Consider the following 46,069-nt stretch of genomic DNA (forward strand, 5'->3'; position numbering starts at 1 on the left):
TGTTCTCGAATGCCAGCGACACCTCGTAGTCCATCTCGAAGCCGCGCTGGGACTGACGGATGAGGCCCAGGTAGGAGTTGTTGACGACGATGTGGACATAGGGGATCCGGTGCTGCGCGCCGACAGCGAGCTCTTCGAGCATGAATCGCCCGTGGAGTTCCCGTCAAGACCTTCCCCTCAGAACTACCTGACGGCGGCCCAGCAACCTCGCGAGGTTGCTGGGCCGCCGTCAGGTAGTAATTGGGGTCAGAGAGGGGTGCCGTCGACCCAGACGCCGGCGATGTCGGCCGGGGTGCCCATGGCGAAGATCGTCGCCAAAGCGTCCTCGTCATCGGCGGCGTGGCGGATGCCGACGTCCAAGGGCTGGCCCTCTGCCGGGCGGATGAGCACGGCGTCGAAGCGCTTGCCCGGACTCAGCACGCCGACATCGTCGAGTTCGAGCGCCTCGGCCCCGGCCGCAGTCGCCAGGTGCAGCAGATGCGCGGAGTTCAGGGCCACTCCCCCGGACGGATCGAGCTGCTGCATGAAGTACGACTGCACCCCTTCCTTGAGCAGGCTGAACCCGGTCCCCGCCCCGACGTCGGAGCCCAGAGCCACTCGGACGCCTGACTCGATATGCCGGCGCAGCGGGAAGAAGCCGCTGGCCAGAGCCGAGTTCGAGGTCGGGCAGTGCGCGGCCACGGATCCGGCCTCGGCCATGCGTGCCAGTTCCCGATCCTGCGGATGGACGTTGTGCGCAAGCACGGTCCGCCGCCCCACGAGTCCCGCCCGGTCGTAGGTGTCGAGATAGTCACGAGCCTCCGGGTGGATCTGCGCGACTCCGGAGATCTCGTCGACGTTCTCGTTCAGGTGCGAGGTCACCCAGATGCCCGGATTCTCCTCCACGAGGCGGCCGCCGGCGGCCAGCAGCTGCGGACCTGCGGAGAACGAGAAGCGCGGCGTCACCGCGTAGCGCAGTCGTCCGTTCCCGTGCCACCGGTCGATGAGCGCCTGGCTCTCCTCCGTCGAGCGCTCCACGTCGGTGAGCAGCGCCTCGGGCAGGTTCCGGTCGCTCGTCACCAGCCCGGAGGTGATCCGCAGCCCCGATTCTGAAGCGGCGGAGAAGAAGATGTCCATGGCGCTCGCGAAGTGCGAACCGAAGACCATCGCCGAGGTGGTCCCCGCCGAGATCAGCCCCGTGAGGAACTCGCCGGCCACCGCCTTCGCGTAGGCCGGGTCGGCGAGTTTCGCCTCTTCGGGCAGGGCGCACTGGTCGAGCCAGTCGAGCAGAGGCCGCCCGAGGTGGCCGATGGCACGGACCTGGGGCAGATGGACGTGGGTGTCGATGAGTCCGGGGATGAGCACACCGTCGCGGAGGTCGATGACCTCGGCGTCCGGATGCGCTGCTCGGGCGGCGTCGACATCGGTGCGGGAGGTGATGAGCCCGTCGTCGACGACGAGGGCGGTATCGGAAGCCGAACGCAGCCGGCCTCCGGTGAACGGGTTGTCCGGCGTATCGAAGACGCGGACACGGTAGATGACCACAGTGGTTCTCCTTGAGTCAGTGGTGAAAGTCAGTGATGAAAGTCAGCGTGAAGCTCAGCCGATGCGGCCGAGCAGGTCCGCGGCGACGCTCACGGCGATCGTCGCGGGGCCTTTGCCCGGCAGCTCGGGCAGTCCGATGGGGCACCGGATCGTGTCGACGGCCTCGAGGTCGAAGCCTTCGGAGGCGAGGTTCGTGCGGAAGCGCTGCCATTTCGCATTCGAGCCGATGAGCCCGACCGAGCCGAAGTCGCCGCGGGTCAGTGCCGCGGAGCACAGGTGCAGATCTTCGGCATGGTCGTGGGTCATGATGACCACGTGTGCGCCGGCCGGCAGCTCCGTGATCACCTCTTCGCCGACGACGGCGAATTCGCGGCGGATCCGCGCCACCGGCTCTTCCAACCCATTGAGAGCCTCGAGCTGTTCGGGACGCGAATCGGACAGGGTGAGGTCGAGATCGTGGCGGGCGAGGATCCGAGTGAGCTCGAGTCCGATGTTGCCGATGCCGAAGATCGCCACCGAGGCGGGCACGGGCAGGGGTTCGAAGAGCATCGTGACCTCTCCGCCGCAGCATTGGCGACCGTATTTGGCCGGAGCCTTGTCGTTGAGCCGCAGGGTGAGCATCTCCGGGGCCGTCTGCCCATCGGAGAGCAGTTCCCGGGCACGGGTGAGGGCCGTCATCTCGAGATTGCCCCCGCCGATGGTCCCGAAAAGGTCATCGGCGGTGGCGATCATCTTCGCTCCCGCCTCACGCGGGGCATGCCCACGCACCGCGGCGAGAGTGACGAGGACAGCCGGCACCCGAGCTGCGCGAAGCTCGGCTGCGGTGTCCATCCAGGTCATGACGGGACTCGTTGCCCTTCCCTCGCCGAGGCGGCCGCCCCCGAGCCCAGACCGCGGGCTTCCTCGATCGCCCAGAACACCGCTTCGGGTATGGCCGGGGACGCGAGGTCGATGCTGTGGCCGGGGCGTGCGAAGGCCCCGACGGCCTCGCGCAGGGCTTCGCGGACGGAGAAGGCGAGCATGAGCGGAGGTTCGCCCACGGCCTTCGACCCGTACACGGCTCCCTCTTCGTGTGCCTTGTCGAGGAAGGCGACGTTGAAGACCTCGGGGACTTCGGAGAAGCTCGGGATCTTGTACGTGCTCGCCGCTTGAGTGGCCAGACGTCCCCGGCTCGGCTTGTCCGATTCGTCCCAGCGCAGATCTTCCAGCGTCAGCCAGCCGGCACCCTGGATGAAGCCGCCCTCGATCTGTCCGAGATCGAGCAGCGGGGACAGGGAGTCTCCCACGTCGTGGACGATGTCGACGCGACGCAGGGTGTAGGAGCCGTCAAAGCGGTTGACTTCGACCTCGGACACCGCCGCTCCGTAGGCGAAGTACTTGAACGGCTCCCCGCGCATCTGCGAGAGGTTCCAGTGCAGTCCCTCGGTGCGGTAGAAGCCGGAGGCCGAGAGTTGGATGCGCTGGAAGTACGCGGTGTTGATCAGCTCTTCCCAGGTCACCGTCTTCGCAGACGACAGCGCGGAGACGATTCCCCGTGAGATCTCGACTTCATGCGCAGGAGCACCGAGGATGCTCGCGGCGACCTGTCGCAGCCGGTCGAGGATCTGGTCGCAGGCGTTCTTCACCGCTCCGCCGTTGAGGTCGGACCCGGAGCTCGCCGCCGTCGCCGAGGTGTTGGGCACCTTGTCCGTGCGGGTCGGGGCCAAGCGCACCGTCGACAGGGGCACGCCGAGGGTGGTGGCCGCGACCTGCAGCATCTTCTGGTGCAGGCCTTGCCCCATTTCGGTGCCGCCGTGGGTGACGAGGACGGAGCCGTCCTTGTACACGAGCACGAGCGCTCCGCCCTGGTTGAAGGCGGTGAGGTTGAACGAGATCCCGAACTTCACCGGAGTGATCGCCAGCCCCCGCTTGATGTGATCGTGGCTCGAGTTGAACGCCTCGATCTCAGCTTCGCGGGCGTCCAGATCGGATTGGGAGATGAGCTGATCCCAGCATGCTTCGATCCGCTCTGGATGACGCACCGGCTGATAGTAGGGAGTGTCCTGGCCGTCGGCATAGAAGTTCCGGCGCCGCAGCTCCCGGGCGGACAGCCCCAGCTGCGGGGCGACACGTCCGATGATGTCCTCCATGACGAGCATGCCCTGCGGGCCGCCGAAACCGCGGAAGGCCGTCTGCGAGGTCTTGTTGCATTTGGCGATGCGGCCGGTGACCCGGATGTTGGGCACCCAGTAGGCGTTGTCGATATGGCACATGGCGCGGGTGAGCACGGGTTCGGAGAGGTCGAGGCTCCACCCGCCGTCGGCGGTCAGCGTCGCATCGAGGGCGAGGATCTTCCCCTCCTCGGTGAATCCGATCTTCCAGGACGAGTGGAAACCATGCCGCTTTCCGGTCATGGTGATATCTCGGGTGCGGTCGAGACGCAGCCGCACCGGCCTGCCCGTGAGCTTCGCGCCGAGCGCGGCCAGGGCCGCGTAGCCGTGGGGCTGCATCTCCTTGCCGCCGAAGCCGCCGCCCATGCGCAGGCACTGCACGGTCACCTCGTGGGCGGGAACCCCGAGGACGTGGGAGACGATGTCCTGAGTCTCGGTGGGATGCTGGGTCGAGGACTGGATGAAGACCTGTTCGTTCTCGTCCATGTGGGCCAGGCAGGCCTGCGTCTCGAGGTAGAAGTGCTCCTGGCCGGCGAACTCGAATTCGCCTTCGAAGACATGAGCGGCATCAGCGAACGCGGAGTCGACCTCGCCCTTGTCGATCGACAGGGGTGTGCCGTGGTAGCTGTCGGCGGCGATCGCCTCAGCCACGGTCACCAGCGACGGCAGCTCCTCGACCTCGGCGGTGACGGCCGCCGCGCCTTCCTTCGCGGCCTCGAGGTCCTCGGCGAGGACCCAGGCCAGGGGCTGGCCGAAGAACATGATCTCGTCGACCGGCAGCATCGGCTCATCGTGTTTGACGCCCTGATCGTTGACGCCGGGAATATCGGCGGCGGTGATGACCTTGACAACTCCGGGCACCGCATAGGCGGGTGCCGTGTCGATCTCGCCGAGGCGGCCGTGCGCGGTCGTCGACTGCACGGGGAAGGCGTGGAGGACCCCGGTGAGACGGCCGACGAGGTCATCGGTGTAGAGCGCGGTACCGGTGACATGACCGAATGCGCTTTCGTGGTGGTGTCGTTCGCCGACGACCGGGTCGGCGGGGCGCTGGGAGAGCTGGCTCATCACTGGACCTCCTTGCTGGTCACGGCCGGGTGGCCGAGCTGCTCGGCGTAGAAGCGTTCGAGTGAGGACCGCAGCATCGCGGTCCGGTATTTCGCACTCGCCCGGTGGTCGTCCATCGGGGTGCCTTCGGCGGCGAGGGTCTCGGCCGCCGCGTGCACGGTCTCCAATGTCCATGGCCGGCCTTCGAGGAGGGCTTCGGTGGCGGTGGCGCGCAGCGGGGTGGCCGCGACTCCGCCGAGTCCGATCCGGGCCTTCGCGATCAATCCGTCCTGGATGTCGACGGCGTAGCCGATCGCCACCGAGGAGATGTCGTCGAAGCGGCGTTTGGCGATCTTCTGGAACGACGTCAGCGGGGACAGCGGCCGCGGGATGCGGATGGCAGTGATGAGTTCATCGGCTTCCCGCACAGTCTGCCGGTATCCGGTGAAGAAGTCGGCCAGTGCCACGGTTCGGGATCCGCGCACCGAGGTGAGCACGAGTTCGGCTTCGAGGGCCAGCAGCGCCGGTGGGGTGTCGCCGATGGGCGAACCGGTGCCGAGGTTGCCGCCGATGGTCGCCCCGTTGCGGATGAGGCGGGAGGCGAACTGTGGGAACAGCTTGCCCAGCAGCGGAATGTCTCCGGCGAGCTCACGTTCGAGTTCGGACAGGGTGCGGGAGGCGCCGAGTTCGACGAACGATTCGGTCCGGCGGATTCCGCGCATCTCCTCGAGCCGGTCGACGGCGAGGATGTTCTTACCGCGTGCTCCCTTGATGTTGACCTCGATGCCCCAGTCGGTGGCCCCGGCCACGACGGTCGCCTCGGGATCCTGGCTGAGGATGGAGGTCGCCTCGGCGAGGGTGGCGGGACGACGGTAGCGTCCGATCCGGCCCGTGGCGGTGTCGGCTCGCTGATAATCCGTGGCCACGGGGGCCGGTGCCGGGCGGTCACGGCGGGCGGCCAGCGCATCGTCGGCGGCAGGCTGCCCCAGCGCATTCGCGGCGTCGCGGATGGGGCGGTAGCCGGTGCAACGGCACAGGTTGCCCGACAGGGCGTGGAGGTCGAAGCCGTCCACGCAGCGATCGGGGCGGTAGTATTCGGCGGCCATCGAGGAGATGAAGCCGGGGGTGCAGTATCCGCACTGGGATCCGCCGCGCACGGCCATCTCTTCCTGGACGGGGTGGACGGAGTCTCCGTCGGCCAGACCTTCGGAGGTCACGACCTCTCCCCCGTCGAGGGCAGCTGCCGGCAGCAGGCAGGAGTTCACTGAGGTCCAGCGGGTTCCGCCGGATTCGTCGGGGCGGGCGACCATGATCGCGCAGGCCCCGCATTCGCCTTCGGCGCAGCCTTCCTTCGCTCCGGTCAGCCCCTGGCTGCGCAGGAAGTCCAGCGCATTCGTATGGGGTGGGCCGTCGAACTCGCGGACGGTCCCGTTGATTGTCACTTCGGCAGTTGACTGGTCAGTTGTCGCTGCGGACATCGCACTTCACACCTCCCGCGCCTCTCCACTGAGGCGCACAGTGCATGGTTGGAACAATGTGCTTCGTTCTTCGAGCTTCTGGTTATCCATGCGAACAGCGCAGAAGAACGCGGATGAGGGGACTGGTCGTCCCCGCAGGTCAAGCCCCGTGGGCGATCTGGCCCTTTCCCCAAGCTGAGTATCCGATCATTGTTCTCATGCCCCCAAGATAGCCGAAATCGGACCGCGAACGAAGTACAGGACGAATCCGGCCGAGACGACCCACAGCAGCCAGTGGACCTGGCGGGCACGGTTGCTCATGGCGTGGATGAGCGCCCAGGAGATGAATCCGACGCCGATTCCGTTGGCGATCGAATAGGTCAGCGGCATCGTCACCATGGTGAGGAAGACCGGCAGCGAGGTGCGGAAGTCGGTCATGTCGATCTCACGGATCTGCGTGACCATCATGGCGCCGACGACGACGAGCGCCGCAGCTCCGGCTTCCATCGGGATGACGGCGATGAGCGGTGAGAAGAACATCGACAGCAGGAACAGCACACCGGTGATGCAGGCGGCCAGACCCGTGCGTGCGCCTTCGGCGATTCCGGCTGCGGAGTCGACGAAGACCGTGTTCGACGATGCGGAGGCACCGCCGCCGAAGACCGCGCCGAGACCTTCGACGATGAAGGCTTCGCGGATGCGCGGGAACATTCCGTCCTCGGTCTGCAGCCCGGCGCTGCGGGCCAGTCCGGTCATCGAACCCATGGCGTCGAAGAAGTTCGTGAACACGAGGGTGAACACGAGCATCGTGGCCGCGAGGACTCCGATGTGCTGGAAGCCGCCGACGAGGTCGAAGGCGCCGATGAGACCGAAGTCGGGAAGGGCGATGACCTGTTTCGGGAATTCCGGCGCGGAGAGGTTCCAGCCCAGCGGGTCCGGATCGACCGGGTCGCCGACGGTTCCGAGCTTCGCGAACGCCTGGATGATGATCGCGGCGATCGTGGCCACGATGATGCCGATGAGGATGCCGCCGGGAATCCTCCGCGCCACGAGGATGCCGATGAGGACGAGCGCGAAGACGAAGACCAGCGTCGGCAGGGAGCCGATCGATCCGTCCTGACCCAGCTGGACGGGTGGGCCCGCCGGGGTGCGGGTGACGAACCCTGCGTTGACGAAGCCGATGAAGGCGATGAAGAGTCCGATGCCCACAGTGATCGCGATCTTCAGCGCATGTGGGACGGCATTGAAGATCGCGGTGCGGATGCCCGTGGCACCGAGGACGACGATGATGACGCCGTTGATGACCACCAGCCCCATCGCATCGGCCCAGGTGACCTCCTGGACGACGGAGACGGCGAGGAAGCTGTTCATGCCCAGGCCTGCGGCCAGGCCGAAGGGCAGTCGGGCGACGACGCCGAAGAGAATCGTGATGACGCCGGCGACGAGCCCGGTGACAGCGGTCAGCTGGGCGAAGTCGAGGCTGTCTCCGGCGACGTCCTGGGAACCGCCGAGGATGAGCGGATTGAGGACGACGATATAGGCCATCGCGACGAAGGCGACGATGCCGCCGCGGATCTCCTGCTTGATCGTCGAGCCTCGATGGGTGATTTCGAAGAATCTGTCGAGAAGCCCCGGTCTCGAAGATGCGGACTGCACCGCTTGGTCGTTGTCAGCCATTTCCATGGACCACCTCAGGTTGTTCGATTTGGTCAGCCGGCGACCTCATCGTCGTCGGCCCTGCGCCTTGAACGTGCGCAATGAAACAGTCGAGTATTCAGCCCCGGATACCGGACCGGGATACCGAAAAGTAATTCCATATCCCGGAAAGCTCTTTCTGTTTCACCGAGCAAGTCTCGCCGCTCGACCCTGGTGCGTCAATCATCACACCTCTGCCCGCGCCGATGCCATCCTTCGACGAGACAGACGAAACCCCTGACCAGAAACGTCTGATCAGGGGCTTCCCTTGGCGGTGGCGGTGGGATTTGAACCCACGGTAGGGGGTTGCCCTACACAACATTTCGAGTGTTGCACCTTCGGCCGCTCGGACACGCCACCGCCGACAACTGTACAGCGGTGGACTTTGTGCGTCCAAATCGGTTCGCCGTGAGCTGGGACACGTCAGCGTTTGGCCGCGAAGAACTCCCTCAGCAGGGCCCGACTCTCCTCCGCCCGGACGCCCGAGGTGACCTCCGGATGGTGGAGTGCGGCGCGGTCGCGCAGCAGATCCCAGACCGAGCCGACCGCCCCGGCCTTGTCGTCGAAGGCGCCGAAGACGACCCTGTCGATGCGGGAGCCGACAAGGGCCCCGGCGCACATCGCGCATGGTTCCAGGGTGACGACGAGCGTGCAGCCATCCAAGCGCCACTTCCCCCTCGCCGAGGCGGCAGCGGAGATCGCCATGAGCTCGGCGTGGCCGAGCGGATCGGTATCGACCTCCCGCCGATTGTGACCGCGCCCGATGATCTCACCGTCCCCGTCGACGACGACGGCACCGACGGGAACGTCGTCATGAGACGGGGCGAAGACCGCCTCGGCGAGGGCATGCCCCATCCATTCGCCGAACCGGGCCGTGGTCGCAGCGGTCAGCGTGCGGCCTCGAGCTGATCGGCGAAGCCGACGGTCTCGCCGACGTGGGCGACGACCCGGGCGGGATCGGATCGATAGCTCTCGACCTGGTCGATGAGCGTAGCGGCGGGGACTCCGCGGTCGGAGTAGATATCGGCGTCTCCGCCCCATTCGGAGTCAGCGTCGAATTCGAGCATCTCGACCTCGTCTTCGTCGTCGTCCCCGTCGGCGGCAGCCTCATCCTCCTCGGCGCCGAAGTCGTCTTCGGGTTCGGCATCGTAGGCGTCGGGGCGGGAGTCGAGGAAGTCGGCGAAGATCTCCGCGAACGGGCTCGCCTCGACGGCGGCGAGATCGGAGAGGAAGACCTTGACCTCGTTGTTCCGGCACAGGCGCACGAGCCCGAACCATTCGTCTTCGTGTTCGATGACGGCCACAGCCTCTCCGTCATCGCCGGCTGCCGAACGCATCATATCGACGAGGTCGTCGAGGTCGTTCGCGTCACGGACGTCGACATCGAGGGCGCGGAAGCCATCGCCGGAATCGGCCAGGATCTCAGTGAAGTACGACATGCCTCCATTGTGAACGCTTCGTCCCGCGTTGACCACTGCCGAAGCGGCGAAGTTCTCCCGTACCATATGGGGTATGCATCTTCACGTGGCCGATCACCCGCTCATCGCACACAAGCTCACCGCTCTGCGCGATGCGAACACGGATTCCGCTCGCTTCCGCCAGCTCACCGAAGAGCTCGTCATGCTGCTGGCCTACGAGGCGACCCGATCGGTAGCGGTCGAGGACAAGGAGATCTCGACCCCGGTGACGACGACCACCGGCACCCGCATCGCTGAACCCCGCCCCGTCGTGGTCCCGATCCTGCGCGCCGGCCTCGGCATGCTCGACGGAATGCTGCGCATTCTGCCCACCGCCGAGGTGGGCTTCCTCGGAATGGTCCGCGACGAGACGACCTTCGAACCCAGCGCCTATGCCGACCGTCTGCCCGATGACCTCACAGGTCGGCAGATCTTCGTCGTCGATCCGATGCTCGCCACCGGCGGCACCCTGGCCATGGCCATCGACTTCCTGCTCGCTCGCGGGGCTCGCGACGTCACTGCGGTGTGCCTCGTCTCCGCCCCCGAGGGTGTGGCACGCATCGAGCGCGACTACAGCGATTCTGCCGAAGTCAAGGTGTACACGGCGGCTCTCGATGAGAAGCTCAACGAGAAGGGCTACATCGTGCCCGGACTCGGCGACGCCGGGGACCGGATGTACGGAGTCGTCGACTGACGGCATGCGCGGATGACGTTTTCGGTCGTCAGCCTCGGCGACTGTGTCGTCATATTTCGTCACAGTCGTCTCATTTTCGAACTTTCCTTTGCACGGCCGAACTTTTGTGACAAATAATGAAGCCATGACTTCGACGATTCATCAGATGCGAATGCCGGGCGCACATATGTGTATGCCCTGCGTTCGTGGTCGGTGATCCCACTCCCGCTGTCCGGCCTCGAACGAGTTCACTCAAGCAGCGGACTCTTCCAGTCATATCGACCGCATGGTCGAAAGCGAAGGACAGCTATGCCGAACCCAGAACCCGCCTACATCCATCCCCGCAGTGCAGTGGCCACTCGACGTGCAGGAGCCAGGTTGAGCGCAGTCGACCCGCAGAACCCACCGCACACCTACGGGCCCGCCGGAGTCGTCCCCTCGCCGAAGGCCGCCCGCGGAATCATCGTCTACATCGGACTCGATGAGACCAAGGCCGCCGCCGACGGCACAAACCTCTCCGCGATCGCCGCTGAGCTGCAAGCCTACGCCAAGGAACTCGCCAGCCAGGCCGAGACCCAGGCTGTCATCGCCTTGGCCCCGGAGGGCCGCGGCAGCGATATCGACGCTGTCCGGGCCGTGGCCACCGGCTCCCCGGCCGCGACCGGTGCGCCGGCGGCGACACACGGGCCCGTGCGTTCGCGCATTCCCAACCGCATCCACCCGCCGGCTCTGCGCGAGGAGACCGCTCCGGCGGCTCCCGCGCCCCGCGGTTTCGGCGGTCGCGCCGGCGATGCCTACACCCAGGCGACCGGGGAACGTCTGCGCATCGACATTCCACGCCGCGAGGTCCGCATCGACGGTGACCTCGTCGATGTCACGACGAAGGAATTCGACCTGCTCGCCACCCTCGTCTCCCACGCCGATGAGACCCTGCCCCGGGAGGACCTCATCACCGCGGTGTGGTCCGGCGGTGAGGTTCCCGACGAACGCACCGTGGATGTCCATATCCGCCGACTGCGGCGCCGCCTCGGCGAATATGCCTCCGTGGTGCGCACGATGAGGGGTTCGGGGTATCGCTACGACACTCACCCCGATGTGACGGTGTGGAGCGCGACGGCGCGTCGCTGATCTCGTGCGGCTGTGAGCCGCGCCGCAAGTCGCTTCCAGCGTGGGGCCAGACTTCCCGGTTAAGATCGTTGATCGATGAACCAGGCATACTCCGCACCGCGCAGAAGACACAGCCCCGCGAAGGGCATCACCGCATTGATCCTCGGGATCCTCTATGCGGCATTCCTGCTTTTCCACAATCTGCTGCCGACGCGGATGGGCGTCGCGCTCATCCTCGAATCCGTGCTGCCGTGGACGGGGATCGTCCTCGCGCTCGTGCTGCTCATGTTCCTCATCCGCTTCTCGTGGCTCTCGGCCATCGGATTCCTCGTGCCCGCTCTGGTGTGGACGGGGATGTTCGGTCCGGCCCTGCTGCCGAACGATGATTCCGGTGATCCGGACCTGACGGTGGCCACCCACAACGTGGGGGCGAGGATGCCGCAGCCCACCGCTGCCGCGCAGAACATCGTCGACCGTGATCCGGACATCGTCACGATCCAGGAGCTCGAGTCGCTGTCGGGCAAGATCATCCACAAAGAGCTCGACTCCTCGTTCGAGCATTCTCAGGTCGTCGACACCATCGGAGTCTGGTCGAAATGGCCGATGTCGGAGCCCGAGGAGGTCGACCTCGGCCTGCAGTGGCCGCGCGCGTTCGCGACCACGATCTCGACCGATCACGGTGACATCCGCTTCTATGCCGTGCATATGCCATCGGTGCGCCCCGGTCACGAATCGATGCGCAATGCCGCTCTGCGCCGGTTGGCCACGACCGTGGAGACCGACAGCGCCGAGCATGTCGTCATCGCCGGCGATTTCAACACGGCGACGACCGACAACAATATGGAGACCCTGGTGCCGCCGCTGCAGGATACCCGGGAAGAGGCCCGAGGCGGCTTCGGCTTCACCTGGCCCGCCCGGTTCCCCGTGACCCGACTCGACCATGTCCTCTACCGCGGTTTCGACGCCACCTCCGACGAGGTGCTCGAACGCGGATCGAGTGACCATCGCGCCGTCCTCGCCGGGCTCGACCTCAAGTAGTCCGGGTCGGTTCATGCACGCGTCTCAATTCGTGCACGCGTCTCAGTTCGTACACTGCCCTGTCGGCTGCGGTGTGCGCTCGGCGGCACCGGCGTTGAGTTCGTCGGCGATCTCGGCTCGGGTAAGGGCGTAGCCGGTTTCGTCATCGGTGGCCGAACGGGCGAAGACCATGCCGACGACATTTCCGTCGGCATCGATGAGCGGGCCTCCCGAGTTGCCTTCCCTCACGATTCCGCGCAGGGCATAGACTTCCCGGACGACCGACTGCGAGTCGTAGATGTCGAGTCCGCGGGCGTTGATCTTCTCCCGCACGCGGGCCGGTGAGATCGTATAGGGACCGTTGGCGGGGAATCCCACGACGACGGAGTCGTCGCCGGGTCCGAGCCCGTTTCCGAAGTCGAGGGCGGGGGCCTCGAGCCCAGCGACTCGGAGCACGGCCACATCGGCTTCGGCATCGAATTCGACGACCTCGGCCCGGTACGGCCTGCCCTTGCCCCCGACCTGTACGGCCAGTTCCGTGGACCCGGCCACGACGTGGGCGTTGGTGGCGACGAGTCCATCCTCATAGACGAAGCCGGAGCCTTCCGAACCGGTGGCGCAGCTGGTGGCCGTCGTCGTGATCTTGACGACCGAATCGTCGACGCTGCGTCCGACGGCGACCATGCCTTCGTCGGGTTCTCCGACTCCGCGGATCTGTTCGGGCTGACCGGAGAACACCTGTGGGAACCCGGAGGCGCTCAGTCCCTTCGCCAGTCCGCCCAGCGCGTTCTGGGAAGAGTAGGGAATGGTGCGATCGATCGCGGCGATGACCGTGGAGTCGGCGACCCAGCGGTTGGGTTCGACGAGCGGGGTGGTGCGGATGAAGCCGGCGGCGAGCCAGACGACGAGGACATAGACGACCCCGGCGGTGATGGTGCCGCCGATCGCATCGATGCCCTGACCGAGGTCGGAGTCCATGTTGTGCTTGATCCACGCGCCGATGCCGCTGCCGGCGAAGGCGAAGAGAACGCTGAGGACCAACGGCATCGAGGCCAGCAGCATGAGCACACCGGGGTTGTCCATGACGTCGGTGCCGGCGCTCAGCGATTCGACGAACGGGGAGAGCAGGCGCCCGAGAATCCAGCCGACGATGAAGCCGGCCGCGGTTCCGAGCGCGGTGATGATGCCCTGGCGGAACCCGGCGAAGAGCGCCCCGATGCCGAAGACGATGAGGAGGATGTCGAAGATCGTCACCGCTGGAACTTACCGCACAGTCTGTCTGGAGGCCGCGAGCAGTCGTTCGCGGGCGTCGGAGAACTGTTTGAGTTCGGCTCGTTCGATCTTGCGTTCCTGTTCGCCGCCGATACCCGCGAGCACACGCATCCGCGTCGTCGACAGTCTGCCGGAGGTGCGGATCATGGTCTTCATCTCCTCCTTGCCGCCGGGGAACGACTTCGCCCAGTCGCGGCCGTTCTTCCGACCCTTCCAGGTGCCGAGCATGTCGACCTCGGCGTGGGTGAGCCAACCGGAGTTCGCATAGTCGCCGAGCATGTTCTGGGTGTGCATTCGCTCGCTGCGGCGCAGAAGGAGTCCCAGCGTCACCCAGGCGGCGGAGAGAATGGCGCTGAGCACGACGAGGCCGATGATCTGCGGGAGCATTCCGCCCATCACGTTGCGGGTCGCTTGCCCGAACACACCGAGGAGAGTCATCGAGGCGTTCCAGAAGCCGTGCAGGACCATGCCGAGCACGAGTCCGGGCAGCCACATGAGGATGAGCGACCACCACGGCCATTTGCGGGCGGCGAGGCCGATCGACACACCGGCGCAGGTCGAAAATGCAGTGTGCAGCAGCGGTGAGCCGAGGCAGCGCATGGCGAATGTCACTGCCAGTCCCGGAAGTTCGCCGTCGTTCCATGATTGGCCGAGGTAGAGGATGTTCTCGGTGAAGGCGAATCCGGCACCGATGAGCGAACCGTAGACGAGCCCGTCGAGGGGGCCTTCGAAGTGGCGCCGGGCGGCGAGGACGATGACGAGCAAGAGGAAGGTCTTGGTCGATTCCTCGAGGATCGGAGCCTGGATGACTGCACCGATGACGTCGGGCACCCCATTGATGCCGACCATATAGAGAGCGATGTCACCGACGAGTGAGAAGCCGAGGGTGAGGATGACCGAAGCGACGGCTCCCCAGAGCAGACAGATGCCGAGGAGGAGCTTCGGCTTCGGTTTCCACCGGTCGAGCCAGAGCACATACGCGATGATTGCCAGAAGCGGGATCGCTGCGAGTCCGATGAGACCGAAGAGGCGGACACCGAAGCTCAGTCCGCCGAGCAGAGCGAGAAGGCCGAGCCCACCGACGAGAGCGACGAGAACGAGGATCGCGGCGACGAGGCGGACGATGTTTCCGGTCGAATCGGGTTCGGTCTCCGGTTGTGCCTTTCGCACGGCACCGGTCCAGGGAGTATCGGTGACGACCTGTTGAGGTGCCTGCATTCCTGCACGGATCCGCATCTCCTGAGTCACCGTCGGCGCAAACCGCGGCTGCGCGTAGACCCGAGCCTGCGCCGGTGGGGGCGCATACATCACGGGCTGGCCTGGAACCGGCTGCATCTGCGGGTGCATGGGACGACCGGGACCTGGCATCGGCTGACCCTGCGGTGGCAGCTGGCGGCCGGGTGCCTGCTGGGGCGGCGGAACCTGTTGCTGTCCCTGCACGGGAGGCTGCTGATTCGGCTGCTGCGTTCCCAGTGGTCGCGGTCGGAACCGATCATGATTCGGCTGCTGATTCTGCGGCACTGGACCCTGTTGGCCCTGCGGCGGCATCTGACCCTGCACCGGAGGCACGTTCGGGTTCGGAGGGCCCTGCACGCGGGGCGGCTGCGGTCTCTGCGAACCGGGGCCGTTGTGTGCCGACATAGTTGTGTCCTTCTGCATTGGGGAAATTGCCGCTCACCACAGTCTAGAGTCAGCACCGGTGGCAGACCGCCTGACTGTGTATCCATCCAGCAACACTTCAGCCGACTGCCATCTCATGGGAATGCCGCCGTCATCCGATTTCCCCCACCTCCGAATGTCGTTGCTCAGCGGACTCAGACATTTTCGGCTGTGGACGACCACGAGCTCCGCACCGCGTACCGAGGTGACTGTCGGGCCGCCTCGGCGAGCCTGTCCATTCGTGCAGCGCCGAGAACCGCGAATCGATCGCGTTCCACTCCCCCACCCCGACACTGCCCATCAGCACTCCACTCCAACGTCAAATCCTGTGGATACGCAAGCTGCTTTCCACAGGCCCTCGACCGGCTCTGGCCTCAGAGCTGCCTGCACGTGTCGAATCGGTCCATGACTACTCTCAGACTCGCATCGCTGCGCACCGCACTCCTCTTCATCGTCCTCTCCGTGGCCTCTCTCATCGGGCTGGGTCCGGCCATGGCGGCGGGACCGCCGGTCAGCCTCGGCGAGGTACCGGTGCACACCGCGCCCAACGCCTATGGTCCAGGCATCTGGCATCACGCGAAGCAGGGCAAGACATGGTACGGCTCCTATCGGACCTTCCCCGACACCTCCGCCTACTGCATCGATGCCGGGAAGAAGTCACCGCTGGCGAAGTATTTCAAGGACGCGAAAGCCGAACAGGTCACCTCGGCCCAGACGGCCTGGGCCCTCTCTGAATATGCGGGATCGAAGTCGAAAGATGTGCAGGCCGCACTGAGCGCGATGGCGCGCCTCGACAAGAACCTTCCCCACGACCACAAGGTGCCGCCGCAGAAGCCGGACGACCTGGGCAAGAAGTTCGCTGCTGCCGCCAAGAAGCACACGACGATCCTCGCCGAGGCGAAGAAGTTCGCGGGACCGTACACTCTCGACATCAGCCTCGAACCAGTGCTGCGGATGCCTGTGCTCGAACCCTATGCCGCCCCGGGATCCTCCACTTCTCCTGATTCCTGGGCCTCCGATTCGCCGAACAGCGACAAACATTCGCCGAACAGCGACCAGGATTCGCCCGACAGCAGCAAAGACGACGACCGCCCGAAGATCCTCGGCACTCCGACCGATGAGGCGACGCTGAAGGTCTCCCTCCTCAGCGCCTCCGGGGCCCAGGTTCCCGATGTCCCCGTCACCCTCAAGATTGCCGGCGCTGAGAAGGCCCCGAAAACCGTGACCACCGGAGCAGAACCCGTGACTCAGACGCTCAAGGCGAGCGCGCCCGGAACCGTGTCCGTGACTGCTTCGGCGAAGGTCGCCCCGCAGACCGTGCGTGTCTTCGAACCGAGTTCCGGTACACGCGTGCAGCGAGTCATCACCCCGGACACTCCCGATTCCGTCACGGACAAGGCGTCGTTGGAAATGACGTCCCAGCCGAAGGTGACCACCGAGATCTCCGACCAGACCCCGACACCCGGCGGGTCCGTCACCGACGAGTTCACGGTCTCCGGTCTCATCGGCGACCACACGGTCACGGTCGAGCACACCCTGTGGCAGACCGCGACGTCACCGAAACAGGGTGTGAAGAACGATGATGCCCGCGAGATCGGATCCGTGACCTCGAAGGATATCGGCAACGGCACCCATACGTCCGGCGAGGTCACCGTGCCCGAGGACTTCCGCGGCTGGCTGTACTTCACCGAAACGATCGCCGGGGACAAAGCGACGAAGGAATGGAAGGGAATCCACGGTCAACCCCGTGAGACCGGGTTCGTCCCGTGGACTCCGACCGCCGACACCGAGGCGGTGCTGGACGGAACATCAACCCACGACGAGGTGGCTGTGACCGGTCTGCGGCCCGGTTCCGAAGCCGTGCTCACCGTCACCGCGTATCACGTCGAGGACGAACCCGTGCAGTCGAAGGAGACCGACGGTACGGAGCTGTCCGTGCAGGACTTCACCGTCAACGCCGACGAGAACGGCCACGTCGAGATCACCACGGAGCCCATCGACATGCCGGTCGGCTGGGTCACCTATGTGACCACGATCGAGGGCAGCGACGTCAACGCCGCATGGACGAGCGACTGGGGTGTTCCGGTTGAAACCGTGCACCGCCCACCCGAGGAGAAACCGAGCACTCCCCCGGCACCGCCAGAGGAACCGAGCACGCCACCGACTCCCCCGGAACAACCGGAGCAGCCGAGCACTCCCCCGGCTCCTCCGGAACAGCCAGAGACACCCGAAGCCCCGGAGAAGCCCGAAACGCCACCGGTCGAACCGGTCGCCGAGACTCCCGCAGCTCCGGCACCGACGGGCGAACTGCCCCGCACCGGCGCGACTGGCACCGGCATGCTCATCGGCCTGGGCATCGTCTTCGTCGGACTCGGCTCAACGATCCTGCTGATCTGCGGCAACCGCAGCAGGAAAGACTGAGAGGCTGTGAATGCACGTCACCCCCGACCGCGAATCAGCGGCCGGGGGTGGTCTCAGCTCAGTCCTGCACCCAAGTGTCGGCCCAGGCGCGGGCGCCGTTCATCATCAGGCCGACATCGGCACCGACGAGAACGAAGGACGCTCCGGCGTCCAGGTACTTCCGAGCCTGCTCGGGATCGAAGGCGTTGACACCGACAGGTTTGCCGGCAGCCTTCACTGCCTCGAAGGTCCTGGCCACCGCGTCGGTGACGTCCGGGTGGGTCTGCTGGCCGAGCAGCCCCATCGACGCGGCCAGGTCCGAGGGACCGACGAAGACCTGGTCGATTCCGTCGACCGCGGCGATCTCGGCGGCATTGTCGACCGCGGTCGCCGATTCGATCTGCACCGTCAGGGATACGAATTCCTCCGCGCGCCCCAGGTATCCGTCCACGGCGTTCCACCGGGAGGCCCTGGCCAGGGCCGAACCGACCCCGCGCACACCTCTCGGCGGATAATGGACGGCCGCCACGGCCGCCTCGGCGTCGGATTTCGTATCGACCATCGGCACGAGCAGGTTCTGCGCTCCGAGGTCGAGGTACTGCTTGATGAGCACCCGATCATTCACCGGCACCCGGACGACGGGGGTGGCCGGGTAGCCGTTCATCGCGCGCAGCAGACTCGTCGTGGTCTCGAGTCCGATCGGGGAATGCTCGGCGTCGATGAGCACCCACTGCATTCCCGAGGCCGCGGCGATCTCGGCAGCCACGGGCGAACCCGAGCACACCCACATTCCGGCCAGGTACTCGCCGCCGCCGAGTCCGGCCACACGGTCGGTGAAGGTCTGCGGAAGCTCTACTCGAAACGGCATGTGATGACTCCCAGCTCTCCGTAGTCGGCGTGGACGGTGTCGCCGGGATGGACCCACATGGGGCGGGTGAACGATCCGGCGAGCACGGTCTCTCCTGCCCGCAGCACGTCTCCGTGTTCGGCGAGTTTGTTCGCCAGCCACACGATTCCGCGCGCGGGATGGTCGAGGACGGCGGCGGCGACTCCGGAGTCCTCGATCGTCTCATTGCGATAGAGCAGAGCGTTCACCCGACGCAGGTCGACGGCATCGACCGCGACCGGCTGACCACCGAGGACCATCGCCGCCAGCGCCGCATTGTCGGAGATGGTGTCGACGATCGTGCGACCCTCCATCTCGATGCGCGAGGACAGGACCTCGAGTGCGGGGACGACGTACTCAGTGGCGCGGAGGACGTCGAAGAGACTGGCATCGGGTCCGCGGAGCTCATCACGCAGCACGAAGGCGAGTTCGACCTCGATGCGCACCCCGGAGTACTGGGAATGATCGATCACGGAACCGGTGTCATAGACCTGGTCGGCGAAGATCGCTCCGTAATCGGGTTCGGTGATGCCGGTGGCCTGTTGCATCGGCTTCGAGGTCAGTCCGATCTTATGACCATAGAGCCGACGGCCGGCAGCCTCCCCGCGACGGCGCCATTCGTTCTGCACCGCATAGGAGTCTTCGACCGTCATATCCGGGTACTTCGCGGTGAGCAGACCGATCTTCTTTCCTGTCCGCTCCGCAGCCGCGAGATCGTCGGCGATGGCCGCGATCGTTGCCTCATCGAGCATGTGGGTTCCTTTCAGAGCTGGTTGCCCAGCTTGCCCTCGTTCTCATCCGCGCGGGTGTAGGAGAACCCGTCGGCACCGATCGTCACGGCCATCTCCGAATCGTCCGTGCGGGCGTGTACGGGCTGCGGGTTGCCGTCGAGATCGAGGACGAGCGAGGCATCCGTGTACCAGGACGGCACAACAGGGTTGCCCCACCAGTCGCGGCGCTGATTGTCGTGGACGTTCCAGGTGATGACCGGATTGTCCGGGTCGCCGGTGTAGTAGTCCTGCGTGTAGACCTCGACGCGGTGTCCGTCGGGGTCGCGCAGGTAGAGGTAGAACGCATTCGAGACGCCGTGGCGGCCGGGCCCGCGTTCGATCGAGTCGGACCGGCGGAGGGCACCGAGTTTGTCGCAGATGGAGAGGATGTTGTGCTTCTCATGCGTGGCGAAGCAGACATGGTGCATGCGCGGTCCGTCTCCGCCGGTCATCGCCGTGTCATGGACGGTGGCCTTGCGGCGCATCCACGCGGCGTAGACCGTGCCCTCTTCATCCTGGATGTCCTCGGTGACACGGAACCCGAGATCCTGCATGTACTTCACCGCCCGCGGCACATCCGGGGTGACCTGATTGAAGTGGTCGAGGCGGACGAGTTCGCCGGGGATGTGCAGGTCGTAGCGCCACGACATGCGTTCGACATGATCGGATTGGTAGAAGAACTCGTACGGGAAGCCGAGCGGGTCGACCACCCGCACGGAGTCGCCCACACCCTTGACGAAGCCGTCGGCGCTGCGGCGGACATCGCAGCCGAGTTCGGTGTAGAAGGCCACGGCCTTGTCGAGCTCTTCCGGGCTGCGCACCCGGTAGGAGAACGCAGCCACGGCAGCAACCTCGCCCTTGCGCAGGACCAGGTTGTGGTGGATGAACTCCTCCGTCGAGCGCAGGTAGAGCGTGTTCTCGTCCTCTTCGGTGACATAGAGTCCGAGCACGTCGACGTAGAACTCCCGCGACGCGGCCAGATCGGTGACGACAAGTTCCATATAGGCGCAGCGGAGGATGTCGGGCGGGCTCGCCTGCGGCGTGGCGATGGGGTTGTCGGCGGCGATGCTCGTCTCCTGGCTGACGAAATAGCCGGCAGAGGTCCGAGTCATATCAGTGCGTTTGGTCATGGCTGCTTCACTGCTTTCCGAAGACGGGGTTGTGGACCTCGCCGAGGTTGATGTGCACGGACTGCTGTTCCGTGTAGAAGTCGATCGACCGGTAGCCGCCCTCGTGGCCGAGTCCCGAGGCCTTGACACCGCCGAAGGGGGTGCGCAGGTCGCGGACGTTGTTCGAGTTCAGCCACACCATTCCCGATTCGACGGCCTGGGAGAAGTTGTGGGCGCGCTTGAGATCCGAGGTCCAGATATAGGCGGCCAGACCATACTTCGTGTTGTTCGCCAACTCCAGGGCCTCCTCGTCGGAGGAGAACGGGGTGATGGCGACGACGGGTCCGAAGATCTCCTCCTGGAAGATCCGCGCGTCGGGCTTCACATCGGCGAACACGGTCGGCTGGACGAAGTTTCCGGTTTCGAAGCCCTCGGGGCGGCCGCCGCCGGCGACGAGGCGGGCCTCGGTCTTGCCGATCTCGACGTAGGACATGACCTTCTCGTAGTGCTCGGGGTGGACGAGCGCAGCCACCTCGGTGTCGGGGTCCGAGGGCAGGCCGACCTTCACGCGCCCCGCCTGGGCGGCGTAGCGTTCGACGAACTCGTCGTAGATCGATTCCTCGACGAGGATGCGCGAACCGGCGGTGCAGCGTTCCCCGTTGAGGGAGAAGACGCCGAAGATCGTGGCGTTGACGGCGGCCTCGATGTCCGCGTCGGCGAAGACGACGGCCGGGGACTTGCCGCCGAGCTCCATCGACAGGCCCTTGAGCCAGGGGGCGGCATTGGCGAAGATCGTCTGGCCGGTGCTCGATTCGCCGGTGAAGGAGATGAGCGGAACGTCGGGGTGCTTGACGAGCGAATCGCCGGCGAAACCTTCCTCACCGAAGCCGTTGACCATGTTGAACACACCCGTGGGTAGTCCTGCCTCTTCGAAGATGCCCGGCCAGAGGGAGGCCGAGAGCGGAGTGAACTCGGCGGGTTTGAGCACGACGGTGTTGCCGGTCGCGATCGCCGGTCCGAGCTTCCAGGACTCGAGCATGAACGGCGTGTTCCACGGAGTGATGAGCCCGGCCACGCCGATCGGCTTGCGGTTGACGTAGTTCGCCTGGCGGCCGGGGACCTTGAAGGCGTCATCGACCTGAGCGACGATGAGGTCGGCGAAGAAGCGGAAGTTCTCTGCCGCCCGCGCCGCCTGGCCCTTGGCCTGGGTGATCGGCAGTCCGGAGTCGAAGGACTCCATGGCGGCGAGTTCGTCCTTGCGGGATTCGACGATATCGGCGATCTTGCCCAGGATCCGGGCGCGCTCGCGCGGGAGCATCGTCGGCCACGGGCCCTCGTCGAAGGCTGTCTTCGCCGCGGCGACGGCGGCTTCGATATCGGCCTTCTTTCCCGAGGCGGCCGTGATGTAGGGCTCGTTCGTCACCGGGTTGAGGACGTCGAATTCGTCTCCGTCGATGGAGTCGACGAACTCGCCGCCGATGTAGTGGCGGATCTTCTCCGGCATTGCGGCCGGCGGGGTGGTGGACTGTGTCATGAGTCGTCCTTTCGTGAATCTGTCTGCAGATCCGTGGTCGGGGTTGTGGTCGTCTGGGAGTTCTGGAAGCTGTGCAGCGTGGCCGAGCGGTGCTCGCGCATGGCCCGTTCGACCTCCTGCGCCGAGGCGCGGGCCCGGATGAGGGCGACGATGCGGGAGTGTTCCTCCACCGACTCGAGCGCCCGTTCGGGGACGAAGGAGAACGTCGAATCCCGCAGGTGGTTGAGTCGGTCCCATTCGAGTTCGACGAGGGTGCACAGCCGCTGGTTCGGGCAGCGCCGGTAGAGCGTCTCGTGGAATTCGTGGTTGAGTCGGGTGAACTCGGCCGGTTCGAATTCGTCGAGCAGCGCCCGCATCCGATCGTTGATCTGCTCCGCGGCATCGAGATCATCGGCACTGAGGTGGCCCAGCGCTTGGGCGACGGCCGCGGCCTCGAGAATCGCGACCGCTTCCATCGACTGGGTGTAGGAGCCCTGGTCGACCATGGCCACGCGGGCCCCGACGTTGCGCTCGAAGGTCACGAGCCCGTCGGCCTCCAACCGGCGGATGGCCTCGCGCACCGGCACCACGGAGGTGTCGAGTTCGAGGGCGATCTGCGCGAGCACAAGTTTGTGCCCGGGCTGGTAGGTCTGGTCGGCGACGCGCTCGCGGATCCACCGGTAGGCGGTCTCGGCCTTGCTCAGGGACGGGGCCGCGGTCGCTGCCTGTTCGGTCTTCACCGTGAGGCCTTCCATTCGTCGAATTTCGCCTTCCATTCGCCCTTGGGCGGGAAGAGCTCTTCGATCGGGTTGCCGGCGGCGACCTGTTCGGCCACCCAACCGTCCTCGACCTCCTTGGCCAGTGCCGCGTCGACGACTTCTTCGACGAGGCCACGGGGGACGACGATGGCTCCATCGTCGTCGGCGACGATGACATCGCCGGGCAGGACGGTGGCGTTTCCGCAGGCCACGGCCACGTCCGCTTCCCACGGCACGTGCTTGCGACCGAGCACGGCAGGGTGCTTCGCAGTGGAGAACACGGGCAGGATCTCGGCCACCTCGGCGGAGTCGCGGACTCCCCCGTCGGTGACGACGCCGGCGGCGCCGAGAGATTTCGCACGCAGGGCGAGGATGTCGCCGAGGGTGCCCGAACCGGATTCGCCGCGGGCTTCGATGACAACGACCTCGCCGGGGCGGATCGAGTCGAACGCCTGCTTCTGGGCGTTGAAACCGCCGCCGTGGGACTTGAACAGGTCTTCGCGGTTGGGTACGAAGCGCAGGGTCTTCGCGGTGCCGACGATCTTCGCGCCCGGCTTCAGCGGGGCCACGCCTTCGATGACGACATTGTTGAGTCCGCGCGACCGCAGCTGAGCCGACAGGCCCGCAGTCGGAGCTTCGGTGAGTTTGGCGACGAGGTCGGCGTCGAGTGCCGTCGCGGCCGTGCCATCGGCGTCGCCCTCCGGGGCAAGTCCGGCGGCAACACGCGAGCCCCAGGCGTCGACGGTGAGTGCTTCGTTCACCGCGGGGAGGCTGCCGAGGCTCTCGTCGAAGTCGCCGGGTCCGTCGACGACCGTGGTGGTCAACCGTCCGGAGCTCAGCTCCTCCCCGTTCGCGGAGGCGGCCGTGACCTCCACCTCGACCGTGTCGCCGGGGGCGACGACCGAGGATCCGGCCGGGGTGCCGGTGAGGATGATGTCACCGGGCTCGAGAGTGAGGTGCTGGCTGAGGTCCGCGACGATGCGCGGGAGGGTGAAGATGAGCTGGTCGGCTCGCGTGCCGTCGTCCTGGACGACCTCGCCGTTGACCCAGGTGCGCAGGTGCAGGGAGTCGGGGGCCGCCTCGGCGGCGGGAATGAGTTCGGGACCCAGCGGGGTGTAGCCGTCGCGGCTCTTCGACCGCACGTTCGATCCCTTGTCGGGTGCCTTCATGTCGTAGAGGCCGAAGTCGTTCGACGCGGTCACGCCGGCCACATACGCCCAGGCGTCGGCCTCGGTGACATTGCGGGCGGACGTGCCGATGACGACGGCGATCTCACCTTCGAAGGCGAGCAGCGAGGTGCCTGCCGGGCGCTCGATGGACTGGCCGGAGGCGGCGACGGAGCTGGCCGCCTTGAGGAAGTATGACGGCTGGGCGGGGCGTTTTCCTCGTTGCGCCGCACGGGACTCATAGGCCACATGAACGGCAATGATCTTGCCCGGACGGGCGGGAACACCTGCTGGAGTCGACATCGATCTCACACCTCATTTCGATTGGCTTCATCACAGATCGTATATGATATGGTTCCGGAGAACAAGCACTCCGGGCCGCAGAGAATGCAGCCGGGAGGCACTGCAGACGCACGACAGGACACAGGAGTCATGGCAGCCCAGTAGCACACTCAGACCCGGGTGGCGTTCGCGACGATCGTCGGCACGAGCATCGAGTGGTACGACTGCTTCCTCTGCGCGGCGGCCTCGGGGCTGATCTTCAACCAGCTCTTCTTCGGCCCGCTCGGATCGACGCTCATCGCCATGGTCGCCGCAACTGCGCTCATCGGCTTCCTGCCGACCTTCGAATCGGCGGGCGTGCTCGCCCCGATCCTGCTCATCGCCCTGCGCATCATCCAAGGCATCTCAGCCGGCGGAGAATGGGGCTGGCGGGTGCCGTTCTTCCTCTCCATCGTGCTCGTCTTCATGGGCAGCAACGCCGCCGGATACATGACCACCGGCGGATACATCCAGAACTACGCCATGGACCGACCGGCCCCATCGGCCTCGAGCGCGGTCCCGTGCTCTGGGCCGTGGCCGCCTCGGCGGTGTCCTGGCTGGTGTTCACGATCATCGCGGGGCCGTCTCGGACAGGATCGGACGCCGGAACACCTACATCCTCGGCTGGATCCTCCTGCTCGCGGGCCTCTTCTCTCTGTTCCCGCTGGTCAACACCGGTTCGGTGGGCATGCTTCTGCTCGGACTCGTCGTCCTCACCGTCGGCTCGGGCTTCGCCTACAGTCAGCAGCCGGCGATGTACGCCGAGCCGTTCCCCGCCAGCTTCCGCTTTTCCGGGGTCTCGGTCTCCTCTGCGATCGGGTCGATCCTCGGCACCGCCTTCGCCCCGACGATCGCGAAGGGGCTCGTGTCATCGACGGGAACGACCGCCTCGGTGGCGGTGTACCTGGGCGTTGTCGCCGTGCTCGCCCTCGCCGCAACCCTGCTGCTGCGCGATCGCACCGGAATTCCGCTGGGCCCGACCACGAGGACGAGCAGGCGGTGAGCCCGATCATCGGGATCGGGGCGCCGCAGGTGACCTGCGATGACGGTGACCGGCACCACCCCGCCGACACCAGATCGTATATGAACTGATAGCATTCCAGTATCACGACGACGTGTCACGAACCGGAGGTTGACATGCATTTCCATCAGAACGGCTACGTGTCCGCGGACCCGCGGATCGAAGAGGCCGCTGGGTACGGAATCGAGCGCAGCGAGGAGCTGCCCGATGAGGTCGATGTCCTCATCGTCGGCAGCGGTCCTGCGGGAATGATCGCGGCGGCCCAGCTGTCGCAGTACCCGCACGTGAACACGCGGATGATCGAGAAGCGCGATTCCCGGCTGGTCATCGGTCAGGCCGACGGCATCCAGGCCCGTTCTGTCGAGACCTTCCAGGCGTTCGGCTTCGCCGAGGAGATCATGCGCGAGGGCTATCACATCACTGAGATGGCGTTCTGGAATCCGGATCCGGAGAACCCCGAGAACATCATCCGCACCGGTCGGCCCAAGGATGACGAGCACGGGATCAGCGAGTTCCCGCACCTCATCGTCAACCAGGCACGCGTGCTCGACTACTTCGCCCAGTTCGCCGCCCAGTCCCCCGGCAAGATCACGCCCGACTACGGGATCGAATTCGTCGACCTCACGGTCGACCAGGACGCCGCGACCGCCTCGGCGAAGGATCATCCGGTATCGGTCACCGTCCGTTACACCGCAGGCGAGCGCACCGGAGAGGAACGCACCATCCGCGCCGGCTACGTTGTCGGCTGCGACGGTGCCCGGTCGAAGGTCCGGTCGTCGATCGGACGGACGATGTCCGGTGACCAGGCCAATCACGCCTGGGGCGTGATGGATGTGCTCGCGAATTCCGATTTCCCCGATATCCGCACCAAGTGCGCGATCTCGTCGAAGCACGGAAACATCCTCCACATCCCCCGCGAGGGCGGGCATCTGTTCCGGATGTACGTCGATCTCGGCGAGGTGCCCGAGGATGATGCGCGCCAGGTGCGGTCGACGAGCATCGACGAGATCATCCGCCGGGCGAATGCGATCATCTCGCCCTACAGCATCGACGTGAAGAACGTGGCCTGGCATTCGGTCTACGAGGTCGGGCACCGGCTCACCGATGCCTTCGACGACACCGACGAGACCGCGCCCGGTTCTCAGTGTCCGCGCGTGTTCATCACCGGCGATGCCTGCCACACTCACTCGGCGAAAGCCGGTCAGGGAATGAACGTGTCGATGCAGGACGGCTTCAACATCGCGTGGAAGCTCGGGCAGGTCATCTCGGGCCGGTCGTCGACGGAACTGCTGCGCACCTACTCGGCCGAACGGCAGGTGGCCGCGAAGAATCTCATCGAGTTCGACAAGGAATGGTCGACACTCATGGCAACTCCGCAGGAGGAGCTGCCGGACAAGACCTACCTCGAGGACTTCTACGTCAAGACCGCGGAGTTCCCAGCCGGGTTCATGACCGAGTACACGGAGTCGATGATCACGACGCCGACGACGCATCAGGAGCTCGCGGTCGGCTTCCCGATCGGCAAGCGGTTCAAGTCGGCTCGGGTCAAGCGCAGCTGCGATGCGAACTTCATCCACCTCGGTCACGAAGCGCGTGCTGATGGTCGCTGGAGAGTCTATGTCTTCGCCGATCGGGCCGCCCCGGTCGTCGACGGCTCTGCTGGCGGCTCCGCCGGTGAGTCGAGCGTGGCGGCGCTGGCGGAATGGCTCGAATCGGATCCGGCCTCTCCCCTGGTCGCCTTCCGCCGGGAGGGCGAGGATCCCGATGCCCTCGTCGAGCTCAGCGTCATCTACCAGCAAGAACACAAGGAGTTCGCGTTTCCCGATGTGCCGAAGGTCTTCCGCCCGCACGTGGGCGCCTACGACCTCGAATACGTGGATAAGATCTACGCGACCCTGCCCGACGAGGACATCTTCGAGGCCCGTGAGATCAGCCGCGACGGCGCCGTGGTCGTGGTCCGCCCCGACCAGTACGTCTCCGGCATCTTCCCGTTGGACGCACATGCCGAGATCGGCGACTATTTCGCAGGAGTCTTCGAACCCGTGAAGTGATGCCGGAACGGTTCCGTGCTCAAACGTCCTCGACCGGTGGTCCCTGGACTGCTGGCCGGGGGCGTTTGGTCTGCGCGAGGAGCCCGCAGATTCCAGCTGAGATGAGTGCGGCGGCTCCGACGACCCACAGCCCATATCCGACGGAGGGGCAGCCGATCTCCATTCCGCCCGTCGGAGTGCCGTCTGGCAGCTGACCGTCCCACATCAACAGCGGCGGCTCGAGGACGAGTCCGATGAGGAGGACGACGATGAGGGCTCCGATGAGCATGGCCGCCGCGGCCCACCACCGAGCCGAGGGGAAGAAGAGACCGAGCACGGCGATGGTGATGATCAGCGCCCAGAGGACGAGGTCGAACGTGTCGGGAGGAGTAGTGGAGTCGAGTGTCCAGTCCCCCAGCGAGGTCATGATGATGCGCGGGCCGCTGTCGTTGAAGCTGTCGATGACGGGTATGAAGAGGGTGATGACCCAGGCGGTCAGCGTGATGAGCGGAAGGAACCGTGCCAGGCGCCGCAGTCGGCGTGACCTCTCTGCAGCCTCCCCCGGTGTCCTCTGCTGAGTGGTGCGTTCGATCCGGCGGCGGTCGCTGATGAACCCACATACTCCTGCTGCGATGAGTGCGCAGCCGCCGAGCATCCAGAGGAGGACGATCTCGATGATCAGGAGCCCGACGCCGCTGAGACCAGCGACGAAGGACCAGTGAGAGAAGGGGCTGAACGCTCTGGCGGTTGCGGCACAGATGAGCACGACCGCCCATGCCAGCAGCAGTGTCGGCAGGAACTCGAGGCTTCCGAGGGACGTGACGATGAAGCGTTCGTCGCCGTGATCGCCGCTGTCGAAGATCGGGATCCAGATCATCAGCACCCAGGCGGCGACGGCGGCCCACGGCAGCCGCTGTGCGAGGAGATGGGTTCGGTTCCCGCGCGGCCACGCGGTGACCCTGGGCCCCGTGCGACTGGGGGATGCTGCATCGGGAACGTGTGCGGTATCGCTGCGGACCCGGCTTCGACGATGACTGCCGAGGAGGCCGCAGACTCCTGCGGCCAGAAGACAGAGACCCCCGATAACCCACAGCCCTGCACCGACCGCCGATTGAGCGACGACCATTCCGAAAACCGGCCGCCCCCGATCATCGACGGCGTCCCACATGATCGTCGGCAGATTCGCCAACGAGGCGGCCAACACGAGGAAGGCGCAGGCGCCGAGAATGAGAGTTCCCACCGACCACAGGCGCCCGACGACGTCCGGCCACGAGTGCGAATCGGGCCGAGACCGGCCGCTGATCAGGAATGAAGCAACCGCGCATACGACAACGCCGACGGCGACCAGGACCATCGACACACGAGCCTCCTCGAGGTCGAACGGCGGTCCGCCGAGAGCAGTGACGATGATCCGCGGCGGGTGCGGCGCTTCGGAGATGTCCTCAGGGCTGGCGGCCACCGGAACCCACAGCATGAGAATCCACAGGCAGAGCGCAGACCACGACAGTGCTTGGGCGAATCGCAGAAGCAGTCGGCCGTCAGAATTCCGTCGGACTCTCACCAGCCGGGGCCGAGTTTCACGCGGCGGGACCATGGCGCTTCGCCATGCAGCGTTTGATCCGTTCACGACGGCAATGGTCGTGTTGGGCGGCTGCAACCAGACCACAGATGCCGGCGGCGAAGAACAGAAGGCTTCCCAGCACCCACAGGCCGAAGCCTGCCGCAGGATAGGCGACTTCCATGCCGCCGGTGGGCATACCGTCGGCCGTCTGCCCGTCCCACATCATGATCGGCGGATCGGCGACCATCTGCAGGAGTCGCAGTCCCAGCACTGAGCCCAGAACGATGGCCGCGATCGACCACCACTTCGACGCGGACAGCAGCCAGGCAGTGAACGCACCGGTGAGAACGACGACCCAGAGCACGAGGTAGACCTCATCGAGGTCATTCATGTCGATCGGCGAGAACCCGAGAGACGTCACACGGATCCGCATCGAGCCGGGTCCTCCGCTGTCGAGGACCGGCACGAAGATCGTGATCACCCAACAGGCCACCGCCCCTGATGGGAGCACACGCGCCACAAGGTTGAGACTGCGCCCCCGCGCAGGGGTCAGTGGTGTGTTTCCGTTCGTTCCCGCCCTGTCCATAACTACGATTCTCTGCAGTATCTCTGTGACAGGTGTTGCCGCCATGTTCCAGATCCGACACGCAGCTCAGTCGGGCCCGAAAACCACCTGCACCAACTGACGCTCGACCATGCTGCCTCCGCAGTCCTTCGCGGACGGGCGCCGGTGCGCATTGCGTCTGCGCCAGTCGGCGATCTTCTCGGCACGAGTGCAGTACCGGGGTGGCAGCTCTTCCGGCTGAGCCGCCGCTTGCGGCTCGTCTGTGCCGACCTCTTCGGCCGCGGCCGTTGCCCTGCTGTCTTCCCTCGCCGCTCTCCTGGCTTCCTCCCTATCCGGTTCAAGGATTCGGGAAAAGAGCTGCTGCCAGTCCGATCCCGGCGGTGAACCGCCCGGTTCCGACACTGATGCGGGGCGCGGGAACCGTATGCGACGGACCACCGCTGGCGTGGCCACCTCATAGGAACGCCCACTCGGCGTGGTGACACGCAGCCCGTTCGCTGTGGCCTCGTGCGTCCATCCGGGATGTTCCTTCGCGTAGTTGCAGGACGCACACAGCCCGGAGCCGTTCTCCCAGGTGGTTTGTCCGCCAGCGGCGACAGGCTGAGCGTGGTCGGCGTGCCGGATCGGGGCGTCGCACCACGGGGTCCGGCAGACATCGTCACGGAAGGTGATCATCTGCCGAAGTCGGCCGGTGAACTCCCGGCTCTTCGCATCCATTCCCACCAGCTGCCCATCCTCGGGATGGGTGAAGATCCGGCTGATGAACATCTGCGCGTCGTTCGCGGCGATGAACTCTCGGGCCGTCTTCGCCGGCAGCGGACCGTACCCTGGGAGCCAGGCCGGAACGAGTCCGTCGGAGAGCAGAGATTCGGTGTCGACGAGCAGATGGATCTCCGCAGGCACAGCCATTGCACTCGCCTGCCCGCTCAGCCGTTCGACGAACGTATCGGCGATGACCTGCTGGCGGTTCCGTCCGCCGGCATCACCGGCAGCAGTGATGGTCTCAGCGCCGGTTCGGAGGCTCTCATAGGCGGCGACGGCTTGCGTCAGCGGCAGGATCGCGGAGATCCTGGCCATCCCGTCATCGATCACGGTCATGTTCACCCGACGATTGGACTTCGCTTTCGCTGCCCTCTTCGCGGCCACCTCGGCGTCCATCTCCGCAGTGAGCGCACGCACTTCGGCGCGCAGGCTCCGCAGCCCGGACGGCCCCAGACTCCGCTTCATCCGCATATCGACCGTGCGCCGATCGGCAGCGACGAGGACCGCGGTCTCATCGACCATGATGCGCGCCTTGTCCTCGGAGATCTCCCCGTCGGCCAGGGCTTTGAAGGTATTGGGCATGCCCGTGACGATCGAGCGGGCAGTGCTGAGGAACTTCCGGCCCGATCCGGGCGAGACCTTCTTCGCCAGCCCGACCTCGTCACCGGCGCGTTTTCCGCAGTCGATCGCGGGCACCCGGTTGAGTCGGTCCCGCTCGGTGCGCATCGTGTCGAAAGCCGCTGCCTCTTTCGCCTGTGCGGCGACGACAGCAGACTTGAGTTCTTCGAGCGCTGTGATCCGCTCCAGCGTCTCGGCCTCGGTGTCGCCCGGGTCGAGTGCGCGCAGGAAGTGACCGATCCGAGTGATCTCGGTCAGCGGATCCGGAACCGGCGCTGGTTCCCGTGCGGGGTCGACGTCCATATGAAGACAGTATCCAGCGGCACTGACACGACTTCGCAGCCGTCCCGGAAGAAGACCGTTCGCGCAGGTCAGGAACTGTTCCCAGCTCAGCCGACTCCGTTTCGGGCTCAGCCGACTCCGCGCTGGATGCGGTTGAGGATCATGTCCATGGCGACGATGTTGTGGCCGCCGTCGGGGATGATGAGGTCGGCATTGCGCTTCGACGGCTCGACGTAGAGTTCGTGCATCGGCTTGACCGTGCCCAGGTACTGGTCCTCCACCGACTGCAGGGTCCGCCCACGGTCGACGACATCGCGTTTGATCCGGCGCAGCAGGCGCACATCGGCGTCGGTGTCGACGAAGAGCTTGATGTCGAGCAGTTGGCAGATGCGCGGTTCGGCGAAGATGAGGATGCCTTCGACGATGATGACGGGTGCGGGCTCGACTCGCGTCGTCTCATCGCTGCGGTTGTGGATCGAGAAGTCGTAGACCGGGCTGTCGACCGCCTGCGAGTTCCGCAGCGCAGTGAGGTGGTCGACGAAGAGGTCGTTGTCGAAGGCGTCGAGATCGTCGTAGTTGACCTTCTCGCGCTCCGCATAGGTGAGTTCGTCGCGCCGTTTGTAGTAGTTGTCGTGGAAGAGCACCGACGGCGGTCCCTCGCACTTGTCCAACAGCGCCTGAGTCAGCGTCGTCTTCCCACTGCCGGTTCCGCCGGCCACGCCCACAACCAAAGTCTCCACGGCACAAATATAGACCACGACCTCCGCCGAGGCGGCTCCCGGCTTGCGTGCTCATCCGAGGCTGCGGGTCAGTTGGGTCCACAGTTCCTGGTCGAAGCGCCGCCTGCCGAGCAGACCGGCCATATGCCTCACCGCATTGTCGACCTTGCCGCGCCAGACCTCGATCGCCGTCTTCGCGTCTGCCCGGCTCAGCGCGCTGAACATCGCACGGTCGTCGCTGACGATGCGGTCGCTGGCCGGAGAATAGTCGAGCTGCAGGATGGAGATGAACAGACGCAGCCGCAGAGTCAGGGCCTCGAAGGCACGCGCCGATTCCCGCAGCCCCGATGCTCGGGCCAGCTCCTGCTGGAAATGGAGGTCGGCGTCCTCGACGTCGATTCCGCTCCGTGTCGGCGCCGAGGCCTCGACCTGCCGCAGGGCCAGCTGCACGGGCACGAGGTAGCGCTGCGGACGCAGGGCCAAGGATCGGAGCACGACCTCCCCGATGGCCATGCGCGCGGCATAGAGGTCGAGCACGTCGACGGTCGTGATCAAGGGGATCCGTGCACCGCCGCGAGAGCCGTCGAGGAGTTTGTCATCGACCATCCGTCGCAGCGCCGCGTCGACCGAGGCCCTGGGCACCTGCATGCGACGCGACAGCAGGCGCGGATTGATCCGATCGCCGGGTTCGTATCCGGAGTCGATGATCTCCTCACGCAGTGCGATCGCCAGGTGTTCGGTGATCGATCGCGTCTCCTTCGGCAGCCATGACGAGATCTCCATTGAGTCAGAAATAATAGAACTTCTCTGGGGCTCGTAGGGTACCGATTCCCGCCACTGCACTCCTTCGAGTCCGTGCCGGACGCGGTCGGCCAGCAGATCGAGCAGGGACCCGGGAATGTCCTGACACTCGCCGAGGCGGCTCTTGAGTGCGCTGACGAAATCGTCGAAATCCGCGCACACCGTCACCCGGGCTCCAGCCCCGTCGGCGAGGTTGTCAGGAACCTCAGCGAGGGGGTCGAAGACGAGGAAGTCTCCGTCACCGTCGAGGAGGGCGAGCAGTTCGGCGGTGGGCACCTGCCGATGCTCGCTGTCGAAGCGCTGTGCCCAGCGCCCGACTCCCGCAATCCGCAGGGCCGCAGTGATTCCGGCGATGCGTCGTTGGACCCGCCGAGGCGGCACGATCGTCGCGGACTCGTCACGGCTACCTGCCCCACCTGCATCGATTCTGCGAACACCGACGATGACGAGGGGAAACCCGCTGGCAGCGAGGACGAGTTCGGAACCGCCGGCCACCTCGGTGACGGGGATCGTCAGCGCCCTCACCGACCGAGAGACGATGCTCTGACTCAGCCCCGTCGCCTCGGACAGAGCACGGGTCGAATAGTCTCGCCCGGAGATCCGGGCCCCCGCGGTCGCGACGAGAGCCTCGACGACCCGATCGGCAGTCTCCTGGATCGGCGGGCGACCGCTGCGGGGGCGATCCTCAAGGTCGGATCGGTTCGCCCAACGACGCAGGGTCGACGGTGATGCACCCGTGCGCGCGGCCGCCTCGGCGAGGGTCGACGTCGTCAGCAGCGACACCGCGTCCCGACGGAACTCAGCGGAATACATCCCTCTATCTTAGGACTTCTGACTCAAACATTCTCCAGGGTCGACTCCATCTCTTCACCCCCGGATTTCGGCGGCGCATACTGATCTCACACCCCGGCTCCACGGTCAGCGCCGATACGTGAGAGCACAGAATCCGAGCATCGAAGGAGCACAGTTGCTGCACACCGAAACCGACCTCGCCACGCTCACCGCCCAGTCGATCGACACCGTCCGCCGGTGGCTGCGAGTGTCGACGTCGATGACCACGGCGAAGAACCCCGCGGCCGAACGCCTCTCCGCCGTCCTCTCCGACGACAACGGCCTCGACTTCACTGTCGGGTTCGTCGATCGGGTCGTGCGCACTGACGATGTCCACGCCGCCGCCGACGCGCTGGCCGAGGTCGGCAAGTTGACGCCCGAGACGATGTCGTACCTCGACCGCGCACAGATCAAGGCCGGTGCCGCACTGGGCAAGATCGCCCCGCAGGTCGTCGTGCCCGCTGCCCGCACCCGTCTGCGACAGATGGTCGGGCATATGGTCGTCGACGCCCGGGACAAGCAGTTCGGCAAGACCGTCGCCGCGCTCACCGCCGACGGTCACCGGCTCAACATCAACCTCCTCGGCGAGGCCGTGCTCGGTGACGGCGAAGCCGACAACCACCTGGAGCAGACCCACCGGCTGCTCGCCCGCGACGATGTCGACTATGTGTCGGTGAAGGTCTCCTCCGTGGCCTCGCAGATCTCGATGTGGGCCTTCGACGAGACCGTCGACTACGTCGTCGACCGCCTCCGTCCGCTCTACCAGCAGGCCGCGAAAGCCCCGACCGGTGCGAAGTTCGTCAACCTCGATATGGAGGAGTACCAGGACCTCGAACTGACGATCGCGGTATTCACGCGCCTGCTCTCCGAACCGGAGTTCAAGGATCTCGAGGCCGGAATCGTCATCCAGGCCTACCAGCCCGATGCGCTCGGTGCCGTGCAGCGGCTGAGCGAATTCGCTTCCCGTCGCGTCGAGAACGGCGGGGTCGGGATCAAGGTCCGCCTCGTCAAGGGCGCGAACCTCGCGATGGAGACGGTGCATGCCGAGATCGCGGGTTGGCCTGCCACGACGTGCGATTCGAAGCAGTCCACGGATGCGAACTACAAGCGGGTCCTGCACTGGCTGTTCAGCCCGGAACGGATGAAGGGCCTGCGCATCGGTGTGGCCGGCCACAACCTCTTCGACATCGCCTTCGCCCACCACCTCTCCGTCGAACGCTCGGTGACCGATCGTGTCGAGTTCGAGATGCTCCAGGGCATGGCCAGCGAGCAGGCCGCCGCCGTGACCGAGGACGTCGGAGACCTCCTCCTCTACGTTCCGGCCGTGCATCCGAACGAGTTCGACGTCGCGATCTCCTACCTCGTGCGCAGGCTTGAAGAGAACTCTGCGTCCGAGAACTTCATGTCCGGAATCTTCGACCTCGCCAACGGCAACGACGTGTTCAAGCGCGAAGCCGACCGGTTCACCGCGTCGGTCAACCAGCTCGAATCGATCCTCGACGCCGAGGGTGAGACCGCGCCGGCCCCGAACCGCCACCAGAACCGGTCGACCGAAACACTCGGCGAGACCGTGGTGCCGACCCGGTTCTTCAATGAACCCGACACCGACCCGTCTCTTCCGGCCAACCAGGAGTGGGTGCGCAGCATCATCGCCGAGGCGACCGCCCCCGGCTACCTCGACGACCGCCCGAACGCACCCAAGGTCGAATCCACGGATGAACTCGATGAGATGATTGCCCGCGGTCGCGCCGCGGCCGCCGACTGGCGGGCCCTCGGTGCCGCCGGTCGCGCCGAGATCCTCCACCGAGCCGCCGACATCTTCGCTGCCCGTCGCGGCGAGTTCATCGCCGTCGAGTCGGCCGAGGTCGGCAAGATGCCATCGCAGTCCGATCCCGAGGTATCCGAGGCCATCGACTTCATCCGCTACTACGCGCTGAATTCGCTCGAGCTCGACAACCTCGACGGCGCGGAGTTCACTCCCGATGAGATGGTCGTCATCACTCCCCCGTGGAACTTCCCCGTGGCGATCCCCACCGGCGGCACCGTTGCGGCGCTGGCGGCCGGATCCGCAGTCATCCATAAGCCGTCGAAGCCGACCCCGCATTGTTCGGCACTCATCGTCGACTGCCTGTGGCAGGCCGGAGTGCCCAAGGACGTGCTGCAGCTGTGCGCACCGGTCGAGCGGGAGTTCGGCCAGCATCTCGTCTCGCATCCCGATGTCGACCGGGTCATCCTCACCGGTGCCTCGGAGACCGCGGCGATGTTCAAGTCCTTCCGTCCCGAACTCCACGTCAATGCGGAGACCTCGGGCAAGAACGCACTGGTCATCACCCCGGCGGCGGACCGAGACCTCGCCATGGCCGACCTCGTGTACTCGGCGTTCGGACATGCCGGGCAGAAGTGCTCGGCCGCCTCGTTGGGCATCATGGTCGGATCGACCTACGATTCCGAGCGCTACCGTCGCCAGCTCGTCGATGCCGCCTCGTCGATGGTCGTCGATTGGCCCTCGAACCTCGCATCGACCATGGGCCCGCTGACCGAGGACCCCTCGGACAAGCTGCGTCGGGCACTGACGACGCTGGAGCCCGGCGAATCCTGGCTGCTCGAGCCCAAGCAGCTCGACGATTCGGGGCGCCTATGGAGCCCGGGAATCAAGGACGGGGTCAAGCCCGGTTCTTTCTTCCACCTCACCGAGGTCTTCGGTCCGGTGCTCGGTCTCATGCATGCCAAGGACCTCGATGAGGCCATCGAGTTCCAGAACGCCGTGGACTTCGGCCTCACCGGCGGCATCCATTCCCTCGATCCCGAGGAGGTCGCCACCTGGCTCGACCGCGTCGAGGTCGGCAATGCCTACGTCAACCGTGGAATCACCGGTGCGATCGTGCGCCGGCAGTCCTTCGGCGGCTGGAAGCAGTCCTCGGTCGGGCTGGGGTCGAAGGCCGGCGGCCCGAACTACCTCATGCTCTTCGGCCACTTCGCCGATGCCGGCGGCCAGGACCTCGAGGCGGCGAAGGCCGATGACAAGCGCTGGTTCGAAGCCGAATTCGGTGCGGCGAAGGACCACACAGGGCTGCGCGCGGAGGCGAACATCTTCCGCTACCGCCCCCGCCCGGTCACCTTGCGCGTCACTGCCGAGGCGAGCCTGTTCGATCTCGAACGCTCCCTCCATGCCGCCGCCACGGTGGGGTCGACGGTGCAGCTGTCCGTCGCCAAAGATGTGCCCGCCGAGGTGAAGATCGCCGTGACGAACGCCGGTGTCCCGGCCCGCACGGAGTCGCCGGATCTGTTCGCCGAGATGGTCGGCCAGGGCCGGTACGACGACACGGTGGGTGCCCGCATCCGTGTCCTCGGTCGGTTCGAAGACGAGCTGCTGGCCGCGGCCGCACCCCGCCCGGAGGTCGCGATCATCGATGAGCCGGTGACCACCTCGGGACGAGTGGAGCTGCGGTACTACGTGCAGGAGCAGGCGGTGTCGATGACTCTGCACCGCTTCGGCAACCCGAGCCGTGACTTCCACGAGCTCGCGGCCGAACTCAAGGGCTGAACGCGAGCCTCTCACCGAAGGCGGCCCGGCTCCTCGCAGGGGGAGCCGGGCCGCCTTCGTCTGTGGCTTCACGCAGCCTGCGAAGACCTCAGAACCAGTTCTGCTCGTCGGCGGTCAGCCAGCTGATCGGATTGACATTGCGGCCGTTCGACATCGCCACGGACAGGATGTTGGCCAGATAGCGATCTTCGGAGATCTCCAGCGGCCTGCCCGCGCTGTCACGACTGCGGCGCAGGTGACGCAGCAGCGGTCGCCCGCGGGCGACACCAAGGAGGGTAGCGTCCTTTTGGCCGCAGATGGTGGCTGAGAAGACATGATCGGCACCGGCGAACACGATTCCGTACTGCTGGGCAAGGCTGCGGCTGACCGATGCCGCATCACCGGGAATCTTCTCCACCATCTCGCCGAGCTGCTCCGGGTAGCTCGTCCTCTCGACCATGACTTTCTCCCCGTCGAGCAGACGCACACGCAGAACCCGCAGCACACGTGCACGGGGGTCGACTTTGAGCGCCGCGGCAGTCTCTTCCCCCGCGATGCGCCAGTTCTGTTCGATGACATGACCGCCGGGAGTCCGGCCGTGTGCACTCGCCCACTGCGCGAAGCTGCGGAATTCCTCAGCCACAGCAGCCGGACGGGGACGTCGCAGCACCGTCTTGCGCGCACCCCGGCGGCCTCCCAGCGTGCCCTCGCTGACCAGCAGACGCAGGGCTTCGCGCACCGTGCCCGGAGCGACTCGGTACTCGGCGGCCAGAGCCGCTTCGGATTCGAGGCTCTGCCCCACCTGACGTGCCCCGGTGCGAATCGATTCCCGCATCTGCTCAGCGATCTGCTCGTACCGCGCCCCGCCTGATCCGGACGGCTGCCGCTGCGACTCAGTCACGCCCTAGTCTCCTTCCAGTCCCGCCAACATGCACAACACCGCATACGGTGCTGTGTATCTACGCTACCCCACGCTCCATTCCGACGACGGCACCAGAAGCATATTCTCCCTCCATCCTGATTCGCCGCTATAAGCGAGCGGCACGCCTTCACCCGCACGACCCGATCAGGTCACTTTCTGTTCACCACTCACTGGTGAGGATATATCTGATTAACCATCCTCACTAGTGATCTGGGTTGTCTATCCGCGAACAGTTCCCTATCGTGGATGGGGATCGAAGCACCTCGAATGAGAACACCATGCGCTTGCGCACAAGTCCGAAAGGCGAGTACGACGATGCTCAAACACACACGAAAGCTCACAGCTGTCCTCGCAGTGGGCGCTCTGGCGGCCCTGTCCGGCTGCAGTGGCAGCGGGGAATCTGAGGTATCCGCCAATTGGCGAGCGGCGACGTCGGTCGAAGACGGCGGGGGCATGGACGCTCTCGTCGAAGCGGCTCAGGCGGAGGGATCGCTCAACGTCATGGGCCTCTACCCCGATTGGGCCAATTACGGCGGGCTGCTCGACACGTTCGCGGAGAAGTACGACATCGAGATCGACAACGACACCTCGACCGGCGCGAGCCAGGACCTCATCAACGCGGTGAAGAACAGGCAGGGGCAGGAGACCTCTCTCGACTATCTCGACACGGGCGAATCCTTTGCCGTCGATGCCGCCGAAGAGGGCCTGCTCGCCGAGTACTACCCTGAAACCGCCGATGACGTCCCCGAGAACATGAAGTCCCCGGACGGCACCTGGTTCAACCACCTCGGCGGGACCATGGCCATCGGTTGCGACGCCGAAGCGGTGAAGAAGTGCCCCACGAGCTTCGCGGAGCTGCTCGCCCCGGAGTACAAGGGCAAGGTCGCTATGCGCGGAAACCCGACCACGGGCGAGGCCGGCTTCATGGCCGTCGTCGCCGCGTCGCTGGCCAACGACGGCTCACTCGATGACATCCAGCCGGGCATCGACTACTTCGCGGAACTCTCGGACAAGGGCAACCTCGTGCCGACCGAAGCCGAGGCCGGAACGTTTGAGACGGGTGAGACGCCGATCGCCGTCAACTGGGACTACCTGCTCCTGCAGTGGGCGGACGACCTCGCTGACGGCGGGGTGGACATGTCGATCTCCATCCCGTCGGACGGCACTGTCGCCTCCTACTACGCAGCATCGATCAACGAGGATGCACCGCACCCGGCAGTTGCTCGCCTGTGGCAGGAATTCGTCTTCAGTGACGAGGGACAGAACCTGCTGCTCGAGGGGTATGTGATGCCCGGACGACTTGACGCCATGGTCGAATCCGACACGGTCGACGACGATGCGCTGTCGAAGCTGCTCGATGATGCGGTGGACCAGACAGCACCGCAGCCGACTCAGGAACAGCGGGATTCGCAACAGAAGGTCCTCGCCGACAACTGGGCGAAAGCGATCGGATGACCTCGGTCCCACAGTCGCTGCCGCACACCGCTGGGCTGGCCGGAGAAGATCCCTCTCCGGCCGTCCCACGGCGCAGGCGAACCCCCTCACCAGCCCTGACGGCTCTGACACCGATCACGATCATCATCGTGCTGTTCTTCGTGATTCCGATCGGCGGAATGGTGGCGACATCGTTCCTCGTCCCGGGCAGCGAACCGGGGACGAAGACCTTCGGCCTCGACAACTACACCGCACTGGGTTCGGGTTCGCGCTCGATGGCCCTGGGCAACAGCCTGCTGCTGTCGTTCACTGCCGCCACGGTAGCCGCGGTCTTCGGCGGCATCTGCGCCTGGGCGATCTCGACCGTGAAGTCGAAGATCGTCGACTCCATCACCGCAGTCATCTCCAGCGTGCTGGCCAACGACGGAGGCGTCCCTCTGGCGTTCTCCTTCATCGTCGCGGTCGGCAACACCGGATACTTCACCGCGCTGATCACTGCGGTCGATTCGACGTTCACGCTCTACAGTGTCAAGGGCCTGATCCTCATGTACCAGTACTTCCTCATCCCCACGATGATCCTTCTCACGCTGCCCAGTTTCGTCGCGCTCAGACAGCAGTGGCGTGAGGCCAACACGTCCTTGGGCGGCACCGACCTGACCTTCTGGCGCCGAGTCGGACTGCCGGTGATCACCCCTGCCCTGCTGGGCGCCTGGCTGCTGATGTTCGGCTCCGCCTTCGGCACTCACGCCTCGGCGGCGGTGCTCATCGGCACGGGCGGCTTCCCCCTCATCCCACTCGAGATCGCCGGCCAGCTCGCAGGCTCTGCTGCCACCGGCGGAGAAGGGGTGGCCATGGCGCTGGGTGTGACCACGGGAGCGATCGCCGTCATCGTCCTCGTTGCCTTCAACGCACTGACGAAGAGGAGCGCCAAGTGGCTCGAGACTTGAACAGCTCGCCGCGGATGAGGAGATTCTTGGCCTGGCTGCCACTGGCGGCCCTGGCGATCTTCATCCTCACACCGCTGTTGAGCTCGCTGACCTACTCGTTCTTCCGTGCAGACGGCAGCTTCACCACATCCGGGCTCACTGGTCTGGCTGACTCAGGAAAGATCGTGGCCCCGCTCATGCGCAGCCTCATCGTGTCGGTGCTCGCCGCCGTCATCCTCGTCGTCACGCTGGTTCCCGCGCTCGTCGCCGTCCACCTCTGGGCGCCCCGGCTGCGATCGGTGCTCAGCATCCTGTGCACCCTTCCGCTGGTCGTCCCGGCGATCGCGATCGTCGCCGGGCTCTCCGCGGTTCTGCGCAGCCTCGCATCGCAGGGACGCGGTAGCCTTGGCATGCAGCTGAACGCCATGCTGCAGTCCCAGGACCTGCCGCTCGTGCTCGTCGGCACCTACGTCATCCTGTGTCTTCCCTTCACCTTCCGGTCGATCGATGCCGGACTGTCCACCCTCCCGCTGCGCACCCTCTTCGAGTCCTCGTCGATCCTCGGCGCCGGACTGGGAACCACGCTCCGCCGGGTCGTCATCCCCAACATCCGCGGACCGGTGATGTTCTCCCTCTTCTTCACCTTCGCTCTGTCCATTGCGGAGTACACGGTGGCCGCGACCCTGTCGATCAACACACTGCCGGTCTTCCTCAATACGCTCTCGAGCACGAACTTCCGCGGTTCGATCACGCTGTCCGTGCTGCTCAACCTCACCACGTGGCTGCTCTTGGCCGCTGCAACCGTGAGCGCATCGCGCTTCGGTCACCGACCGAACGCTGTGAGCGAAGACGATGAGACCGAGGCCGACGACCCGGCCCCCTCTCCGGCCGCCGCCTCAAGAAAGGACGCTGTGACCTCATGACTATCTCTGACCGCACTCGACCATCGCCCGCGGGCCCCGAGCAGTCGAACGAGCCCGAGTCCGTGCGCTTCGAGCACGTGGACAAGTCCTATGGCAGCACCGAGGTGCTCAAGGACTTCAACATCGACATCGAGGCCGGCAGCATGGTCAGCTTCCTCGGCCCTTCGGGCTGCGGCAAGACGACGACTCTGCGCATCCTCGCCGGTTTCGAACCGGTCAACGGAGGTGACGTGCTCGTCGGCGGCGAATCCGTACTGAAACTGCCGCCGAACAGCCGGGACATGGGCATGGTGTTCCAGAGCTACAGCCTGTTCCCCAACCTCAGTGTCAGCGACAACATCGAATACGGTCTACAGATCCGCAAGGTCGATGCCGGAGCACGGCGCCGACGCACCGAGGAACTCCTCGAGATCTGCGGGCTGACCGGCATGGGCGGCCGCTTCCCGCATCAGCTCTCGGGAGGCCAGCAGCAGCGCGTGGCTCTGGCCCGCGCATTGGCCACCCAGCCGAAGGTCCTTCTGCTCGACGAGCCGCTGTCGGCACTCGACGCCTCGGTCCGTTCCTCACTGCGTGAGGAGATCCGGCGGGTGCAGCAGGCGCTGGGCACCACCACGGTCTTCATCACCCACGATCAGGGAGAGGCGCTGGCGATCGCCGACCGTGTGGCCGTGATGAACGACGGCAGGATCGAGCAGTACTCCGCCCCTCACGAGGTGTACTCCTCCCCCGCCACCGCGTTCGTCGCCCGCTTCGTCGGATCGATCAATGAGTTCGCCGTCGGCCGCGATTGGACGATCCGGGACCGCCTGCCCGTCGATCCCGCGCCCGATGACACCGTATTCGTCCGGCCCGAGAACCTTGCGATCACCGCGGCCGCTGACGGCTTCCTCGAAGTCAAGCACAGCACCTACACCGGCGAGCGCACGATGGTCCACCTCGGTCTGCCCGGCGACCACAGCGCACAGTGGTCGGCATCGCTGGCCTCCGCTGACGCCGACGCCATGCGACCGGGACTGCGCATCGACGCCTCCGTCACCGCCGAGCCCGCACTGCGCCTAGGCCGTAATGACACCGCAGGACTCCGCGCATGAGCGGCTCTATCACCGGCTTCTCCGGTGCCGTCTTCGACTGCGACGGTATCCTCGTCGACTCCGAAGCGCCCTGGATCGAACTCATGAGAGACTACCTGGAGTCGATGGCCGCAGACGACACCGCAGCCGAGGATCTTCGCGGACTCACAGCACCCGAAGCCGTGGCGCGACTGCAGCAGGTGCATGAGAGCCTCGGTTCCCCCAGCGATGTCAGACCGCCGACAGCCGAGGAGGTCGACCGCGCTTACAGCGCCGCTCTGGAACACGTCACAGCGCCCATGCCCGGTGCCCCCGAACTCGTGGCATCACTGTCAGGCAGCATCCCGATCGCCGTGGCCAGCAACGGTCGCAGCGGCGACGTGCGCGGCCTCCTCGAGCGAGCAGGCATGCTCGACCTCTTCGACGCGATCATCACGATCGACGATGTCGACCAGGGCAAGCCGGCGCCGGACCCCTACCTGCTGGCCGCACAGCGACTTGGTTTGGCCGCCTCTGCGGTGGTCGCCTTCGAGGACTCACCGGTGGGGTCACAGGCAGCTCACACGGCCGGATGCACGGTGATCGGAGTCAACAGCGATCCCAGCATCGAACTGGCCGGCGAGGTGCGGCTGCGGCACTTCGCCCAGCTGCGCTTCGACTCCCGAACCCGCACGCTCCTCCTCGACTCCGACAACTGACCACCCACCCGATGCCGATCATTGGAGAAGATCCCATGCCCGCTGAGACCACTTTCACCCTGCAGACATGGAACGTCTGGTACGGCGGTCGAGAAGTCGACTTCGGCCAGGAGAAGCAGTACGCGATCGCAGCGCAGTTCCCGGCAGACGTCCTGGCGCTGCAGGAGTGCTGGGGCAGCGCTGCGGAGAACCTGGCCCCGAAGCTCCTGGCGGATCATGCGCAGCGCGGATGGGATACAGCCGTGCTCAGCACCGGGCAGTTGACGTCGGTGGACACCAGCACGCTGCCCTACGCTCAGGCCGCACTCGTGCGACCGCTGCCGGACTCGCCGCGGATCCTCGTGTGGTCCGTCCACCTCGCGCCGTACCCCTATGCGGTCTACCGAGCCCTGCAGGGTGGGGGCCAAGAGGTCGCCGATGCCGAGGAAGCTCCTCGTCTGCAGCAGATCGAAGAGATCCTCTCCGAGAGTGCCCGCATCAGCGCTGAGGTCGACGAGGAGGACCTGCCGGTAGTCATCTGCGGTGATTTCAACACCCCGTCCACCGGGGATTGGGCGGCGCGCACCGACCGACCCGATTTCGCCTGGCGCTCTCCCGATGCACTGCTGGCCGCCGGATTCACCGACACCTTCCGCGCGATCCACCCCGACCCCGTCGCTGCGCCGGCCGATACCTGGTCTCCGATCGAACCGCTCACCCGTGCCGGTCATGAGGAGAAGCCCGAACCGGGCCGCACCGACGGCGCCGAACCTCGTGATCGCATCGATTTCATATTCTCCCGTGGCCTCGACATCGTCGACAGCGTGATTCGCGGCTGCAGTGCCGAAGGCCTGGTCGAAGACGGGTTCGTCGATGTAGGCGGCCGCTGTGAACTCATCCCGAACCAGCGGCAGAACCGCTTCCCGTCCGATCATCAGCTCGTTGAGACGAGGTTCGCCTTCCGCAGCTGATCGGTGGGAGCGGCGTAGCGGCTGCACTTGAGGACACCTGCGGAGGGGAACTGCCTTCCATTCCGAGTCACTGGTACTTCACTCCGTCGCGCCCTCGGCCGCGATCGCCCACACTGATGCCACGTCGTCGGATGCCGTAGTACGGTCAGTTCACATCGTATTCACATGATCGACACCGATGTCGACATGCATCCGGATACTGTGCAAGAGATTGCGCCGCGACCCGTGCGCTGTGATTTGTCATCATGAAAGGTTCCTATGAACGTCTCGAAGACGGCGTCTTCCACCGCGATACTCAGCCTCGCGGCCGCTCTCGTCCTCCCGGCGGCTCCCGCCATCGCGGCCCCGGCCGCAGACGGCGACATCCACATCTCCGAGATCGCCTACACTCTCGAGACCGACTTCATCGAGATCGCCGCCGAACCCGGCACCGATGTCTCGGGTTGGACCTTCGGCTCGGTGACTCGCGGCGGCAGCGTCTATGCGCAGGAGAACACGATCACCGTGCCCGAGGACACGACGGTCGGCGATTCTGGTGCCGTGGCCATCGACGTGCCGATCACGAACTCCGTCAAGGCCGGCTCATCCGCCGACGGCGAATACGGTTCGAGCGCCTTCGTCATCGACGATGGCGGTGAGCTGGTCGACTTCCAGCAGATCGGCGGCGTCGTCGATGGCAAGGGCGTCACCGGCGCGAAGAACGTCTATACCCCCGCACCGGTCGTCGGACAGGAAGCCGAGCCGACGGGTGCGACGGCCGCCGGCGGCCAGTCGATCCAGCTCACCGGCGACGCGTGGAAGCCGGCAGCGCCCACCCCGGATGCCCTGCCCGACGGCGACGACGGCGGAGATGACGGCGGCGGCGAAGATCCCGGACCGGACCCCGAAGGCCTCACCCCGATCGCCGACATCCAAGGCACCACCGATTCCAGCCCGCTGCAGGGCAAGACCGTGACCACCCGCGGTGTCGTCACCGCCGCCTACCCCGAGGGCGGACTGAACGGCTATTACATCCAGACCCCGGGCACCGGTGGAGCAGGCGCCGATGACGCGACCCCCGGGGCCTCTGACGGCGTCTTCGTCTACTCCCCCGACACCGTGGCCGATATCAGCATCGACAACCACGTCGAGGTCACCGGAACGGTCTCAGAACACTACGGACAGACTCAGATCTCCGTATCCGCGTCCGGTCTCGAAACAGTCGACGAACCCGCCGAGGCGGTCAAACCCGTCGAAGACGCCTTCCCCACTGGCGACGAGAACCGCGAATCGCTCGAAGGCATGCTCCTGCAGCCGAGCGAGTCGCTGACCGTGGCCGACACCTACAACACGAACACCTACGGCGAGGTCGTCCTCGCCACGGGTGAGGGCACCCTCCCCCAGCCCACCGACGTCCACCGCCCCGGCACCCCGGAGGCGAAAGCCCTCGAAGCCGACAACCTCGACCGCGAGGTCGTCCTCGACGACGGGGCGACCGTGAACTTCCTCAAGAACGACAAGGACGTTCCCCTGCCGTACCTGAGCCAGGACGCACCCGTCCGCGTCGGCGCTCAGGCGACCTTCACCTCCCCGGTGGTGCTCGGCTTCGATCACGAGAAGTGGCGGTTCCAGCCGACGACCCGCCTGACCGGGGACAACGCCGAAGCGGTGCAGCCGACATCGTTCACCGACACACGAACTGATGCCCCCGAGGCTGTCGGCGGGCAGGTCAGCCTCGCCAGCTTCAACGTCCTCAACTACTTCACCACCACCGGCGATCAGCTCTCAGGCTGCCAGTACTACGACGACCGCGACGGCAACCACATCACCGTCCGCGGCGGCTGCGATGCCCGCGGTGCCGCGAACGCGGAAAGCCTCAAGCGCCAGGAGACGAAGATCGTCACCGCGATCAATAAGCTCGACGCCTCCGTGGTCTCGCTTATGGAGATCGAGAATTCCGCCGCCTTCGGAAAGAACCGCGATGACGCGCTGGCGACACTGGTCAAACGCCTCAACGAGGCGGCCGGGACCCGGAAATGGGACTTCGTCGAATCCCCATCCGCGGTCCCGTCCGATGAGGACGTCATCCGCACGGCCCTGATCTATCAAACCGCCGAGGTGGCCCCGCAGAACGAGTCCGCGATCCTCGACGATCAGGATGCGTTCTCCAATGCCCGCGAACCCCTGTCCCAGGCGTTCGCTCCGAAGGACGACTCCGGTGAGGTCGAGAAGGACAAGACCTTCGTGACGATCTCCAACCACTTCAAGTCCAAGGGGTCGGGCTCAGGTCCGGGCAACGAGGACTCCGGCGACGGTCAGGGCGCGTCTAACGCTGATCGCGTCGAGCAGGCCGAATCGCTCGTCAGGTTCGCCGGCGACCAGCAGGAGGCCGCGGACAGCGACCTCGTCTATCTCCTCGGTGACTTCAACTCCTACACTCAGGAAGACCCGATGCAGGTCTTCTACGAGGCCGGAT

At 65.8% G+C, this 46,069-nt stretch carries 34 protein-coding genes, 1 tRNA gene and 2 pseudogenes; 14 read left to right on the forward strand and 23 right to left on the reverse strand.

Annotation, left to right across the window (positions count from 1 at the left end; genetic code table 11):
- From ACTIIH_RS08940 to ACTIIH_RS08980, 9 genes and pseudogenes are all read right to left on the reverse strand, one after another.
- A pseudogene (locus ACTIIH_RS08940) lies at positions 1-148 on the reverse strand (thiamine pyrophosphate-dependent enzyme); the annotation flags it as partial.
- A 98-nt stretch (positions 149-246) separates the two neighbouring features.
- The gene (gene guaD, locus ACTIIH_RS08945; RefSeq protein WP_441451485.1) at positions 247-1,524 is read right to left on the reverse strand and encodes a guanine deaminase; all 1,278 of its coding nucleotides are present in this window, start codon (positions 1,522-1,524) and stop codon (positions 247-249) included.
- A 54-nt stretch (positions 1,525-1,578) separates the two neighbouring features.
- Positions 1,579-2,364: a xanthine dehydrogenase accessory protein XdhC gene (gene xdhC, locus ACTIIH_RS08950; RefSeq protein ID WP_441451486.1), complete on the reverse strand. Its 786-nt coding sequence runs from the start codon at positions 2,362-2,364 to the stop codon at positions 1,579-1,581.
- The gene (xdhB, locus tag ACTIIH_RS08955; RefSeq protein WP_441451487.1) at positions 2,361-4,739 is read right to left on the reverse strand and encodes a xanthine dehydrogenase molybdopterin binding subunit; all 2,379 of its coding nucleotides are present in this window, start codon (positions 4,737-4,739) and stop codon (positions 2,361-2,363) included. The genes xdhC and xdhB overlap by 4 nt, the downstream gene beginning before the upstream one ends.
- On the reverse strand, positions 4,739-6,196 hold the full coding sequence (locus tag ACTIIH_RS08960) for a xanthine dehydrogenase small subunit (protein ID WP_441451488.1): 1,458 nt from the start codon (positions 6,194-6,196) through the stop codon (positions 4,739-4,741). The genes xdhB and ACTIIH_RS08960 overlap by 1 nt, the downstream gene beginning before the upstream one ends.
- A 195-nt stretch (positions 6,197-6,391) precedes the next feature.
- On the reverse strand, positions 6,392-7,852 hold the full coding sequence (locus tag ACTIIH_RS08965) for an NCS2 family permease (RefSeq protein ID WP_441451489.1): 1,461 nt from the start codon (positions 7,850-7,852) through the stop codon (positions 6,392-6,394).
- A gap of 287 nt (positions 7,853-8,139) precedes the next feature.
- A tRNA-Ser gene (locus ACTIIH_RS08970) sits at positions 8,140-8,230 on the reverse strand.
- Between the two features lie 63 nt (positions 8,231-8,293).
- The gene (locus ACTIIH_RS08975; protein WP_441091704.1) at positions 8,294-8,725 is read right to left on the reverse strand and encodes a nucleoside deaminase; all 432 of its coding nucleotides are present in this window, start codon (positions 8,723-8,725) and stop codon (positions 8,294-8,296) included.
- Between the two features lie 32 nt (positions 8,726-8,757).
- The gene (locus ACTIIH_RS08980; protein WP_441091703.1) at positions 8,758-9,309 is read right to left on the reverse strand and encodes a tRNA adenosine deaminase-associated protein; all 552 of its coding nucleotides are present in this window, start codon (positions 9,307-9,309) and stop codon (positions 8,758-8,760) included.
- 73 nt (positions 9,310-9,382) lie between these two features.
- Between ACTIIH_RS08980 and upp the strand changes: the two genes are divergently transcribed.
- The 3 genes from upp (at position 9,383) to ACTIIH_RS08995 (ending at position 12,145) form a co-directional block, all read left to right on the forward strand.
- Positions 9,383-10,021 carry a uracil phosphoribosyltransferase gene (upp, locus tag ACTIIH_RS08985; RefSeq protein WP_441091702.1) on the forward strand — a complete coding sequence of 213 codons (639 nt, stop codon included), beginning with the start codon at positions 9,383-9,385 and terminating at the stop codon, positions 10,019-10,021.
- A gap of 288 nt (positions 10,022-10,309) precedes the next feature.
- Entirely contained in the window at positions 10,310-11,128 is an 819-nt protein-coding gene (locus ACTIIH_RS08990; protein WP_441451490.1) for a winged helix-turn-helix domain-containing protein, read from the forward strand.
- A 75-nt stretch (positions 11,129-11,203) separates the two neighbouring features.
- Complete coding sequence (locus tag ACTIIH_RS08995) at positions 11,204-12,145, forward strand: endonuclease/exonuclease/phosphatase family protein (RefSeq protein ID WP_441451491.1); 942 nt, start codon at positions 11,204-11,206, stop codon at positions 12,143-12,145.
- 42 nt (positions 12,146-12,187) lie between these two features.
- Here ACTIIH_RS08995 and ACTIIH_RS09000 read toward each other — a convergent pair whose 3' ends face one another.
- Both ACTIIH_RS09000 and ACTIIH_RS09005 read right to left on the reverse strand, forming a co-directional pair.
- Positions 12,188-13,378, reverse strand: coding sequence for a MarP family serine protease (locus tag ACTIIH_RS09000; RefSeq protein WP_441451492.1), 1,191 nt, complete (start codon positions 13,376-13,378; stop codon positions 12,188-12,190).
- A gap of 9 nt (positions 13,379-13,387) precedes the next feature.
- Entirely contained in the window at positions 13,388-14,764 is a 1,377-nt protein-coding gene (locus ACTIIH_RS09005; protein ID WP_441451493.1) for a PrsW family intramembrane metalloprotease, read from the reverse strand.
- A 696-nt stretch (positions 14,765-15,460) separates the two neighbouring features.
- Here ACTIIH_RS09005 and ACTIIH_RS09010 point away from each other — a divergent pair.
- Positions 15,461-17,476, forward strand: a complete 2,016-nt coding sequence (locus ACTIIH_RS09010) for an LPXTG cell wall anchor domain-containing protein (RefSeq protein ID WP_441091697.1) — start codon at positions 15,461-15,463, stop codon at positions 17,474-17,476.
- 58 nt (positions 17,477-17,534) lie between these two features.
- Here ACTIIH_RS09010 and ACTIIH_RS09015 read toward each other — a convergent pair whose 3' ends face one another.
- From ACTIIH_RS09015 to ACTIIH_RS09040, 6 genes are read right to left on the reverse strand one after another with little or no spacing between them, the layout of a single operon-like run.
- Complete coding sequence (locus ACTIIH_RS09015) at positions 17,535-18,323, reverse strand: HpcH/HpaI aldolase family protein (protein WP_441451494.1); 789 nt, start codon at positions 18,321-18,323, stop codon at positions 17,535-17,537.
- Complete coding sequence (locus ACTIIH_RS09020) at positions 18,308-19,093, reverse strand: fumarylacetoacetate hydrolase family protein (protein ID WP_441451495.1); 786 nt, start codon at positions 19,091-19,093, stop codon at positions 18,308-18,310. The genes ACTIIH_RS09015 and ACTIIH_RS09020 overlap by 16 nt, the downstream gene beginning before the upstream one ends.
- A gap of 11 nt (positions 19,094-19,104) precedes the next feature.
- A complete protein-coding gene (gene hpaD / locus ACTIIH_RS09025; RefSeq protein ID WP_441451496.1) occupies positions 19,105-20,241 on the reverse strand; it encodes a 3,4-dihydroxyphenylacetate 2,3-dioxygenase in 1,137 nt (378 codons plus the stop codon).
- A 7-nt stretch (positions 20,242-20,248) separates the two neighbouring features.
- Positions 20,249-21,754, reverse strand: a complete 1,506-nt coding sequence (locus tag ACTIIH_RS09030; RefSeq protein ID WP_441091693.1) for an aldehyde dehydrogenase — start codon at positions 21,752-21,754, stop codon at positions 20,249-20,251.
- On the reverse strand, positions 21,751-22,488 hold the full coding sequence (locus ACTIIH_RS09035) for a GntR family transcriptional regulator (protein ID WP_441091692.1): 738 nt from the start codon (positions 22,486-22,488) through the stop codon (positions 21,751-21,753). The genes ACTIIH_RS09030 and ACTIIH_RS09035 overlap by 4 nt, the downstream gene beginning before the upstream one ends.
- Entirely contained in the window at positions 22,470-23,960 is a 1,491-nt protein-coding gene (locus tag ACTIIH_RS09040; RefSeq protein ID WP_441451497.1) for a fumarylacetoacetate hydrolase family protein, read from the reverse strand. Before ACTIIH_RS09040 ends, ACTIIH_RS09035 begins: the two co-directional genes overlap by 19 nt.
- Before the next feature lie 159 nt (positions 23,961-24,119).
- Between ACTIIH_RS09040 and ACTIIH_RS09045 the strand changes: the two are divergent.
- Both ACTIIH_RS09045 and ACTIIH_RS09050 read left to right on the forward strand, forming a co-directional pair.
- Positions 24,120-25,070, forward strand: a pseudogene (locus tag ACTIIH_RS09045) (MFS transporter).
- A 45-nt stretch (positions 25,071-25,115) separates the two neighbouring features.
- Entirely contained in the window at positions 25,116-27,050 is a 1,935-nt protein-coding gene (locus tag ACTIIH_RS09050; RefSeq protein ID WP_441451498.1) for an FAD-binding monooxygenase, read from the forward strand.
- Positions 27,051-27,069: 19 nt separating this feature from the next.
- Here the strand turns inward: ACTIIH_RS09050 and ACTIIH_RS09055 are convergent, their stop codons facing one another.
- The 5 genes from ACTIIH_RS09055 to ACTIIH_RS09075 form a co-directional block, all read right to left on the reverse strand.
- On the reverse strand, positions 27,070-28,503 hold the full coding sequence (locus tag ACTIIH_RS09055) for a hypothetical protein (RefSeq protein ID WP_441451499.1): 1,434 nt from the start codon (positions 28,501-28,503) through the stop codon (positions 27,070-27,072).
- 103 nt (positions 28,504-28,606) lie between these two features.
- Positions 28,607-29,071 carry a hypothetical protein gene (locus ACTIIH_RS09060; protein WP_441451500.1) on the reverse strand — a complete coding sequence of 155 codons (465 nt, stop codon included), beginning with the start codon at positions 29,069-29,071 and terminating at the stop codon, positions 28,607-28,609.
- A 171-nt stretch (positions 29,072-29,242) separates the two neighbouring features.
- Positions 29,243-30,838 (reverse strand): HNH endonuclease, encoded by a 1,596-nt coding sequence (locus ACTIIH_RS09065; RefSeq protein ID WP_441091687.1) that lies wholly within the window; start codon positions 30,836-30,838, stop codon positions 29,243-29,245.
- 107 nt (positions 30,839-30,945) lie between these two features.
- A complete protein-coding gene (udk, locus tag ACTIIH_RS09070; protein WP_025777019.1) occupies positions 30,946-31,557 on the reverse strand; it encodes a uridine kinase in 612 nt (203 codons plus the stop codon).
- Positions 31,558-31,608: 51 nt separating this feature from the next.
- Positions 31,609-33,150, reverse strand: coding sequence for an FCD domain-containing protein (locus ACTIIH_RS09075; protein WP_441091686.1), 1,542 nt, complete (start codon positions 33,148-33,150; stop codon positions 31,609-31,611).
- Between the two features lie 154 nt (positions 33,151-33,304).
- Here ACTIIH_RS09075 and ACTIIH_RS09080 point away from each other — a divergent pair, with 154 nt between their 5' ends.
- Positions 33,305-36,712, forward strand: coding sequence for a bifunctional proline dehydrogenase/L-glutamate gamma-semialdehyde dehydrogenase (locus ACTIIH_RS09080; RefSeq protein ID WP_441451501.1), 3,408 nt, complete (start codon positions 33,305-33,307; stop codon positions 36,710-36,712).
- 88 nt (positions 36,713-36,800) lie between these two features.
- Here the strand turns inward: ACTIIH_RS09080 and ACTIIH_RS09085 are convergent, their stop codons facing one another.
- The gene (locus ACTIIH_RS09085; RefSeq protein WP_441451502.1) at positions 36,801-37,592 is read right to left on the reverse strand and encodes a GntR family transcriptional regulator; all 792 of its coding nucleotides are present in this window, start codon (positions 37,590-37,592) and stop codon (positions 36,801-36,803) included.
- 474 nt (positions 37,593-38,066) lie between these two features.
- Between ACTIIH_RS09085 and ACTIIH_RS09090 the strand changes: the two genes are divergently transcribed.
- From ACTIIH_RS09090 to ACTIIH_RS09120, 7 genes are all read left to right on the forward strand, one after another.
- A complete protein-coding gene (locus tag ACTIIH_RS09090) occupies positions 38,067-39,068 on the forward strand; it encodes an ABC transporter substrate-binding protein (RefSeq protein ID WP_441451503.1) in 1,002 nt (333 codons plus the stop codon).
- Positions 39,065-39,994, forward strand: a complete 930-nt coding sequence (locus ACTIIH_RS09095; protein ID WP_441451504.1) for an ABC transporter permease — start codon at positions 39,065-39,067, stop codon at positions 39,992-39,994. The genes ACTIIH_RS09090 and ACTIIH_RS09095 overlap by 4 nt, the downstream gene beginning before the upstream one ends.
- A 26-nt stretch (positions 39,995-40,020) precedes the next feature.
- Positions 40,021-40,896, forward strand: a complete 876-nt coding sequence (locus tag ACTIIH_RS09100) for an ABC transporter permease (RefSeq protein ID WP_441451505.1) — start codon at positions 40,021-40,023, stop codon at positions 40,894-40,896.
- The gene (locus ACTIIH_RS09105) at positions 40,893-41,987 is read left to right on the forward strand and encodes an ABC transporter ATP-binding protein (protein WP_441451506.1); all 1,095 of its coding nucleotides are present in this window, start codon (positions 40,893-40,895) and stop codon (positions 41,985-41,987) included. The genes ACTIIH_RS09100 and ACTIIH_RS09105 overlap by 4 nt, the downstream gene beginning before the upstream one ends.
- The gene (locus tag ACTIIH_RS09110) at positions 41,984-42,664 is read left to right on the forward strand and encodes an HAD family hydrolase (RefSeq protein WP_441451507.1); all 681 of its coding nucleotides are present in this window, start codon (positions 41,984-41,986) and stop codon (positions 42,662-42,664) included. The genes ACTIIH_RS09105 and ACTIIH_RS09110 overlap by 4 nt, the downstream gene beginning before the upstream one ends.
- Before the next feature lie 35 nt (positions 42,665-42,699).
- Positions 42,700-43,614: an endonuclease/exonuclease/phosphatase family protein gene (locus ACTIIH_RS09115; RefSeq protein WP_441451508.1), complete on the forward strand. Its 915-nt coding sequence runs from the start codon at positions 42,700-42,702 to the stop codon at positions 43,612-43,614.
- A 258-nt stretch (positions 43,615-43,872) separates the two neighbouring features.
- Positions 43,873-46,069: ExeM/NucH family extracellular endonuclease (locus ACTIIH_RS09120; protein ID WP_441451509.1), on the forward strand; the 2,197-nt coding region annotated here is incomplete at its 3' end.

Source organism: Brevibacterium sp., from assembly GCF_052105255.1.
GTDB classification, from domain to species: domain Bacteria; phylum Actinomycetota; class Actinomycetes; order Actinomycetales; family Brevibacteriaceae; genus Brevibacterium; species Brevibacterium linens_B.

Coding starts and splice junctions, on each gene's coding strand:
- ACTIIH_RS09095 (WP_441451504.1), top strand. CDS start 39,065: ATGACCTCGGTCCCACAGTCGCTGCCGCACACCGCTGGGCTGGCCGGA.
- ACTIIH_RS09055 (WP_441451499.1), bottom strand. CDS start 28,503: ATGCTGTGGGTTCCGGTGGCCGCCAGCCCTGAGGACATCTCCGAAGCG.
- xdhB (WP_441451487.1), bottom strand. CDS start 4,739: ATGAGCCAGCTCTCCCAGCGCCCCGCCGACCCGGTCGTCGGCGAACGA.
- ACTIIH_RS08975 (WP_441091704.1), bottom strand. CDS start 8,725: ATGGGGCATGCCCTCGCCGAGGCGGTCTTCGCCCCGTCTCATGACGAC.
- ACTIIH_RS09105 (WP_441451506.1), top strand. CDS start 40,893: ATGACTATCTCTGACCGCACTCGACCATCGCCCGCGGGCCCCGAGCAG.
- ACTIIH_RS09005 (WP_441451493.1), bottom strand. CDS start 14,764: ATGCCAGGTCCCGGTCGTCCCATGCACCCGCAGATGCAGCCGGTTCCA.
- ACTIIH_RS09115 (WP_441451508.1), top strand. CDS start 42,700: ATGCCCGCTGAGACCACTTTCACCCTGCAGACATGGAACGTCTGGTAC.
- ACTIIH_RS09075 (WP_441091686.1), bottom strand. CDS start 33,150: ATGTATTCCGCTGAGTTCCGTCGGGACGCGGTGTCGCTGCTGACGACG.
- upp (WP_441091702.1), top strand. CDS start 9,383: ATGCATCTTCACGTGGCCGATCACCCGCTCATCGCACACAAGCTCACC.
- ACTIIH_RS08980 (WP_441091703.1), bottom strand. CDS start 9,309: ATGTCGTACTTCACTGAGATCCTGGCCGATTCCGGCGATGGCTTCCGC.
- ACTIIH_RS09010 (WP_441091697.1), top strand. CDS start 15,461: ATGACTACTCTCAGACTCGCATCGCTGCGCACCGCACTCCTCTTCATC.
- ACTIIH_RS09110 (WP_441451507.1), top strand. CDS start 41,984: ATGAGCGGCTCTATCACCGGCTTCTCCGGTGCCGTCTTCGACTGCGAC.
- ACTIIH_RS08990 (WP_441451490.1), top strand. CDS start 10,310: ATGCCGAACCCAGAACCCGCCTACATCCATCCCCGCAGTGCAGTGGCC.
- ACTIIH_RS08960 (WP_441451488.1), bottom strand. CDS start 6,196: ATGTCCGCAGCGACAACTGACCAGTCAACTGCCGAAGTGACAATCAAC.
- hpaD (WP_441451496.1), bottom strand. CDS start 20,241: ATGACCAAACGCACTGATATGACTCGGACCTCTGCCGGCTATTTCGTC.
- ACTIIH_RS08995 (WP_441451491.1), top strand. CDS start 11,204: ATGAACCAGGCATACTCCGCACCGCGCAGAAGACACAGCCCCGCGAAG.
- ACTIIH_RS09065 (WP_441091687.1), bottom strand. CDS start 30,838: ATGGACGTCGACCCCGCACGGGAACCAGCGCCGGTTCCGGATCCGCTG.
- ACTIIH_RS09030 (WP_441091693.1), bottom strand. CDS start 21,754: ATGACACAGTCCACCACCCCGCCGGCCGCAATGCCGGAGAAGATCCGC.
- ACTIIH_RS09090 (WP_441451503.1), top strand. CDS start 38,067: ATGGACGCTCTCGTCGAAGCGGCTCAGGCGGAGGGATCGCTCAACGTC.
- ACTIIH_RS09015 (WP_441451494.1), bottom strand. CDS start 18,323: ATGCCGTTTCGAGTAGAGCTTCCGCAGACCTTCACCGACCGTGTGGCC.
- ACTIIH_RS09050 (WP_441451498.1), top strand. CDS start 25,116: ATGCATTTCCATCAGAACGGCTACGTGTCCGCGGACCCGCGGATCGAA.
- xdhC (WP_441451486.1), bottom strand. CDS start 2,364: ATGACCTGGATGGACACCGCAGCCGAGCTTCGCGCAGCTCGGGTGCCG.
- ACTIIH_RS09035 (WP_441091692.1), bottom strand. CDS start 22,488: ATGGAAGGCCTCACGGTGAAGACCGAACAGGCAGCGACCGCGGCCCCG.
- ACTIIH_RS08965 (WP_441451489.1), bottom strand. CDS start 7,852: ATGGCTGACAACGACCAAGCGGTGCAGTCCGCATCTTCGAGACCGGGG.
- ACTIIH_RS09040 (WP_441451497.1), bottom strand. CDS start 23,960: ATGTCGACTCCAGCAGGTGTTCCCGCCCGTCCGGGCAAGATCATTGCC.
- ACTIIH_RS09020 (WP_441451495.1), bottom strand. CDS start 19,093: ATGCTCGATGAGGCAACGATCGCGGCCATCGCCGACGATCTCGCGGCT.